The 57,671-nt window shown below is 69.0% G+C and carries 45 protein-coding genes and 1 pseudogene (1 of these 46 running past the window's edge); 32 read left to right on the forward strand and 14 right to left on the reverse strand.

The features are described from left to right. Nucleotides 1–43 precede the first annotated feature (43 nt). The 3 genes from dapD to AC3WXD_RS18060 all read right to left on the reverse strand — a co-directional run bounded on the left by dapD (nt 44) and on the right by AC3WXD_RS18060 (nt 3,215). Nucleotides 44–871, reverse strand: a complete 828-nt coding sequence (gene dapD, locus AC3WXD_RS18050; RefSeq protein WP_020204565.1) for a 2,3,4,5-tetrahydropyridine-2,6-dicarboxylate N-succinyltransferase — start codon at nt 869–871, stop codon at nt 44–46. Between the two features lie 56 nt (nt 872–927). After that, nucleotides 928–2,145: a succinyldiaminopimelate transaminase gene (dapC, locus tag AC3WXD_RS18055; protein ID WP_492324339.1), complete on the reverse strand. Its 1,218-nt coding sequence runs from the start codon at nt 2,143–2,145 to the stop codon at nt 928–930. A gap of 266 nt (nt 2,146–2,411) precedes the next feature. Further along, entirely contained in the window at nt 2,412–3,215 is an 804-nt protein-coding gene (locus AC3WXD_RS18060) for a ferritin-like domain-containing protein (RefSeq protein WP_020204563.1), read from the reverse strand. Between the two features lie 592 nt (nt 3,216–3,807). Between AC3WXD_RS18060 and smc the strand changes: the two genes are divergently transcribed. From smc to AC3WXD_RS18085, 5 genes are all read left to right on the forward strand, one after another. Beyond that, complete coding sequence (gene smc, locus AC3WXD_RS18065; RefSeq protein WP_492324340.1) at nt 3,808–7,323, forward strand: chromosome segregation protein SMC; 3,516 nt, start codon at nt 3,808–3,810, stop codon at nt 7,321–7,323. Continuing rightward, nucleotides 7,320–8,741, forward strand: coding sequence for a cell division protein ZipA C-terminal FtsZ-binding domain-containing protein (locus AC3WXD_RS18070; RefSeq protein ID WP_492324341.1), 1,422 nt, complete (start codon nt 7,320–7,322; stop codon nt 8,739–8,741). The genes smc and AC3WXD_RS18070 overlap by 4 nt, the downstream gene beginning before the upstream one ends. 39 nt (nt 8,742–8,780) lie before the next feature. After that, entirely contained in the window at nt 8,781–11,246 is a 2,466-nt protein-coding gene (gene ligA / locus AC3WXD_RS18075; protein WP_492324342.1) for an NAD-dependent DNA ligase LigA, read from the forward strand. Beyond that, nucleotides 11,243–11,776 (forward strand): peptide deformylase, encoded by a 534-nt coding sequence (gene def / locus AC3WXD_RS18080; protein ID WP_020204559.1) that lies wholly within the window; start codon nt 11,243–11,245, stop codon nt 11,774–11,776. The genes ligA and def overlap by 4 nt, the downstream gene beginning before the upstream one ends. 329 nt (nt 11,777–12,105) lie before the next feature. Beyond that, nucleotides 12,106–14,799, forward strand: coding sequence for a tannase/feruloyl esterase family alpha/beta hydrolase (locus tag AC3WXD_RS18085; protein ID WP_492324343.1), 2,694 nt, complete (start codon nt 12,106–12,108; stop codon nt 14,797–14,799). A gap of 21 nt (nt 14,800–14,820) precedes the next feature. Here AC3WXD_RS18085 and AC3WXD_RS18090 read toward each other — a convergent pair whose 3' ends face one another. Next, nucleotides 14,821–15,768: a LysR family transcriptional regulator gene (locus AC3WXD_RS18090; RefSeq protein WP_492324344.1), complete on the reverse strand. Its 948-nt coding sequence runs from the start codon at nt 15,766–15,768 to the stop codon at nt 14,821–14,823. 176 nt (nt 15,769–15,944) lie between these two features. Here AC3WXD_RS18090 and AC3WXD_RS18095 point away from each other — a divergent pair, with 176 nt between their 5' ends. Both AC3WXD_RS18095 and AC3WXD_RS18100 read left to right on the forward strand, forming a co-directional pair. After that, nucleotides 15,945–17,105, forward strand: coding sequence for a hypothetical protein (locus AC3WXD_RS18095; protein WP_492324345.1), 1,161 nt, complete (start codon nt 15,945–15,947; stop codon nt 17,103–17,105). A gap of 128 nt (nt 17,106–17,233) precedes the next feature. Then, the gene (locus tag AC3WXD_RS18100) at nt 17,234–18,292 is read left to right on the forward strand and encodes a Bug family tripartite tricarboxylate transporter substrate binding protein (RefSeq protein ID WP_492324346.1); all 1,059 of its coding nucleotides are present in this window, start codon (nt 17,234–17,236) and stop codon (nt 18,290–18,292) included. Nucleotides 18,293–18,508: 216 nt separating this feature from the next. Here AC3WXD_RS18100 and AC3WXD_RS18105 read toward each other — a convergent pair whose 3' ends face one another. Genes AC3WXD_RS18105 through AC3WXD_RS18115 form a run of 3 tightly spaced genes read right to left on the reverse strand, consistent with a single transcriptional unit; the run spans nt 18,509 to nt 21,950 of the window. Further along, nucleotides 18,509–20,059 carry a CoA transferase gene (locus AC3WXD_RS18105; RefSeq protein WP_492324347.1) on the reverse strand — a complete coding sequence of 517 codons (1,551 nt, stop codon included), beginning with the start codon at nt 20,057–20,059 and terminating at the stop codon, nt 18,509–18,511. A 53-nt stretch (nt 20,060–20,112) separates the two neighbouring features. Beyond that, nucleotides 20,113–21,699, reverse strand: coding sequence for a sodium:solute symporter family transporter (locus AC3WXD_RS18110; RefSeq protein WP_043366978.1), 1,587 nt, complete (start codon nt 21,697–21,699; stop codon nt 20,113–20,115). Beyond that, entirely contained in the window at nt 21,696–21,950 is a 255-nt protein-coding gene (locus tag AC3WXD_RS18115) for a DUF485 domain-containing protein (RefSeq protein ID WP_020204552.1), read from the reverse strand. Before AC3WXD_RS18115 ends, AC3WXD_RS18110 begins: the two co-directional genes overlap by 4 nt. Nucleotides 21,951–22,388: 438 nt before the next feature. Here AC3WXD_RS18115 and AC3WXD_RS18120 point away from each other — a divergent pair, with 438 nt between their 5' ends. Beyond that, nucleotides 22,389–23,462: a LysR family transcriptional regulator gene (locus AC3WXD_RS18120; protein ID WP_454731677.1), complete on the forward strand. Its 1,074-nt coding sequence runs from the start codon at nt 22,389–22,391 to the stop codon at nt 23,460–23,462. A 45-nt stretch (nt 23,463–23,507) separates the two neighbouring features. Here the strand turns inward: AC3WXD_RS18120 and AC3WXD_RS18125 are convergent, their stop codons facing one another. The 3 genes and pseudogenes from AC3WXD_RS18125 to map all read right to left on the reverse strand — a co-directional run. After that, nucleotides 23,508–25,178 (reverse strand): pseudouridine synthase, encoded by a 1,671-nt coding sequence (locus AC3WXD_RS18125; RefSeq protein ID WP_492324348.1) that lies wholly within the window; start codon nt 25,176–25,178, stop codon nt 23,508–23,510. A 23-nt stretch (nt 25,179–25,201) separates the two neighbouring features. Beyond that, a complete protein-coding gene (locus AC3WXD_RS18130) occupies nt 25,202–27,787 on the reverse strand; it encodes a [protein-PII] uridylyltransferase (protein ID WP_492324349.1) in 2,586 nt (861 codons plus the stop codon). Between the two features lie 141 nt (nt 27,788–27,928). Continuing rightward, nucleotides 27,929–28,750, reverse strand: a pseudogene (map, locus tag AC3WXD_RS18135) (type I methionyl aminopeptidase); the annotation flags it as partial. Between the two features lie 457 nt (nt 28,751–29,207). Between map and rpsB the strand changes: the two are divergent. The 16 genes from rpsB (at nt 29,208) to AC3WXD_RS18215 (ending at nt 45,569) form a co-directional block, all read left to right on the forward strand. Further along, the gene (rpsB, locus tag AC3WXD_RS18140; RefSeq protein WP_020203946.1) at nt 29,208–29,951 is read left to right on the forward strand and encodes a 30S ribosomal protein S2; all 744 of its coding nucleotides are present in this window, start codon (nt 29,208–29,210) and stop codon (nt 29,949–29,951) included. A gap of 251 nt (nt 29,952–30,202) precedes the next feature. Next, nucleotides 30,203–31,081: a translation elongation factor Ts gene (gene tsf, locus AC3WXD_RS18145; protein ID WP_059412815.1), complete on the forward strand. Its 879-nt coding sequence runs from the start codon at nt 30,203–30,205 to the stop codon at nt 31,079–31,081. Nucleotides 31,082–31,399: 318 nt separating this feature from the next. Beyond that, complete coding sequence (gene pyrH / locus AC3WXD_RS18150) at nt 31,400–32,110, forward strand: UMP kinase (RefSeq protein ID WP_029043808.1); 711 nt, start codon at nt 31,400–31,402, stop codon at nt 32,108–32,110. Between the two features lie 128 nt (nt 32,111–32,238). Further along, the gene (gene frr, locus AC3WXD_RS18155; protein WP_020203943.1) at nt 32,239–32,799 is read left to right on the forward strand and encodes a ribosome recycling factor; all 561 of its coding nucleotides are present in this window, start codon (nt 32,239–32,241) and stop codon (nt 32,797–32,799) included. 53 nt (nt 32,800–32,852) lie between these two features. Continuing rightward, a complete protein-coding gene (gene uppS / locus AC3WXD_RS18160) occupies nt 32,853–33,626 on the forward strand; it encodes an undecaprenyl pyrophosphate synthase (RefSeq protein ID WP_020203942.1) in 774 nt (257 codons plus the stop codon). Between the two features lie 48 nt (nt 33,627–33,674). Further along, entirely contained in the window at nt 33,675–34,496 is an 822-nt protein-coding gene (locus AC3WXD_RS18165; RefSeq protein ID WP_492324350.1) for a phosphatidate cytidylyltransferase, read from the forward strand. Nucleotides 34,497–34,507: 11 nt separating this feature from the next. Continuing rightward, on the forward strand, nt 34,508–35,686 hold the full coding sequence (locus AC3WXD_RS18170; protein ID WP_059412813.1) for a 1-deoxy-D-xylulose-5-phosphate reductoisomerase: 1,179 nt from the start codon (nt 34,508–34,510) through the stop codon (nt 35,684–35,686). A gap of 153 nt (nt 35,687–35,839) precedes the next feature. Beyond that, nucleotides 35,840–37,231: an RIP metalloprotease RseP gene (rseP, locus tag AC3WXD_RS18175; RefSeq protein ID WP_492324351.1), complete on the forward strand. Its 1,392-nt coding sequence runs from the start codon at nt 35,840–35,842 to the stop codon at nt 37,229–37,231. A 98-nt stretch (nt 37,232–37,329) separates the two neighbouring features. Next, a complete protein-coding gene (gene bamA / locus AC3WXD_RS18180) occupies nt 37,330–39,663 on the forward strand; it encodes an outer membrane protein assembly factor BamA (RefSeq protein ID WP_492324352.1) in 2,334 nt (777 codons plus the stop codon). Nucleotides 39,664–39,818: 155 nt separating this feature from the next. After that, on the forward strand, nt 39,819–40,352 hold the full coding sequence (locus AC3WXD_RS18185) for an OmpH/Skp family outer membrane protein (RefSeq protein WP_059412811.1): 534 nt from the start codon (nt 39,819–39,821) through the stop codon (nt 40,350–40,352). A 40-nt stretch (nt 40,353–40,392) separates the two neighbouring features. Next, the gene (gene lpxD / locus AC3WXD_RS18190) at nt 40,393–41,496 is read left to right on the forward strand and encodes a UDP-3-O-(3-hydroxymyristoyl)glucosamine N-acyltransferase (protein WP_020203936.1); all 1,104 of its coding nucleotides are present in this window, start codon (nt 40,393–40,395) and stop codon (nt 41,494–41,496) included. Beyond that, nucleotides 41,493–41,942, forward strand: coding sequence for a 3-hydroxyacyl-ACP dehydratase FabZ (gene fabZ / locus AC3WXD_RS18195; RefSeq protein WP_020203935.1), 450 nt, complete (start codon nt 41,493–41,495; stop codon nt 41,940–41,942). The genes lpxD and fabZ overlap by 4 nt, the downstream gene beginning before the upstream one ends. A gap of 117 nt (nt 41,943–42,059) precedes the next feature. Then, nucleotides 42,060–42,863, forward strand: a complete 804-nt coding sequence (lpxA, locus tag AC3WXD_RS18200) for an acyl-ACP--UDP-N-acetylglucosamine O-acyltransferase (RefSeq protein WP_020203934.1) — start codon at nt 42,060–42,062, stop codon at nt 42,861–42,863. Between the two features lie 14 nt (nt 42,864–42,877). Further along, a complete protein-coding gene (lpxB, locus tag AC3WXD_RS18205) occupies nt 42,878–44,089 on the forward strand; it encodes a lipid-A-disaccharide synthase (RefSeq protein ID WP_492324353.1) in 1,212 nt (403 codons plus the stop codon). Continuing rightward, entirely contained in the window at nt 44,089–44,790 is a 702-nt protein-coding gene (gene rnhB, locus AC3WXD_RS18210; RefSeq protein WP_020203932.1) for a ribonuclease HII, read from the forward strand. The genes lpxB and rnhB overlap by 1 nt, the downstream gene beginning before the upstream one ends. Next, nucleotides 44,787–45,569 (forward strand): TrmH family RNA methyltransferase, encoded by a 783-nt coding sequence (locus AC3WXD_RS18215; protein ID WP_020203931.1) that lies wholly within the window; start codon nt 44,787–44,789, stop codon nt 45,567–45,569. The genes rnhB and AC3WXD_RS18215 overlap by 4 nt, the downstream gene beginning before the upstream one ends. A gap of 21 nt (nt 45,570–45,590) precedes the next feature. Here AC3WXD_RS18215 and ppsR read toward each other — a convergent pair whose 3' ends face one another. After that, a complete protein-coding gene (gene ppsR, locus AC3WXD_RS18220; protein ID WP_020203930.1) occupies nt 45,591–46,406 on the reverse strand; it encodes a posphoenolpyruvate synthetase regulatory kinase/phosphorylase PpsR in 816 nt (271 codons plus the stop codon). Nucleotides 46,407–46,763: 357 nt separating this feature from the next. On the opposite strand from ppsR, the gene ppsA reads away from it, so the two are divergent. From ppsA to AC3WXD_RS18235, 3 genes are all read left to right on the forward strand, one after another. Next, on the forward strand, nt 46,764–49,148 hold the full coding sequence (ppsA, locus tag AC3WXD_RS18225; RefSeq protein WP_059412807.1) for a phosphoenolpyruvate synthase: 2,385 nt from the start codon (nt 46,764–46,766) through the stop codon (nt 49,146–49,148). Nucleotides 49,149–49,288: 140 nt separating this feature from the next. Continuing rightward, nucleotides 49,289–49,711: an NfeD family protein gene (locus AC3WXD_RS18230; RefSeq protein WP_020203928.1), complete on the forward strand. Its 423-nt coding sequence runs from the start codon at nt 49,289–49,291 to the stop codon at nt 49,709–49,711. A gap of 105 nt (nt 49,712–49,816) precedes the next feature. Next, complete coding sequence (locus tag AC3WXD_RS18235; protein WP_059412806.1) at nt 49,817–50,743, forward strand: SPFH domain-containing protein; 927 nt, start codon at nt 49,817–49,819, stop codon at nt 50,741–50,743. Between the two features lie 154 nt (nt 50,744–50,897). Here AC3WXD_RS18235 and smpB read toward each other — a convergent pair whose 3' ends face one another. Then, on the reverse strand, nt 50,898–51,350 hold the full coding sequence (gene smpB, locus AC3WXD_RS18240; protein ID WP_020203926.1) for an SsrA-binding protein SmpB: 453 nt from the start codon (nt 51,348–51,350) through the stop codon (nt 50,898–50,900). A 268-nt stretch (nt 51,351–51,618) separates the two neighbouring features. Between smpB and AC3WXD_RS18245 the strand changes: the two genes are divergently transcribed. Then, nucleotides 51,619–52,056 (forward strand): type II toxin-antitoxin system RatA family toxin, encoded by a 438-nt coding sequence (locus tag AC3WXD_RS18245; RefSeq protein ID WP_029043806.1) that lies wholly within the window; start codon nt 51,619–51,621, stop codon nt 52,054–52,056. Continuing rightward, nucleotides 52,043–52,387, forward strand: a complete 345-nt coding sequence (locus tag AC3WXD_RS18250; protein WP_492324354.1) for an RnfH family protein — start codon at nt 52,043–52,045, stop codon at nt 52,385–52,387. Before AC3WXD_RS18245 ends, AC3WXD_RS18250 begins: the two co-directional genes overlap by 14 nt. Nucleotides 52,388–52,429: 42 nt before the next feature. Here AC3WXD_RS18250 and AC3WXD_RS18255 read toward each other — a convergent pair whose 3' ends face one another. After that, entirely contained in the window at nt 52,430–52,999 is a 570-nt protein-coding gene (locus AC3WXD_RS18255) for a DUF4124 domain-containing protein (protein ID WP_492324355.1), read from the reverse strand. Between the two features lie 122 nt (nt 53,000–53,121). After that, entirely contained in the window at nt 53,122–54,081 is a 960-nt protein-coding gene (locus AC3WXD_RS18260) for a DMT family transporter (RefSeq protein WP_020203921.1), read from the reverse strand. Between the two features lie 122 nt (nt 54,082–54,203). Here AC3WXD_RS18260 and guaB point away from each other — a divergent pair, with 122 nt between their 5' ends. The 3 genes from guaB to guaA all read left to right on the forward strand — a co-directional run. Next, entirely contained in the window at nt 54,204–55,667 is a 1,464-nt protein-coding gene (gene guaB / locus AC3WXD_RS18265) for an IMP dehydrogenase (protein ID WP_020423833.1), read from the forward strand. Nucleotides 55,668–55,792: 125 nt separating this feature from the next. Beyond that, nucleotides 55,793–56,404 carry a hypothetical protein gene (locus tag AC3WXD_RS18270; protein WP_059412802.1) on the forward strand — a complete coding sequence of 204 codons (612 nt, stop codon included), beginning with the start codon at nt 55,793–55,795 and terminating at the stop codon, nt 56,402–56,404. Further along, on the forward strand, nt 56,379–57,671 hold the 5' portion of the coding sequence (gene guaA, locus AC3WXD_RS18275; protein ID WP_492324356.1) for a glutamine-hydrolyzing GMP synthase. 327 nt of this gene lie beyond the right edge of the window; 1,293 of the gene's 1,620 nt are visible here — the first part of the coding sequence; it begins with the start codon at nt 56,379–56,381; the stop codon falls past the right edge of the window. Before AC3WXD_RS18270 ends, guaA begins: the two co-directional genes overlap by 26 nt.

Below are 57,671 nucleotides of genomic sequence, written 5' to 3' on the forward strand. Positions count from 1 at the left end.
CCCCCCCCCCCCCCCCCCCCCCCCCGCTCCGGGCAAGGCGCGATCAGTCGCCGCGCAGCAGGTCGTTCAGGCTGGTCTTGGCGCGGGTCTGCGCGTCCACCTTCTTGACGATCACGGCGCAGTACAGGCTGTACTTGCCGTCCTTGGAGGGCAGGTTGCCGGCCACCACGACCGAGCCCGCCGGCACGCGGCCGTAATGGACCTCGCCGGTTTCGCGGTCGTAGATCTTGGTCGACTGGCCGAGATACACGCCCATCGAGATCACCGAATTCTCCTCGATGATGACGCCCTCGACCACTTCCGAGCGCGCGCCGATGAAGCAGTTGTCCTCGATGATGACCGGGTTGGCCTGCAGCGGCTCGAGCACGCCGCCGATGCCGACGCCGCCGGACAGGTGGACGTTCTTGCCGATCTGCGCGCACGAGCCGACGGTGGCCCAGGTGTCGACCATCGTGCCTTCGTCGACGTAGGCGCCGATGTTGACGTAGGAGGGCATCAGCACCGCGTTCCTGGCGATGAACGAGCCGCGGCGGGCCACGGCCGGGGGCACCACGCGGAAGCCGCCGCGGGCAAAGTCGTCGGCGCTCCAGCCGGCGAACTTGGTCGGCACCTTGTCGTAGAACTGGGCGAAGCCGCCGGCGCTCATCGGCGCGTTGTCTTCCAGGCGGAACGACAGCAGCACGGCCTTCTTGATCCACTGGTTGACGACCCAGTCGCGGCCTTGCTTCTCGGCCACGCGCAGCGCGCCGGCGTCGAGCTGGCCGATCACGTTGGCCACGGCTTCGCGGATGTCGTTGGGAGCCGACTTGGGCGAGAGGCTGGCGCGGTCTTCCCATGCCTGGTCGATCAGGGCTTGCAGTGCTTGCGTCATATGCGTGTTTTCAGTGGTTGATCGTTGTCTACGGTGAAATCCGGGGGGCGCGGCGTTCAGCCGAGCGAGCGGCAGAAGGCGACGATGCGGCGCGCGCCTTCCAGGCATTCCTCGGGCGTGGCCACCAGCGCCATGCGCACGCGGTTGGCGCCGGGATTGACGCCGCCGGCCTCGCGCGCCAGGTAGCTGCCGGGCAGCACGGTGACGTTCTGCTCGGCCAGCAGGCGGGTGGCGAATTCGGTGTCGCTCAGGCCGGTGCGCGAGACGTCGGCCCACAGGTAGAAGCCGGCGTCGGGCAGGGCCACGTCCAGCACCTCGGCCAGCATCGGCGTGACCTCGGCGAACTTGCGCACGTAGGCGGCGCGGTTGTCGCGCACGTGGGCCTCGTCGTTCCAGGCCGCCACGCTGGCGGCCTGCACCGCCGGGTTCATGGCGCCGCCGTGATAGGTACGGTATAGCAGGAATTTCTTCAGCAGGGCGGCGTCGCCGGCCACGAAGCCCGAGCGCAGGCCCGGCACGTTGGAGCGCTTGGACAGGCTGGAGAACATTACCAGCCGCTCGAACGGATGCGCGCCCTCGGCGCGGCCCAGCTTGCGCGCGGCTTCGAGCGCGCCCAGCGGCGGATCGCCTTCCTTGAAATAGATTTCCGAATAGCACTCGTCGGAGGCGATCACGAAACCGTGGCGGTCCGACAGCGCGAACAGCTCGCGCCAGTCGTCGAGCGACAGCACCGCGCCGGTCGGGTTGCCGGGCGAGCACACGTAGACCAGTTGCACGCGGGCCCAGGTCTCGGCCGGAATGCGGTCGAAGGCCGGGGCGAAGTTGCGCGCCGGGTCGCTGTTGGCGAACACCGGGGTGGCGCCGGCCAGCAGCGCCGCGCCTTCGTAGATCTGGTAGAACGGGTTCGGGCACAGCACCAGCGCGCCGGGGCGGCTGGCGTCGACCACGGTCTGGGCGAACGCGAACAGCGCCTCGCGCGAGCCGGTCACGGGCAGCACCTCGGTGGCCGGGTTGACCGCGGGCAGGCCGTAGCGGCGCTGGAGCCACGCGGCGATGCACTGCCGCAGGGCGTCGGAACCGGCCGTCGTGGGATAATTCGCCAGCCCGCCGAGCGCGTCCGCCAGCGCCTGCTTGATGAACGCGGGCGTGGGATGCTTGGGTTCGCCGATACCGAAACTGATCGCGGGCAACGCGGCGTTCGGCTTCACGTTGGCCACCAGCACGCGCAGTTTCTCGAACGGGTAGGGCTGGAGCAGGTCGAGTCGGGGGTTCACGGTCGGGTTCGGGCCGCCAGGGCCAAGGCTCAAAGCCGGACATTATAGAGGATTGGCGGGCGTTCCCGCGCGCGGGGCGCGGGCCTGGCGGGCTTTTCCGGCCGGCCCGCCCAAGTGGCCGCGGCCCGTTCCCTCCCGCATTTTCCCTGCCGTTTTTCCTTTGCCGTCATCGACCGGCCGCCATGCCGGCGGTCTTTTCCGCGTTCATGCGTAACCTGCCCGCCGCATCTGTCCCTGTTTCCAATAGGGCGGGCGCCGGGCCGCGTTCAGTGCAGCACGGCCCGCGACACCAGCGCCACCAGCGGCTTGCGGATGGCGCGCTCGACACCGGCGTGCAGGTCCAGCGGGCGCAGCAGCATCTTCACCGTCATCTCGATCGGCAGGTTGCGGCGGATCACCGCGCTGACGCGGGAATTGAGCCGGCGCACGTCCTTCTGCGGAATGTCCTCGGTGCCGCGCTCGATGCGCAGCACGTTGCGCAGCGCGATCTCCGCGTCCTCGTTCTTGATTTCCAGCAGGCGGCGCACCAGCGCGCCCAGCACGCGCCAGCGGCCGAGCCGCTCGACGCCGTTGAAGGTGTTGAAGTAGCGGTAGAAATGCTTGTAGTGGCGCACCTCGTCGTTGGCGATGCGGCGCGTCAGGTCGCGCAGCACGGGCTCGTCGCTGGCCTGCTCGAGCGAGCGGTAGAGCGCCGCGGTGCCGGTCTCGACCACGCAGCGCGCGGCCATCTCCAGCGCTTCGGAGGGTTCGAAGTTGTCGACCGAGCAGGTGTGGCGGTATTCCTCGAAGAAGCGCGCGTAGCCGCGCTCCCAGTCGAATTCGGGCCACACGTGCTCGACATAGCGCCGCAGCGCCAGGCCGTGCTGCAGTTCCTCGGCTTCCCAGTGCTCGGCCAGCCAGCCGGAGGCTTCCGGGTTGGCGGCGTAGTAGGTGGCGAGGTTGCCGGCGTAGGTGTCGGAGCCGCTCTCGACGAAGGAGGCGGACACCAGCAGGTAGAACAGTTCGCGGTCCGGGCGCACGCGCGCCACGTCGATGGCGGCGAAGTCGATCTCGCCGATGGACCAGGGCATCCGTTTTCTTGCATCGCCGGCGGCGGGGCCGGTCACGCTTTCGTCTGAGTTCGCCGGAATAGAGGCGGTCATGCTGAACACTCCCAGGAGAAGCGCGGAGCAGGGCTCCGCGTTGGGCCGGAGACGCCGTCTGCGTCACCTGCCCGCCGGACAGGGGTTGACTGCAATGGGGCTGACTGCAACGGGGGCTGACTAGTGGGCTGACTGCAATGGGCATCAGGGATCACGCTGACAAGGGAGAGACTAGCACTAACCCTCGGAAGTTTCCCGCCGGTTCCGCGCCGTGCGTTGCCGCCACGCACGGGCGGCCCGCGCCGGGCGCGCGATGTCTGCTCTGAGTGTAGGGCGCGGACCGCACAAAGTGAATCGGAAGGGGTGCAAAGCCGCCGGGGAAACGGCCTCTTCCGCGGCGCCGAAAGGTCGCTGAAAGGTCCCTGAAAGCGCCCGGGCGCGGAAGGGGCGATGGTATGATTAGCGCCAACTATCGGGCACAAGAGCCCGGCGCGCGCCCCAATGCGGCCCGCGCCGCCCGCCTCTGCGCTGGCCCGGCCTCCCTGAACGCTGCAATACCCTAGATACCCCACGACCAACCGTGCGACTGTCCTCGATCAAACTGGCGGGCTTCAAGTCCTTCGTCGATCCCACCAATTTTCAAGTGCCCGGCCAGCTGGTCGGCATCGTCGGTCCCAACGGCTGCGGCAAATCGAACATCATCGATGCAGTGCGCTGGGTGCTGGGCGAGTCACGCGCTTCCGAGCTGCGCGGCGAGTCCATGCAGGACGTCATCTTCAACGGCTCGACCGCCCGCAAGCAGGCCGGGCGCGCCAGCGTGGAGCTGGTGTTCGACAATCCCGACGGCCGCGCCGCCGGGCAATGGAGCCAGTACGCCGAGATCGCCGTCAAGCGCGTGCTCACGCGCGACGGCACCTCCTCGTACTACATCAACAACCAGGCGGTGCGCCGGCGCGACATCCAGGACATCTTCCTGGGCACCGGCCTGGGCCCGCGCGCCTACGCCATCATCGGGCAGGGCATGATCTCGCGCATCATCGAGGCCAAGCCCGATGACATGCGCATCTTCCTCGAGGAAGCCGCCGGCGTGTCCAAGTACAAGGAGCGCCGCCGCGAGACCGAGAACCGCCTGTCCGACACCCGCGAGAACCTGACCCGCGTCGAGGACATCCTGCGCGAGCTCGGCGCCAACCTCGAGAAGCTCGAAGGCCAGGCCGAGGTGGCCCAGCGCTTCAAGACCCTGCAGGCCGACGGCGAGGAAAAGCAGCACCTGCTGTGGCTGCTGCGCAAGCGCGAGGCGCAGGCCGAGCAGGAACGCCACCAGCGCGCCATCGAGCAGGCCCAGATCGACCTCGAGGCGCAGACCGCGCAGTTGCGCCACGTCGAGGCCGAGCTCGAAACCATGCGCGCCGCGCATTACGCGGCATCCGACAATATGCACAGCGCGCAGGGCGCGTTGTACGAGGCCAACGGCGAAGTCAGCAAGCTCGAGGCCGAGATCCGCTACGTGGTCGAGTCGCGCAACCGCGTGCAGGCGCAGATCGCCGCGCTCACCGCGCAGCGCGAGCAGTGGCAGGGCAAGTCCGAGCAGGCCACCGACGACCTCGCGCGGGCCGAGGAAGAGCTCGCCGTGGCCGAGGGCCGCACGGTGGAGGCGCAGGAAGCCGTGGCGCACAAGACCGACGAGCTGCCCACGCTGGAAGCCCAGTGGCGCGACGCCCAGACGCTGTCCAACGAGCAGCGCGCCAGCATCATGCAGGCCGAGCAGGCACTCAAGCTCGAAGCCGCGCAGCAGCGCAGCGCCGACCAGATGCTGCAGCAGCTCGAGCAGCGCCGCGAGCGCCTGTCCGGCGAGGAAAAGGGCCTCGACCGCCCCGACGAAATCCGTCTTGAAGAACTGCGCGCCGAGCTGGCCGAGCAGGAAGCCGTGCAGGAAGAAACGCAGGCGATCCTGGCCGACGCCGAGGAAAGCGTGCCGCGCCTGGACGGCGAGCGCCGCGCCGCGCAGGAGCGCGTGCAGGGCGAGGCCGCCGCCATCGCCGCGCTGGAAGCGCGCCTGTCCGCGCTCAAGCAGTTGCAGGAAAGCGTGCAGACCGAAGGCAAGGTGCAGCCGTGGCTGGAAAAGCACGGCCTGGCCGAGCTGCCGCGCCTGTGGAAGAAGCTCCATATTGAGCCGGGCTGGGAAAACGCGCTGGAATCCGTGCTGCGCGAGAAGCTCGCCGCGCTCGAAGTCTCCAACCTGGACTGGATCCAGTCCTTCCTGTCCGACGCGCCGCCCGCCAAGCTGGCCTTCTATTCGCCGCCGCCGGCCGCGCGCCCGCAGGACACCCCGGCCGGCCTGCGCCCGCTGATGGCGCTGGTGCAGATCACCGAGCCCGGCATCCGCGCCGTGATGCAGGACTGGCTGGCCGACATCTACACCGCCACCGACATGGCCCAGGCGATGGCCGCGCGCGCCACGCTGCCCGAGGGCGCCAGCTTCGTGGTGGCCGAAGGGCACCTGGTGGGGCGCAACGCGGTGCAGTTGTACGCCGCCGATTCCGAGCAGGCCGGCATGCTGGCGCGCGAGCAGGAGATCGAGAACCTGCAGAAGCAGGCGCGCGCGCAGATGCTGCTGTCCGACGAGGCCAGGAGCCAGTCGGTGCGTGCCGACGCGGCCTACACGCACGCCAGCGCGCTGCTGATCGACGCGCGCAGCCGCAGCGAGCAGGCCACGCGCCGCGTGCACGCGCTGCAGATGGACGTGCTCAAGCTGTCGCAGGCGATGGAGCGCTACGCCGCGCGCAGCGGCCAGATCCGCGAGGAACTGGAAGAAATCCGCGCGCAGATCGAGGAGCAGCGCGCCATCCGCGCCGAATCCGAAGCCAGCTTCGAGCAGCACGACGCCGCGCTGGCCGAGATGCAGGCCACCCACGAAGACCACCAGATGGCCTTCGAGGCGCTCGACAGCAAGCTGTCGTCGGCGCGCCACCAGTTGCGCGATTTCGAGCGCGCCGCGCAGGAAGCGCTGTTCGCCGAGCGCAACCTGGCCAGCCGCATCGAGGAGCTGCGCCGCAACATCCAGACCGCCGCCGACCAGTCCGAGCGGCTCGAGCAGTCGCTCGAGGACGCGCGCGCCGAACTCGAGACCATCAACGAGCAGACCGCCCACACCGGCCTGCAGGAAGCGCTGGAGCGCCGCGCCGAGAAGGAGGAGAAGCTCCAGGCCGCGCGCACCGAGCTCGACGCGCTGTCGGCGCAACTGCGCCAGTTCGACGACCAGCGCCTGGCCGCCGAGCGCAGCCTGCAGCCGCTGCGCGACCGCATCACCGAATACCAGCTCAAGGAACAGGCCGCGCGCCTGAACCAGGAGCAGTTCACCGAGCAGCTCACCACCGCCGAGGTCGACGAGGCCGTGCTGGCCGAGAAGCTCACGCCGGACCTCAAGCCGTCCTACCTGCAAGGCGAGGTCACGCGCCTGAACAACGCCATCAACGCGCTCGGGCCCGTCAACATGGCCGCGCTCGACGAACTGGCCGCGGCGCGCGAGCGCAAGACCTTCCTCGACGCGCAGTCGGCCGACCTGGTCGACGCCATCACCACGCTGGAAGACGCGATCCACAAGATCGACCAGGAAACGCGGGCCATGCTGCAAGGCACCTTCGACCAGGTCAACCACCACTTCGGCGAGCTGTTCCCGTCGCTGTTCGGCGGCGGCCAGGCCAAGCTCATCATGACCGGCGACGAGATCCTCGACGCCGGCGTGCAGGTGATGGCGCAGCCCCCGGGCAAGAAGAACTCCACCATCCACCTGCTCTCGGGCGGCGAGAAGGCGCTCACCGCGATCGCGCTGGTGTTCGCCATGTTCCAGCTCAACCCCGCGCCGTTCTGCCTGCTCGACGAGGTGGACGCGCCGCTGGACGACGCCAACACGGAGCGCTACGCCAACATGGTGGCGCGCATGTCCGACAAGACCCAGTTTGTCTTCATTTCCCACAACAAGATCGCAATGGAAATGGCACACCAGTTGATCGGCGTGACGATGCAGGAACAAGGCGTGTCGCGCATCGTCGCGGTCGACATGGACGCAGCGATCTCGATGGCGGAGGCAGCATGACGCTACAGACCGCCCTCATCGTCGCAGGCATCGTCCTGCTGCTGCTGGTCGTGGCCTACAACCAGTGGCAGATCCGCAAGGCGCGCCGCCCGCGCGCGCTGCAGCCCGAGGACGACCTGCCGCCGATGCGCGAGCCGGTGGTCAGCCCGGCGGTGACGCCCGAAGTCCACGCCAGGCTGCACGAGCCGGCCGCCGACCGCCAGCCCGAGCGGCGCGAGCCCACGCTGTCGGCCTCGCCGCTGGACGCGGCCTCGGTGGCCGCCGGCATGGCGGCCGCCTCGGCGGGTTCCGCCGACGCCGACCAGAGCCTGGCGGACGAAGTCGCGCTGGCCGCCTCGCCTGCCGCCGGCAAGGCCGGCCGGCACAAGCCGGCCGATGCCACGGATGCCGCCCATGCCGCCCATGTCGCCGAGGTGCAGGGCGAGACCGCGGACGCGGAACAATCGGCCGGGCATGCCGAAGATGCCGGCGTCGCCGAACCGCATGCGCAAGCCCATGCCGAGGCACATGCGCAAGCCGGCGCACAGGCCGGCAGCGCGCGCGCGCCGCTCCAGCCCGAGCCGCTGGTGCCCGAAGGCCAGCCCGCGCCGGCCGTGATCGATCCGCTGATCGACTGCATCGTGCCGCTGCACCTGGAGCGCAAGCAGTCCGGCGACCGCATCCTGCCGCTGACCGGCCGCCTGCGCCGCGCCGGGACCAAGCAGGTGCACCTCGAAGGCCTGCGCGCCGAGGCCAACGCCTGGGAAGCCGTCACCGCCGGCCACCAGTACGAAGACCTGCAGGTGGCGGTGCAACTGGCCAACCGCGGCGGCGCGCTCAACGCGCTGGAATTCTCCGAGTTCGTCAACGCGGTGGAAGCGCTGGCCGAGTCGCTCGACGCCTCCGCCGAGCTGCCCGACATGAGCGAGACCGTGGCCAACGGCCGCGAGCTCGATGCCTTCGCCGCCGGCTGCGACGTGCAGCTCGGCGTCAACGTGATTTCCGACGGCGCGCCGTGGTCGGCCGCCTACGTGCAGACCGTGGCCACCCAGGACGGCCTGGTGCTGTCGCGCGACGGCACCCGCTTCACGCGCTACCAGGCGGGCGCGGACGGCGTGCAGCGCGCGCTGTTCACGCTGCAGTTCGGCGACACCAACTTCCTGCGCGACGATCTCACGGCCAAGGCCGGGCGCCAGATCACGCTGCTGCTCGACGTGCCGTCCGCGGCACAGGCCACCAAGCCGTTCAAGACCGTGTGCGAATACGGCTACAGCCTGGCGCAGCGCATGGGCGCACAATTGGTGGACGACAACATGCGGCCGCTGAGCGAGGCCTCCTTCGTCGCCATCTTCGGCCAGTTGCAGGCGCTCTACGACAAGCTCGACGCGCGCGGCATGCCGGCCGGCTCGCCGGTGGCGCTGCGCCTGTTCAGCCTGTGATATTTGCCCGCTGATCGGCAGCGGGTCCGGAAACACAATATGAGTCCCAAGCAAGACGGTGCGGCGGCGCAAGCCCCCGCACCCGCCGGCGATGCCCCCGCCGCGCGCGCCGCATGGCTGCGCGCGGAAATCGATCGCCACAATTACCGGTATTACGTGCTCGACGAACCGTCGATTCCCGATGCGGACTACGACGCGCTGTACCGCGAGCTGCAGGCCATCGAGGCCGCGCATCCCGAGCTGCTGACGCCCGACTCGCCCACCCAGCGCGTAGGCGGCCAGGCGCTGTCGGCCTTCACCACGGTGCGCCACGTCGTGCCGATGCTGTCGATCCGCACCGAGACCGACACCGAGAGCACCGGCGCCGAAGCCTTCGACGCGCGCGTGCGCCGCGAGCTCGGCCTGGGCGAGGACGGCGCGCCGGTGGAATACATGGCCGAGCTCAAGTTCGACGGCCTCGCGCTGAGCCTGCGCTACGAAAACGGCCTGCTGGTGCAGGCCGCCACGCGCGGCGACGGCACCAACGGCGAGGACGTCACCGCCAACGTCAGGACCATCAAGAGCATCCCGATGCGGCTCAAGGGCGACGCGCCGCCGGTGCTGGAGGTGCGCGGCGAGGCCTACATGCGCCGCGACGATTTCGACCGCCTCAACGCGCGCCAGCGCGAGGCCGGCGAGAAGATCTTCGTCAACCCGCGCAACACCGCCGCCGGTGCGATCCGCCAGCTCGATTCGGCCATCGCCGCGCAGCGTCCGCTGCGCTTCTTCGCCTACGGGCTGGGCGAGACCGCGGGCTGGGACATTCCGCCCACGCACAGCGGCATGCTCGACGCGCTCGAAGCGTTCGGCCTGCCGGTCAACAAGGACCGCCGCGTGGTGCGGGGCGCCGAGGGGCTGGTGGCCTTCCACCGCGAGATCGGCGAGCGCCGCGAGGCCCTGCCGTTCGACATCGACGGCGTGGTCTACAAGGTCAACCGGCTCGACCTGCAGCGCCGGCTCGGCTTCGTCTCGCGCGAGCCGCGCTGGGCGGTGGCGCACAAGTACCCGGCGCAGGAGCGCACCACCACCGTGCTCGGCATCGACGTGCAGGTCGGCCGCACCGGCGCCATCACGCCGGTGGCGCGGCTGGCGCCGGTGTTCGTCGGCGGCGCGATGGTGTCCAACGTCACGCTGCACAACCAGGACGAGATCGAGCGCCTGGGCGTGCTGATCGGCGACACCGTGATCGTGCGGCGCGCCGGCGACGTGATTCCCGAAGTGGTGGCGGTGGTCGCGGAGCAGCGCCCGCCCGGATTCGATCCGCTCGCGGCGGAGCTGCCCGAGCCGTACCGCCGCTTCGTCATGCCGGACAAATGCCCGGTGTGCCAGTCGCACGTGGTGCGCGAGGAAGGCGAGGCGGTGGCGCGCTGCACCGGCGGGCTGACCTGCAAGGCGCAGCGCAAGGAGTCGATCCGGCATTTCGCCGCGCGCCGCGCGATGGACATCGAAGGGCTGGGCGAGCGCCACATCGACAACCTCGTCGAGTTCGAGCGCATCGCCAGCGTGGCCGACCTGTACCGCCTGACGCGCGACGACTTCCTCGACGTCAAGCGCATGGCCGACGAGCGCGACGACGTGGTGCCCGAGACCGTGGCGCAGGGCAAGATCGCCACCAAGTGGGCTGACAACATCCTCGAAGGCATCGCCGCCAGCAAGGAACGGCCGCTGGCGCGCTTCCTGTTCGCGCTCGGCGCGCGCCACGTCGGCGAGTCCACCGCCAAGACCCTGGCCGACTGGCTGGGCCGGCTGGCCTGGGTGCGGCGCGCGCCGCTGCCGCTGCTGCGCGTGCTGCCGGACGTGGGCGAGGTGGTGGCCGAGTCGATCTACGAATTCTTCAAGGAGCCGCGCAACGAGACGGTCATCGACGACCTGCTGCGCTACGGCGTGGTGCCGGTCGAAGGCGGCCGCCCGCTGCCGGCGCTGGCCGACAAGCTCGCGCTGCCGGTCTTGCTGGCGGCGCTGGGCGTGCCCAAGCTCACGGCGCTGCGCGCCGAGCAGCTCGCGCAGGACCTCGACAGCCTGGACCAGCTCGCCGACGCCAGCGCCGAATGGCTGGCCGAGCGCAAGCTGCCGGCCGACGCGCTGGCCTCGCTGCAGGAATTCCTCGGGCGCGAAGGCGCGCGCGGGCAGCTGCGCGATCTCTCGGCGCTGCGCGCCGAACTGCTGGCCGAACTGCCCGCGCCCGACGAGGTCGCGCAATCGCCGCTGGCCGGCAAGACCTTCGTGCTGACCGGCTCGCTGCCGACGCTGTCGCGCGACGAGGCCAAGGACAAGCTGGAAGCCGCCGGCGCCAAGGTGGCCGGCTCGGTGTCGAAGAAGACCGATTACGTGGTGGCCGGCGCCGAAGCCGGCAGCAAGCTGGAGAAAGCGCTCGCGCTCGGCGTCACGGTGCTCGACGAGGCCGCGATGCTGGCGCTGCTCGCCGGCGCCGCCAACGAAGCAGAACCCAACGGAGAACAATCATGATCCGCGACATCCTCAAGATGGGCGATCCGCGGCTGCTGCAGGTGGCGCGGCCCGTCACGCGCTTCAACACGCCCGAGCTGCGCACGCTGATCGACGACATGTTCGACACGATGGACCATGCCAACGGCGCCGGCCTCGCCGCGCCGCAGATCGGCGTGGACCTGCAGGTGGTGATCTTCGGCTTCGACCGCAACCCGCGCTATCCCGACGCGCCGACGGTGCCCAAGACGGTGCTGATCAACCCGGTGCTGACGCCGCTCGGCGACGAGCAGGAAGAAGGCTGGGAAGGCTGCCTGTCCGTGCCCGGCCTGCGCGGCGTGGTGCCGCGCTTCACGCGGCTGAAATACACCGGCTTCGACATGATGGGCGCGCCCATCGAGCGCGTGGCCGAGGATTTCCACGCGCGCGTGGTGCAGCACGAATGCGATCACCTGCAGGGGATCCTGTACCCGATGCGGGTGAAGGACTTCACGCGGTTCGGCTTCACCGAAGTGCTGTTTCCCGAGCTGCCGCCGAACAGCGACGACTGAGCGGAAAACCCGCTGCCCGCGGGGGCGCTCTGCATTCCCCGCAAACCTTCGTCAGCCGCGGGTTTGCTCCCCTCTCCCGCGAAGTGGGAGAGGGGCCGGGGGGAGAGGGGCCGGGGAGAGGGCGGGCGCTTGCGAATGCCGCCGTGCCGGAAAAACCGTCGGCTCCGTTTCTCGCCCCGGAGACCGCGAAAAGCCAGGCCCCGCCGCATTTCCATATCCGCTGAATATGGAAATGCCACTTTCCATATATTTTACCTGCGCCCCGCGCGGTGCTACCGTCTCGCTCCACATCCCGGGCCATTTCAACCGGGAGCCTAGGAGGAGACAAGATGAAGACCGTTCGTTGCGGCCGCGCATTGGCGTGGCCGGTATTGGCTGCCGCGCTGTCGGCCAGCCTGCTGCTCGGCGGCTGCGGCGGGGACGACGCCGCCAGCGCCAGCGCCGGCCCGGCCGTGCCGGGCGGCACGGCGGGCAACGGCTCGCCCGCCACGCCGGTGGATCCCGGCTCGCCCTCGCTGTCGCCGCAGGATGCCTGCACGGCGCTGGCCAGCGCCACGCTGCCGGCTTCCGCGCTGGCGCTGCCCAATGGCGGCGTGCAGGTGGCCTCGGCCACGCTGATCGCCGCCGATGCCGCCGGCAACACGCTGGGCGAGTACTGCGCGGTGCGCGGCCAGATCCGGCCCGTGGACGCCAGCGCGCCCAGCATCAACTTCGCGCTCAACCTGCCCACGGCCTGGAACGGCAAGGCCATCCAGTTCGGCGGCGGCGGCTTCGACGGCAAGCTGATCGACGGCACCGAGACCGTGCGCTTCGCGCTGCCGGACGACCCGGCGCCGCTGGCGCGCGGCTACGCCACCTGGGGCGACGATTCCGGCCACCAGAGCGGCAGCATCACCGACGGCACCTTCGCCGCCAATGACGAGGCGCTGGCCAACTACGGCGGCGACACCCTCAAGAAGACCCACGACGCCGCGCTCGCGCTGCTCAGGCAGCGTTACGGCCGCGCGCCGGACCGCGCGTATTTCCTCGGCACCTCCACCGGCGGGCGCGACGCGCTGAGCTACATCCAGCGCTGGCCGGCCGACTACGACGGCGTGATCGCCAACGAGCCGGCGCTCAACTACACCGGCACGCGCCTGTCGAACGTGGCGGTGGGCCGCGCGCTCTACCTCAACGGCGGCGCCGGCTGGCTCAACATCAACAAGACGCTGCTGGTGCAGAGCGCGGCGATGGCCGCCTGCGACCGGCTCGACGGCGCGGCCGACCAGGTGGTCAGCAACGTGGAAGGCTGCCGCGTGGGCGCCATGCAGGTGCTGGCCGGCCTGCGCTGCCCGGGCGGCACCGATGCCGGCGACACCTGCCTGTCCGATGCGCAGATCGACACCGTCAAGACCATCGAGAACCCGCTGCAGCTGAGCTACCCGATCGCCAACGGCGTCACCGTGGCGGGCGGCTACAACCTGCTCGAAGGCGCGCTGGTGGCGGGGCCGTTCACCACGCGCGACCTCGGCACGCGGGCGGTGCCGGGCAATCCGGCCACCACGGCGGACGCCAACGTCTACCTGACCGGCGACCAGTGGGTGAAGTATTTCGTCACGCGCGTGGCCAGCTTCGACTCGCTCACCTTCGACCCCGCCAGCCCGGGCGCCTACACCGCGCGCGTGCAGCAGGTCTCGGCGCTGACCGACGCCACCAACCCGGACCTGTCCGGCTTCCTCGGCCACGGCGGCCGGCTGATCCTGCTGCACGGCCTGGCCGACGAGGTGATCAGCCCCAACTCCACCATCGCGTGGTTCCAGGCCGTGACCGGGCGCGTGGGGCAGGCCGCGGTGGACCAGGGCATCCGCTTCTACACCGTGCCCGGCATGGGCCACGGCACCGGCAGCTTCCTGCCGGCGTGGAACTCGCTGACCGCGCTGGAGAACTGGGTGGAGCAGGGCGTGGCGCCGGGCACCCGCACGGTGATGGACACCAACGCGCAGACCTACGGCCGCGCGCGGCCGCTGTGCCAGTACCCCTCGTGGCCCAAGTACAAGGGCTCGGGCAGTCTCGACGCCGCCATCAACTACAGTTGCGCCGGCAGCAGCGGGCCGCCGCAGTCGTGCCTGAACCTGCCTGCGGCCGTGACCAGCTACAAGGGCGGCAACATGCTCGGCGAGGAACTGACGGTGCGCCTGGACCCGGCCACGCTGAACTACACCGTGACCATCGACGCCAGCCTGCAGCGCGCCGGCGGCACCGCGCGCAGCGGCACGCTGGTGGCGCAGGGCGGCTGCACCTTCTCCAGCGGCGAGAACGGGGCCTTGTTCACGCTGACCGGCGGCGGCGTGATGCTGGGCGGCGTGGCCAACGCCACCGGCGCGGGCTTCGCGCCGCTGCTGGCCTTCGAGAACGTCAGCAGCGACTACAAGGCGGTGGCCGACATCTACAACGTCAACGGCATCCAGTACGCGGTGGCGGGCGGCGCGGCCAGCGTGGTGAACGGCTCGGCGCGGCTGCGCTCGTCGGCGGCGACGTGGCAGACCTGCGCGGACCCCGTCACCGGCGGCTTCATCACCTACGACGCGGGCTGCACCGCGACCACCAAGGGCTATATCGCCTGGAACAGCGCGCGCAATGCCTTCGACTACTTCGTCGGCGGCTCGCCCACCGCGGGCGGCGGCACGCTGAGCGGCTCGCTGATCAGCGGCATGGTCAACGGCAAGCCGGTGCCGCTGGTGCTGACGCGCTCGGCCACGGCCTACGGCATGCACTTCTACGCGCCGCAGCCGGCCACGCTGCCGCTGGCCGCGGGCGCCGCGGACGGCGCCTACCGCGTCAGCGTGAGCGACGGCACGCAGCTCAACGCCGACCTCGCGGGCCTGGCCATCACGCGCGGCAGCGCCAGCGGCACGCTGACCTACAACCAGCCGGTGCTGGGCGTGATCGGCGCGGCCGGCGCGGTGAGCGGGGCGTACACGGTGAGCGGCGGGGTGCTGTCCGGCACCGGCACCGGCAGTTTCGAGCTGGGCTTGCTGTACTGAGCCGGGCGCGCGCCGCGGGCTTCAGGCGGCGCCCGCGGCCGGCTTGCCGCGGCGGCGGTAGCGCGCCGCGGTGCGGTGGGTCAGCGCGACCAGCGCGGCGCAGGCGGGATTGTCGTCGTTCTCGCGGTAGACCAGCGTGAGCGGGGCGCGCAGGCGGTCGGTTTCCTGCATCGGCAGGTAGGCCACGCCGTGCGGGTTGAGGCCGGCCATCGAGGCCGGCACCACGCTCACGCCGGCACCGGCCGCCACCAGGTTGAGGTTGCTCAGCATGCGCTCGACCTCCACGCCGATGCGCGGCGTGAAGCCGAGCTGCTCGCACACGTTGAGCAGGTCGCCGTACATGCCCGGCGCGCCGGGCCGGCGCACCAGGATGAAATCGTCGCCGGCCAGCGCGCGCAGCGAGACCGGCCCCTGCGCCGCCGCGCCGCGCTGGCGCAGCAGCGGATGATCCAGCGGCAGCGCGATCACCATTTCTTCTTCCAGCAGCAGATCGAAGCGCAGCCCGGCGGGCCGCTCCACCGGCGCGCGCAGCAGCGCCACGTCCAGGTTGCCCGAGGCCAGCTGCTCGGTGACTTCGGCGGCATTGCTCTCGCCCAGCTTGAGCGCGATGCCGGGGTGCTGGCGGCGGCAGGCGCGCAGCACCTCGGGCGTGAGCTTGTGGGCGGCGGCCGAGCTGGTGAAGCCGACCGAGAGCGAGCCTTCCTCGCCGCGCGCCATGCGCTGCATGCGCTGGCGGGCCTGCTCCAGGCGCGCGAAGACGTCGAGCACGTCGGCGCGCAGCGCGCGGCCGGCGGCGGTCAGCGCCACGCCGCGCGGCTGGCGCTCGAACAGGATCACGCCCAGCTCGGTTTCCAGCGCCTTGAGCTGCTGCGACAGCGGCGGCTGCTGGATGCCGAGCTGCTCCGCGGCGCGCGTGATGTGGCCGGTTTCGGCCACCGTGAGGAAATAGCGGAGGTGTCTCAGTTCCATTGCCGGGTCCGGTGGTTCTTGCGCCATGACATATTCATAAAATATGCCGTAGCGAGAAAGCATATATTTTACATTCGGTAGCGGCCGGCTTAGCATGATCCGGTGCGCTTTTGCGAACAAAGGTCCGCAAGGACGGAAAGCGGGCGCCCGTGCGCCGCTGCATCGGGAGACAGGACATGAAGAGCTTGCGTCGCGCGCTGTGCGCATTGGGCCTGCTGGCCGCCGCCGCCCAGTTCGGCTGCGCCGCGCCCGGGCCGGACGGCGCCACCGCGGCCTCCGCGGTGTCCGCTGCCGCGGACGCGGAAGAGACCGAGGGCCCGGTCGACAAGGCCGCCGCGGCCGCCGTGCGCTGGCAGCGCGTGCGGCTCGGCAGCGGGGCGCGGGCCTACGATTTCCCGGTCTACGCCAACCATGCGCTGGACGGCGACCTGCGCCGCATCCGCGAGGTCGTCTTCGTGCAGCACGGCTTGCAGCGCAACGGCGACGATTATTTCGTGGCCGGCGCGGCGCTGCTCAGGCAGACCGGGCGCAACCCCGACGAAGTGCTGCTGCTGGCGCCCAACTTCCCCGGCACGCCCGACCGCAACAAGGGCTTCGGCAACATGCCGGTGTGGAGCGTGCAGGGCTGGATGAGCGGCGAGAATGCCGTCGGCGGGCCGGTCCCGGTCAGTTCGCTGCAGGTGCTGGACGATCTCGTCGGGCTGGTCACGGACAAGTCCCGCCTGCCCGCCGTGACGCGCGTCACGGTGGCCGGGCACTCGGGCGGCGGCCAGCTGGTGCACCGCTACGCGGTGCTCAACAATGTCGACGAGCGCATCCGCGCGTCCGGCATCGACCTGCGCTACGTGGTGGCCAACCCGTCGTCGTATCTCTATTTCACGCCCGAGCGCCCGAGCGGCAGCGGCTTCGCGCCGTATGACGCCGCCGTCTGCGCGGACTACGACAAATACCGCTACGGCATGCGCGACATCGTGCCCTACGCGCGGGGCGCCACCGGCGACGCGCTGTTCCGCCGCTACCGGCAGCGCCAGGTGACTTACCTGGTCGGCGCGGACGACAACGATCCCAACCAGCGCGTGCTCGACAAGGCCTGCGGCGCCGAGGCCGAGGGGCCGACGCGCCTGGCGCGCGCGCGTGGCTACCTGCGCTACGAAGCCTGGCTGGGCGCGAGGCCGGGCGGCCCGGCGGCGCCGGCGCGCCACCAGGCGTTCGAGGTGATCGGCGTGGGCCACAACCAGAGCCGCATGCTCGGCTCGCAGTGCGGGGCCAGGGCCGTGTTCGGGCTGGCGGAGTCGGCCAATGCCGGGGGCGCGGCCTGCCGCGCGCCGCGGCTGTAGCGCGTCTCCGGCCACCCGATTTTCTGGCCGCCGGGTTTGCCCGGGCGGCCAGGACGGCCGCGCGGTGCTAGCATGACGCCTCGTGCCGTCCCGATGTCCGGTGCCGGCCGCACTTTTCCGTCGCCGTCATGCCTTTCTCCTGGGGCCCGGGCGCTGGCGATCCACCGCCGCGCACCTGCCCGTCCCGCTTTTCCCCGTTTCCCGCCTCGCTGCCGCCGGCCGACGCCGCGCGGCGGCGCCAGCTTGGCGCGCTGGCCGGCCTGTCGGCGGCCGCCGCGCTGGGCCTGTACCGCGCTCCCGCCCATGCCGCCGAGCCGGCTTGCCGGCTGCTGGTCGGCTATGGCGCCGGCGGCGGCGCCGACCACGTGGCGCGGCTGGTGGCCGACGCCCTCAGCCAGGACGGCAGCCTCACCGTGGTGGAGAACCGTCCCGGCGCGGCCGGGCAGATCGCGCTGCACGAGGCGGCCCGCGCGAGCGCCGCGCGGCCCACGCTGCTGCTCGGCACGGTGGGCTCGGTCAGCATCGCGCCGCTGCTGGCGCAGGCCCAGCCACTGTCCTTGATGCCGCTGGCCATCATCGCCAGCACGCCGCACGTGCTGCTGTCCTCGGCCTCGGCGCCGGCCATGCACCTGCCCGCCTTGCTGGAGGACGCGCGCAGGCACCCCGGCGAGATCGGCTACGCCTCGCTCGGCATCGGCTCGAGCGCGCACCTGGTCGGCGAGCTGCTGTGCCGCCAGGCGGGCGTGCAGATGACGCACATCCCGTATCCCGGCAGCGCCCGCGCCATGACCGACCTGCAGGGCGGCTACGTGCCGGTGCTGGTCAGCACGCTGCAGGCCTCGCTGCCGCTGATGCGCCAGGGCCGGCTGCGCGCGCTGGCCGTGACCGGCACGCGGCGCAGCGCGCTGGCGCCGCAGGTGGCGACGTTCGGGGAGTTCGGCATTGCCGGCATGGCGCAGCAGGCCTGGTATGGCGTGCTGGCGCCGTCCAGCTGGACGGCGCCGCAGCGCATGGCGCTGGTCGAGCGGCTCGGCCGCGTGCTGGCGGCGCCCGCGCTGCACGAGCGCCTGCACGCGGACGGCGCCGAGCCGGTCGCGCTGACCGGCATGGCCGCGCAGGACTACCTGGCCGGGCAGCGCGAGGTGTGGCAGCAGGCCGTGGCGCTGGTCGGCGCGCGGCTGGGCTGAAGATGCGCTGACGGCCCGTCCGGTTCCGGGGGGCGTTTCAAGATGAAGCGGTCCTGGCTGGGGCGGAGCAGGGAACTCGGATCGCATCGCGATCCGCCTGCGCAGCGGTGCGCGCGGCAGTACAGGTAGTACTTGCCGTGCCACGCAACGACGCCAGGATCTTTTCTTGAAACGACTTCTTATGCCGGTCCCGCGGGCCGTGGCGGGCGCCGGGCATCAGCGCGCAAGCCATTGCGCCTTGTTGTCGCCGAGCCGGGGCGTCGTGCCGAACCAGCGGGGCGGGGTTTCGGACATGCGGATCACCGGCCCCAGGCTCTTCAGATCGCCCCAGCAGGTACTGTCGTCGCATACCGAGAGCGCTTCGAATTCCTCGCGCGACAGGCGGCCCGGCGCATGGTCGAAATGCTGCAGGAGCCCCTGCCGCTGCAACAGCATGGCGGACTGGCACAGCGACACCTGCACCCGATAGGTTCCGCCTTCCCGGGCACGGCGCGCCAGCGCGATCATCGCGCCGAACGTGCCGAGGAAGCCGGTGAGGAAGTCGCACATGAAGACCGGTGTCAGCCTGGGCTGCCCGGCGCCGGTGGCGATGCCCTGGGTGTGGCAGATGCCGGTCACTGCCTGGGCCACCTGGTCCCAGCCCGCGCGGTCGGCAAACGGGCCGCCGGAGCCGTAGCAGTTGACGCTGACGTGCACGAGTCCGGGACGCAGCCGCGCCAGTTCATCGACGCCGAAGCCGTGGGCTTCGAGCCGGCGCGGCCGATAACCGTCGATGAAGACGTCGGCTTCCCGCACCAGCTCCCGCAGCCGCCGGGCCTCGTCGGCGCGGTCGAAGTCGAGGAAGCAACTGCGCTTGCCGTGGCTGGTGTCGCGCACGAAGGCCGGCACCTGGGGCAGCGATGGCGCCGTGACCATCAGCACGTCGGCGCCGTGCTCGGCCATGCCGAGGCCGGCCGTCGGGCCGGCCAGGATGCGCGTCAGGTCCAGCACCCGGATGCCCGAGGCCGGCTGGCTGCCGGCAGGCAGCGGCTGCGGGGCGCCGTCCGCCAGCTTGGTGATCTCCACGACCGGGCGCGATGCCAGGTAGGCCCCGTGCGGGTGTGCCAGCCATTCCTGCGGCGTGCGGATCTTGCCGGCGCAAGCCAGCGCTCGCGCGATGGCGTCCTCCAGTTCGTCCGAGTTCCAGCGGCCCACGCCCGCGGCGACCGACGCCGGGGTGCTCTCGCAGTCCAGCACGTCCAGCACGCGCCGCTCCAGATGGGGCAGGTTGGTGTGTGGCAAGACCCAGCGGCCATCGGCGGCGCGCCAGGGTTGCGTGAGCGAGATCATGTGCCTGAGTTCCGGCGACGAGGGTATCGGCTGATAGCGGCCTTGCGCATCGCGCCTGAGCGTCATGTCGCCCCCGGCCAGCGAGGTTGCGGCGGCGGCCCGCACGTCCACGCCGATGGACTGGCGCCGGCCGGTCCGGAGTTCCCACAGGTCGTTGGCGGCCACCGCGCGGGCCGCCAGGACGTCGGCGGACGTTGCACCGATGCGGAACGGGGACTGGAACAGCGGATCTTCTCCGGTGATCGTCACCTCCCCTTGTGTCAGCGGTTGTCCGGCGCGAATGGCCATGAGTTCCGCGAAGGCGCCCGTGCGCCCGTTTCCGCTGTCGATGTCTGCATTGCTCATGCTGTGTGTTCCTTCTTTTTTCAGTTTGCGGTTCGAGCCGTCATGCACGTCCAGGCAGGGCTGGTCCCGATGCAGTCGATGGCTGTCGGCCATCTTTCCTGCGCAGGAAGGATGGCGGGTTCGGAAGCCTGCCGGCGGCGGGCGCTTCAGGCCGCGGCTTCAAGCCGTTGCCGCACCGGACGCTGCGTCGCCAGGGAGGCGATGACGCATGCCGCGAAGGCAAGCGGTACGGTGATCAGTGCCGGCGGGTCGATGGGAAAGGCCGGCTGCGCGTGGCCCAATACCTTCACCCACACGGACGGCCCGAGGATGGTGAGCAGCAGCGACGACGCCAGGCCGATACCGCCGCCCACGACCGCGCCGGCCGAGGTCATCTTCTTCCAGTAGATGGCCAGGATCAGCACCGGGAATGTCGAAGAGCACGCAATCGAGAACGCGAGACTGATCATGTAGGCCACGTTCTGGTTGCGGAAAGCGATGCCGAGCAGGATCGCCAGCGCGCCGAGCACGACGCTTGCCACCCGCACGATCCGGATCTCGTCCGGCGAGTCGGAGCCCGGCTTCCTGAACAGCGCGCCGTAGATGTCGTGGCTGATCGCGCAGGCGCCGGAAAGCGTGAGCCCGGCGACGACGGCCAGAATCGTGGCGAAGGCGATGGCCGACACCGCCCCGAACATGATGTCGCCCCCGAGCAGGTGCGACAGGTGGAGTGCCGCGGTGTTGCCCCCGCCGATCAGCGCGCCCTTCGCATCCAGATATTCAGGATGCTGGCGCAGCAGCGCCAGTGCCCCGAAACCGATGATGAACATCATGGCGTAGAAGCTGTTCATGAACACGGTGGCCCACAACACCGAACTGCGCGCCGCCCTGGCATCGGGCACGGTGAAGAAGCGCATGAGAACATGCGGAAGTCCCGCTGTGCCCAGCATCAGCGCGATGCCCAGCGAGAGGCCGGAGACGGGGTCCCGCGCCAGGGCCTGCGGGATCAGGATGCCGTCCTTGCCCGGATGCACGGCGACGGACTTCTGCAACAGTTCGCTCATGCTGAAGCCGAACCGGGACATCACGAGCACGCAGATCATCACGCCGACGCTCAGCATCAACACGGCCTTGACGATCTGTACCCAGGTGGTGGCCATCATTCCGCCGAACACGACATACATGACCATCAGCACGCCGACCAGGAGGATGGCGTAGGTATAGTCGATGCCGAACAGCAACTGCACGAGTTGCCCCGCGCCGACCATCTGCGCGATGAGATAAAAGGCGACGATGATCAGCGAGGCGCAGGCCGAGAAGACCCGTACCGCATTGCCGCTGAGCCTGGCGCAGACCACATCGGTGAAGGTGTACTTGCCGAGCTTGCGCAGCTTGCCGGCCATCAGGAAAACCACGATGGGCAAGCCGGTGGTGTAGCCGATCGCGTAGACCAGGCCGTCGAAGCCGCTGGAAAAAACCAGGCCGGTCAGGCCCAGCAAGGCGCCGGCGGAGAGCGCGTCGCCGGTGATGGCCAGCCCGTTCTGGAACCCGGAGATGCGGCCGCCGGCGGCATAGAAATCGCTGGCCGACTTCGTCTGTCTTGCCGCCCACCAGGTGATGCCAAGGGTCATGGCAATGACTGCCACGAACAGGGCGAGCGAAGTGATGCTGGCCGTGCCCACGGAGGAGGATTGCGCTGCCACGGCACGGGTCGCGGCGGCGGCGAGAAATATCGCGAGTATTCGCTTTTTCATTCTTTCTCTCCGCTCGCGCTCGCATCGATGCGCCGGACGTAGACGACCGTCAGCAGGGTGCCGCAGGCGATCACCAGCAGCCCGGCGACGAACGACGCGGGCAGGCCGGTCCCGGGCACGGTCGCCCGCAGCGAATCCGCGGCAAAACAACTCGTCAGGAGAAAGGTGAAATAGACGAGCACCTGCAATGCCGTCAATGACAGGCTGAAACCCAGGGGCTCCTCAGCCTCGGCCGCGGCAAGATTGTCCATATGAAGACCTCCATAGATACAACAGTGGCTAGATCGGGAACGCAGATCCGGAACGCCGGTCCCGGGAGGCAACCCGGCATTCGCGGCACGCGATGCCGTTGCCTGGCAGGTCCGCCCTTCCGTACCTGACGTTGACCGACATCATGGGCAAGGTCGCGGGGTTCGGAGAAACGGTTAAATTCGATGGAAGCGATCTGCCAAAGAGATGACACGCAACCGTGCGCAAGCAGGAACCAAGATGGGGCGCGTCAAGGCAGCTGCGGGCACTTGCGCACCAAAAGCGAAGCCGCGCGTCGCGTGGCGTTCGGCCATCCGCGTGGCAGCCTGTACGGCGAAGGGCCGGCCGGCCTGGAAGAAAGAATTGGCATGCCGTTTGCTTCCCATCTCCGAAACAGTCTTCGCTCGAAGCCTCGCAATCTGTTTGAGGGATGCCGGACCATGGAAGTCAACGACCTGATCACGTTCGCCACGGTTGCGCGCCATGCGAGCATTACGCGCGCGGCCAGGGAGCTGCACACGGTTCAGTCCAACGTCACGAACCGGGTCAAGAGTCTCGAGGAAGAGGTGGGGCTGCCGCTGTTCGAGCGGCACAGCCGCGGTGTCGCGCTGACCAGTGCCGGCATGCGGCTCCTGCCGTATGCGGCACGCGCCGTGGCGTTGCTTCAGGAGGCGACGAAGGCCGCGCGCGACGACGGCGAGGCGCGGGGACGCCTGGCCATTGGCACGATGGAAACCACCGTGGCGGTCCGCCTGCCCGAAGTGCTGGCGGCCTATCACGCGAAATGTCCCGCCGTGGAACTCGAAGTGTGGACCGGCCCGACCGCCGAACTGGTCCGCAAGGTGCTGGACAACGAAGTAGAGGGCGCCTTCGTCGCCGGTCCGATCGACCACCCGTTACTGGCGGCGGAGCAGGCCTACGAGGAGAAGCTGGTGCTGGTGACGTCGCGGCGCTGCCGCGGCTTATCCGACCTTCACGATGAGTCGGTCCCGTTGACGGCACTCATGTTCAGGATGGGCTGCTCCTATCGGCAGCGCCTCGAACAACTGCTCGCGCAGCTTGGCAGGCCGAGCTATCAGCGCCTTGAATTCGGAACGCTGGAAGGGATACTCGGATGCGTGGGGGCCGATGTCGGCATCACGGTCCTTCCCCTCAGCGTGGTCGAGAAATCGTCGCTAAGGGAGCGGCTCGCGGTGCATGAGATCGCCCCGGAGATCGCCAGGGCTCCGACGCTGTTCATCCGGCGCAAGAGCGTTCATGAATCGACCGCGATGCGGCTGTTCCGGGCGTGCTTCGCCGAGGCTGCCGATGCGACCGAGGCTGCCGATGCGACCGATTCCGCCGGGTGCCGCGCGGCCGGCGAACCCGCTTTTCCGGACCTCGGGCTGGCGCCCGACGAGGACCGGGGCCCGAGGCCGGCAGGTCCGCCGGCGGACATCCTGCTGCCGGCATACCCGCTGCGTGGCGCCGATGCGGTTGCCGGCGCGGCGCAGGACCAGGCGGCATACGTATAAGCCGCCTCGCCGGCAGCCGCCGCCATCGGGTTCAGGCCGCGCGGCTCAGAACTTCTCGAACGGGCCGAGGAAGCGCCACTGGCCGACCGGCAGGTCGCCCAGCACGATGCGGCCCATGCGCACGCGCTTGAGGCCGACCACCTTGAGCCCGACCTGCTCGCACATGCGGCGGATCTGGCGTTTCTTGCCTTCGCGCAGCACGAAGCGCAGCTGCTCCTCGTTCTGCCAGCTCACCTTGGCCGGCTTGAGCGCCTCGCCGTCGAGCGACAGGCCGTGGCGCAGCTTCTCGATCAGCTCGGCGGGGAAGAGGTTCGAGATATTGCGCTCGACCAGGCCCTGCGGCGATTCCCACTGCACGCGCACCAGGTATTCCTTCTCCACGGTGGAGTCTTCGCCGATCAGGTGGCGCGCCACGCGGCCGTCCTGGGTCAGCACCAGCAGGCCGGTGGAGTCGATGTCGAGCCGGCCGGCGGGGGCTAGGCTCTTGCGCTGCCACGGCGCGAAGCGCTTGCGGGTGGGGTCCTGCTCCCACTGGTTCTCGGGCGCGAACAGCACCGCGGCCGGCTCGTAGCCGTCCTCGGCCTGGCCCGACACATAGCCTACCGGCTTGTGCAGCAGCACGGTCACGCGCTCGCCCTGCTCGGAGCGCGCGGCCTGGTGGATCTCGATATTGGCGTCCGGGCCGACGCGCGAGCCGAGCTCGGTCACGGGCTGGCCGTCGACCAGCACCCAGCCGCGCGGAATCCATTCGTCGGCTTCGCGGCGCGAGCACAGGCCCAGTTCCGACATGCGCTTGGACAGCCGCACCAGGCCGTCGGCGCCGTCTTCGGCGCGCGGCGCCTGCGGCGCGGGCGCGGGGCGCTCGGCGCGCACCGGACGCTCGGTCTGCTGCGCGCGTTCCGGCCGGCCGCCGCGGTAGTCGCGCTGGCCGCCGTCGTGCGGGCGGCGCGGGCGGTCATTGTTCTCGCCGGGGGCGAAACGGCGCGGCCGGTCCTGGCCTTCGCCCGGAGCAAAACGGCGCGGCCGGTCATCGCCCTCGCGCGGGCCGAAGTTGCGCTGGCGGTTGTCGCCTTCGCCGCCGAAACGGCGCGGCCGGTCCTGGCCTTCGCCGGGGCCAAAACGGCGCGGCCGGTCGTCGCCCTCGCGCGGGCCGAAGTTGCGCTGGCGATTGTCGCCTTCGCCGCCGAAGCGGCGCGGGCGGTCCTGGCCTTCGCCGGGCGTGAAACGGCGCGGCCGGTCGTCGCCTTCGCGCGGGCCGAAGTTGCGCTGGCGATTGTCGCCTTCGCCACCGAAGCGGCGCGGGCGGTCCTGGCCTTCGCCGGGACCGAAACGGCGCGGACGGTCGTCGCCTTCGCGCGGGCCGAAGTTGCGCTGGCGATTGTCGCCTTCGCCACCAAAGCGGCGCGGGCGGTCCTGGCCTTCGCCGGGACCAAAACGGCGCGGCCGGTCGTCGCCCTCGCGCGGGCCAAAGTTGCGCTGGCGGTTGTCGCCTTCGCCGGTGCGCGGGCCGCGCGCGGGGCGCTGCGCGCCGTCCTCGGGTTTCCTGCGCGCGCCGCCGGCGCGCTCCTGGGCCTGCTTGATGCCGTCGACCACGGCGCGCACGCGCTGGCGGTTCAGGTCGGACACCCGCACCGGCCGGGTGGGCTTGCGGGTGTTGCCGGCGGGCGCGGTCTTGATGCCCAGCGTCTTGCGCTTGGGCGAAGTGTCATCGGTCATATCTTCAATGCGGGGCGTCCGGCCTAGATGGCCAGCGCCGCCAGCAGGTCCTGTTCAAGCTGTAGCTGCAATTTGTTGTCCGAGGCGAGGCGGCTGCCGTCGACCAGGAAAACGTCTTCCACCCGCTCGCCGAGCGTGTTGATGCGGGCGGTATGCACCGAGATGCGGTGCTTGGCCAGTACGCGCGAGATCGCGTACAGCAGGCCGGTGCGGTCGTTGGCCGAGAGCGACAGCAGGTAGTACTGGCCGCGCTCGTCGGGGCGCAGGTCCACGCGCGGCTTGATCGGGAAGCTGCGCGACTGGCGCGACAGCCGCCCTTGCGAGGGTTCCGGCAGCGGCGCGTTCGGGCGCAGGCGCTCGGCCAGCTCGTGCTCGACCAGCGCGATGATGTCGCGGTAGTTGCCGCTGGCCGCGCTGCCGATGCCGGGGTCGGTGACCTGGAAGGTGTCGAGCGCGTAGCCGTGGCGGGTGGTGTGGATCTTGGCTTCCTGGATGGAGAAGCTCTTGCGTTCGAAGTAGCCGCAGATGCGCGTGAACACGTCGGGCTGGTCCTTGACGTAGACCGCCACCTGCATGCCTTCGCCGGCGGCGGACACGCGCGCCTTGACCACCGGCGCGTCGCCGTCGACCTTGTCGTAGAGGTGGCGCGTGAGCCAGGCGATGTCGCGCGCGTCGTGGCGCAGGAAGAAGGCCACGTCGAGCTGGGCCCACAGCGGCTTGCCCAGCTCGGGGTCGAAGGCCTTCAGGCGCAGTTGCGCGATGGTGTCTTCCTTGCGCTGCGACCACAGCGAGTGCGGGTCGACGCGGGCGCCGCCGAGCACGCGCAGCGTGATGCGGTAGAGGTCTTCGAGCAGCTTGCCCTTCCACGCGTTCCACACCTTGGGGCTGGTGCCGCGGATGTCGGCCACGGTCAGCAGGTAGAGCGCGGTCAGGTAGCGCTCGCTGCCGACCACGCGGGCGAAGGCGTGGATCACGTCCGGGTCGGTCAGGTCCTGCTTCTGCGCCACGTGGCTCATGGTCAGGTGGTGCTCGACCAGCCAGGCGATCAGGTCGGTGTCCTCGCGCGCGATGCCGTGCTGCTTGCAGAAGCGGCGCGCGTCGGCGGTGCCGAGCTTGGAGTGGTCGCCGCCGCGGCCCTTGGCGATGTCGTGGAACAGCGCCGCCACCCACAGCACCCAGGGGCGGTCGAAGGTGGCCATCAGCCGGCTGCAGAACGGGAACTCGTGCGTGTGCTCGACCACGGCGAAGCGCCGCATGTTGCGCACCACCATGAGGATGTGCTGGTCCACCGTGTAGACGTGGAACAGGTCGTGCTGCATCTGGCCGACGATGCGGCGGAAATTGCTCAGGTAGCGGCCCAGCACGCTGGTCTGGTTCATCAGGCGCAGCGCGTGCGTGATGCCTTGCGGCTCCTGCACGATGGCCAGGAACAGGCGGCGGTTCTCGGGGTCGTTGCGCCAGTGCGCGTCCATCACCGTGCGCGCGTTGTACAGGCCGCGCAGCGTGCGCGGCGACAGGCCCTTGACGCCGGGCGTGCGCTCGTACACCAGGAAGGTTTCGAGGATGGCGTGCGGCTCGCGCTCGTAGAGGTCGTCGCTGGTGATCTCCAGCATGCCCTGGCGTTCCACGAAGCGCTCGTTGATGACGCGCGTCACCTTGGATTCGCTGGGGAACAGCATGGCCTCGATGTTGAGCAGCAGCACGCTGTTGAGCTGGGTGACCGCCTTGGCGGCCCAGTAGTAGCGCCGCATCAGCTGCTCGCTGGCGCGCTTGTTGTTGTTCTGGCGGTAGCCGAACGATTCGGCCAGCGCGGTCTGCAGGTCGAACACCAGCACGTCCTGGCGGCGCCCGGCCACCAGGTGCAGGCGCGCGCGGATGGTCTTGAGCAGGCGCTCGTTGCGCTGCAGTTCCTGCGCCTCGCGCTCGCTCAGCAGGCCGCGCTCGAACAGCTCCTTCCAGCTGTCGCCGAAGCCGGCCGCCTTGGTCATCCACAGGATCACCTGCAGGTCGCGCAGGCCGCCCGGGCTTTCCTTGCTGTTGGGCTCGAGCGCGTAGGGCGTGTCCTGGTACTTGGCGTGGCGCTGGCGCATTTCCAGCAGCTTGGCCTGGAAGAACGCGCGCGGGTCGAGGTCGGCCTGGTAGCGCGTCTGCAGCTCGGCGAACAGCTTGCGGTTGCCGGTCAGCAGGCGCGCCTCGAGCAGCGAGGTCTGGATGGTGACGTCCTGGCGCGACTCGCGGATGCAGTCGTCCACGGTGCGCACGGCCGAGCCGATCTCCAGCCCGAGGTCCCAGCACAGGCCGATGAATTTCTCCAGCCGGCGCGCGGTGTCGTCGTCGGGCTCGGCCGGCAGCAGCAGCAGCACGTCCACGTCCGAGTACGGGAACAGCTCGCCGCGCCCGTAGCCGCCCACGGCCACCAGCGCGCACTGCGCCGGCAGGGCCAGCCCGCGCCAGGCCTCGACCAGCGCGGCGTCCACCGCGCGCCGCAGGCGCGTGAGCAGGTGGCCGACGTGGCCGTGCGCGCTGAAGTCGTCGAACACGGCCTGCTTGCCGGCTTTCAGCTGATCGCGAACACGGGTGGCGAGGATGAGTTCCGGCGTGGCGTCCATGACTTGGGCTTGGGAGATCGAAAGGGCGATGGGTTGCTGGGGAGCGACGAAGAAACGGCGAAACGATGAAGCGTCGAAACAGCGAAACAGCGAAGCGGCGGCTGAAACAAGAAGGGCGCCAACTTGGCGCCCGGGGTAGCGTCAGGCTGCGACGGAATCGGTGACGAAGGCCGGCGGCGCCTGCGTGCCCGCCGAGACGGTGAGCACGTCGTAGCCGGTCTCCGTCACCAGGATGGTGTGCTCCCACTGCGCGGACAGGCTGCGGTCGCGCGTCTTGACGGTCCAGTGGTCGGGCATGGTGCGGATCTCGCGCTTGCCGGCGTTGACCATCGGCTCGATCGTGAAGATCATGCCGGGCTGGATCTCCATGCCGGTGCCGGGGCGGCCGTAGTGCAGCACCTGCGGGTCTTCGTGGAAGTTCTTGCCGATGCCGTGGCCGCAGTATTCGCGCACCACGCTGTAGCCGGCGCCTTCCGCGTGGACCTGGATCACGTGGCCGATGTCGCCGAGGTGGGCGCCGGGGCGCACCTGCATGATGCCCTTCCACATGCATTCGAACGTGACCTGGGCCAGGCGCTTGGCCAGGATCGAGCCTTCGCCGACGATGAACATGCGGCTGGTGTCGCCGTAGTAGCCTTCCTTGGTGATGACGGTGATGTCCAGGTTGATCGCGTCGCCGGACTTCAGCACGCGCTCGCCCGGGATGCCGTGGCAGATCACGTCGTTGACCGAGGTGCAGATCGCGCCGGGGAAGGGCGGGTAGCCGGGCGGGGCGTAGTTCAGCGGCGCCGGCACGGTGCCCTGCACGTCGCGCATATAGGCGTGGCACAGCCGGTCGATCTCGCCGGTGGTGACGCCGGGCTTGACGAAGGGCGTGATGTAGTCGAGGACCTCGGAGGCCAGCCGGCACGCTACCCGCATCTGGGCGATATCGTCGGCGTTCTTGATATGGATGCTCATGCTGCTCGCAAAAGTGGCGGCGAAGCCACTGGCTGCGCCTCAAGTCGAATCTGAAAGACCGGATTATCGCACCATCGCGCCCCTGCCGCAGCCAAAATGGGCCGCCGGGGCGCCCCGGCCGGGCCTGGCGGGCGCGGGGGCGGGGCGCATGCCGGACGCATTGGCCCGGCACCGCCACCGTGCCGTCACAGTACCGGCCCCCTTGAGCGAAGTCCGGTTTTGTTGCTACAATCTTGGGCTGGCTTTCTCATGACCGCCTTCGGGCGTGGCGATGCCGTCGTTTGCAGTCGTTCTGCTCGCGCCGGGTATTGTCGGGTGCAATGTCAAATGCATGTCGAATGTGCGTTCGGCGCTGCATCGGGAAGCCAGAGATCGTGAAATCGCGAGTCCGTCCATCCGGGGTGTTCCTGTTGAGGAATGTCGGGGCGGACTTCAGACCTAACCCTTTTGGAGAATTTTCATGTCCGTTACCATGCGCGAAATGCTGGAAGCCGGTTGCCACTTCGGCCACCAGACCCGCTTCTGGAACCCCAAGATGGCACCGTTCATCTTCGGCCATCGCAACAAGATCCACATCATCAACCTCGAAAAGACGTTGCCGATGTTCCAGGACGCGCTGAAGTACGTGCGTCAGCTGGCAGCCAACCGCGGCACCGTGCTGTTCGTGGGCACCAAGCGCCAGTCGCGCGAAATCCTCGCTGAAGAAGCCGGCCGCGCCGGCATGCCCTACGTCGACGCCCGCTGGCTCGGCGGCATGCTGACCAACTTCAAGACCGTCAAGATCTCGATCAAGCGCCTCAAGGACATGGAAGCCGCCAAGGAAGCCGGCGCGCTGGAAACCATGAGCAAGAAGGAAGCGCTGATGTTCGAGCGCGAAATGGACAAGCTGCAGAAGTCCATCGGCGGCATCAAGGACATGGGCGGCGTGCCTGACGCCATCTTCGTGGTGGACGTCGGCTACCACAAGATCGCCGTGACCGAAGCCAACAAGCTGGGCATTCCCGTGATCGGCGTGGTCGACACCAACCACTCGCCCGAAGGCATCGACTACGTGATCCCCGGCAACGACGACTCGAGCAAGGCCGTGGCCCTGTACGTGCGCGGCGTGGCCGACGCGATCCTGGAAGGCCGCGCCAACGCGGTGCAGGACGTGGTTGAAGCCGCCCGCGGCGGCGACGAATTCGTCGAAGTCGAAGAAGCCTGAAGCCCGCTGCCGAAAGGACCCCGCGCGCAAGAGTAGCCGACCATCATCGCTAGCCGACCGGCCCGGAGCCGGTTCTGCGCGCAGCCGGGGCTTTCCGGCACACAAGGGGGCGGAAGTTACGCCCCCTTTTTTTGAATTGTTGTCATCCGCCGCAGGCATGATCCGTCGCGGGTGAAGTTTGAGCATACCGCCGGCCGGGGCCCGCCAGACCCAGCGGGGCAGGCCGGTGCGAACCATTCAAGGAGTGACAAATGGCGGCAATTACCGCAAGCATGGTGGCAGAACTGCGCGCGAAGACCGACGCGCCGATGATGGAATGCAAGAAGGCCCTGACCGAGGCCGACGGCAACCTGGAAAAGGCTGAAGAACTGCTGCGCGTCAAGCTCGGCAACAAGGCCAGCAAGGCCGCTTCGCGCGTGACCGCCGAAGGCGTGGTGGTGTCCTTCATCGACGGCACCACCGGCGCGCTGGTCGAACTGAACTGCGAAACCGACTTCGTGTCGAAGAACGACGACTTCCTGGCCTTCTCGGCCAAGGTCGCCGAGCTGGTCGCCAAGCAGAACCCGGCCGACGTGGCCGCCCTGTCGGCGCTGGAAATCGACGGCGTGTCGGTGGAAGCCACCCGCACCGCGCTGATCGGCAAGATCGGCGAGAACCTGGCGATCCGCCGCTTCGCCCGCTATGCCAACGGCGGCAAGCTGGCCGCCTACCTGCACGGCACCCGCATCGGCGTGATGGTCGAGTTCGACGGCGACGAAGTGGCCGCCAAGGACGTGGCCATGCACGTGGCGGCGATGAAGCCGGTGTCGCTGTCGTCGGCCGACGTGCCCGCCGAGCTGATCGCCAAGGAGCGCAGCATCGCCGAGCAGAAGGCCGCCGAATCGGGCAAGCCGGCCGAGATCGTCGCCAAGATGGTGGACGGCTCGGTGCAGAAGTACCTGAAGGAAGTGTCGCTGCTGAACCAGACCTTCGTGAAGAACGACAAGCAGACCGTCGAGCAGATGCTCAAGGCCGCCAACACCGCGGTCAAGGGCTTCACCCTGTACGTGGTCGGCGAAGGCATCGAGAAGAAGCAGGACGATTTCGCCGCCGAAGTGGCCGCCCAGGTGGCAGCCGCCCAGAAGGGCTGAAGTCCGGGCGGTCCGCCCCGTCCGCGCCACGGTGCGGCAGGGCACGAAAGGGCCGCCGTATAATGCCGAGGGGCACCGCGAGGTGCCCCTCGGCACAAATGACGGCCGCGGCGCGCGCACTGGCGCGGGCGGCGGCCGCCACGGTTGGTTTTCATAGCCTGTTTCCGCAGTCGTCTGGCCTGCCATGCCGCAGCCAGGCTACCCCGAAAACCGGCTTTCCTGGCGGCGGCGCGCCGGTTGGCGCCGTCCGCCTGCATCAAGTCTGCATCCAAAATATCCGGCTCGACAGAACGAGCCGGACCAGCTCCGGGAATCCCTATGCCTGCCTATAAGCGCGTCCTACTGAAATTGTCCGGCGAGGCCCTGATGGGCGACGATGCCTTCGGCATCAACCGCTCCACCATCGAAGGCATGGTCAACGACATTGCCGAGATCGTGAAGCTCGGCGTGCAGGTCGCGGTGGTGATCGGCGGCGGCAACATCTTCCGCGGCGTGGCCGGCGGGGCGGCGGGCATGGACCGCGCCACGGCCGACTACATGGGCATGCTGGCCACCATGATGAACGCGCTGGCGCTGCAGGACGCCATGCGCCACGCCAACATCGAAGGCCGCGTGCAGTCCGCGCTGCGCATGGACCAGGTGGTCGAGCCCTATATCCGTCCGCGCGCCATCCGCCAGCTCGAGGAGGGCAAGGTGGTGATCTTCGCCGCCGGCACCGGCAACCCGTTCTTCACCACCGACACCGCCGCGGCGCTGCGCGGCGCCGAGATCGGCGCCGAGATCGTGCTCAAGGCGACCAAGGTGGACGGCGTCTACACCGCCGACCCCAAGAAAGACCCGAGCGCCACGCGCTACACCACGATTTCCTTCGACGAGGCCATCTCGCGCAACCTGCAGGTGATGGACGCCACCGCGTTCGCCCTGTGCCGCGACCAGAAGCTGCCGATCAAGGTGTTCTCGATCGTCAAGCCCGGCGCGCTCAGGAGCGTCATCCTGGGCGAGGACGAAGGCACGCTGGTGCACGTGTGAAAGGCTGCCCGGCGCCGCGGGCAGGGCGCTACCCCGCGGGGTAGCGCGGGCCGCGGCAAAGAGTAGAATGATTCATTTTCGATCCCGGCATCCGGGGTCATGATTACCCGTTTTTCCCGGAGGTAAAGATGAGCGTCGCCGACACCAAGAAGAGCGTCGAGCAGAAGATGCAGAAGACCATCGAAGCGTTCAAGGCCGACCTGGCCAAGATTCGCACTGGTCGTGCGCACACGGGTCTGCTCGACCACGTGCAGGTCGATTATTACGGCTCGCCGGTGCCGATCAGCCAGGTGGCCAACGTGGGTCTGGCCGATGCCCGTACCATCAGCGTGCAGCCGTGGGAAAAGAAGATGGTGGGCGCGGTCGAGAAGGCGATCCGCGATGCCGACCTGGGCCTGAACCCGTCCACGATGGGCGACGTCATCCGCGTGCCGATGCCCATGCTGACCGAGGAGCGCCGCAAGGAACTGACCAAGGTCGTCAAGGGCGAGGCCGAGGGCGCCAAGGTCGCCGTGCGCAACCTGCGTCGCGACGCCAACGAGCAGTTCAAGAAGCTGGTCAAGGACAAGGCCATTTCCGAGGACGACGAGCGCCGCGGCCAGGACGAGGTGCAGAAGCTGACCGACAAGTTCGTCGCCGAGATCGACAGGATGGTCGCCGAGAAGGACAAGGAGATCATGACGGTGTGACGCGCCCGGTGGCGGCTTGCCAGCCGCCGCCGTGTCCGGTACCGTTTCCCACCATGCATCACATCAGTTCCACGCTCGGCGTCCCCGAAGCCACCTATGTGCCCCGCCACGTTGCCATCATCATGGATGGCAACGGCCGCTGGGCGACCCAGCGGCACCTGCCGCGCGTTGCCGGCCACAGCCGTGGCCTGGATGCAGTCCGGGCGGTGGTCGAGGCGTGCGCGGCGCGGGGCGTGCAATACCTGACCCTGTTCGCCTTCAGCTCGGAGAACTGGCGCCGCCCGGCCGACGAGGTCTCGTTTCTGATGCGGCTGTTCATGACCGCCCTGCGCCGCGAGGTGGTCAAGATGCACGCCAACAACATCCGCGTGCGCGTGGTGGGCGACCTGGCCCGCTTCAGCCCGCGCATCCAGCAGTTGATCGCCGACGCCGAGGCGCGCACGGCCGGCAATACCGGCCTGACCGTGACCATCGCCGCCAACTACGGCGGCCGCTGGGACCTGCTGCAGGCCATGCGTAAGATGCTGCAGCGCTCGCCCATGCTCGACCCCGAGGCGGTCGACGAATCCGTGCTGGCGCCGCACCTGGCGATGGCCTACGCGCCCGAGCCGGACCTGTTCATCCGTACCGGCGGCGAGCAGCGCATCAGCAATTTCCTGCTGTGGCAGCTTGCCTACTCGGAGCTTTATTTCACCGAAGTGTTCTGGCCCGATTTCGACGCCGCCGAGCTCGACAAGGCCTTCGCCTCGTACCGCCAGCGCGAACGCCGCTTCGGCCGCACCAGCGCGCAGGTGGTGGCGCCATCCGGGTTGTCGGGCACGGCCTGAAGCCGCCGCCCGGACCTCATTCATCCTCTACCGGGACTCCCGCAGCGCATGCTCCTTACCCGTGTCATCACCGCCGTATGCCTGTTGCTGCTGATCCTGCCGATCCTGTTCCTGGCGCCGCCGTCGGCGCTGGCCGGCCTGGTGGCGGTGATCGTGCTGCTCGGGGGCTGGGAGTTCGGCCGCCTGATCGGGCTGCGCGGGTTCTGGCCCTACGTCTACGCGCTGGCCTGCCTGCTGGCGCTGGCCGGCTGGCAGGCGCTGTCCGGCCCCGATGCGCTTACCCGCCTGCTGCAGATCGGCGTGGCCTGCTGGGGCGTGGCCGTGGTGCTGCTGGCGCGCGGCGTGCGCCGCGCCACGCCGGGTTTCACGGTGCTGGGCGTGGTGCTCGGCCTGTTCATGCTGCCGGCCTTCGGCCATGCCACCCTGGTCCTGCGAGGACTGGGCATCGGCGTGCTGCTGTCGGTGGCGGTGCTGGTGTGGGCGGCCGACATCGGCGCCTATTTCGTCGGCAAGGCCGTCGGGCGGCGCAAGCTGGCGCCGTCGATCAGCCCGGGCAAGTCCTGGGAGGGCGCGCTCGGCGGCTGGGCGCTGGCGCTGGCGATCTCGCTCGCGCTGGCCGCCACCCACGCATTTTCCCCGACCTGGTTCTCGCGCATGGCCGACCACGGCGGCCTGGCCATCGTGGCGCTGCTGGCCACGCTGCTGGTGATCGCCAGCGTGGTCGGCGACCTGTTCGAATCGCTGCTCAAGCGCCAGGTCGGCATGAAGGACAGCAGCCGGCTGCTACCCGGCCACGGCGGCGTGCTCGACCGCATCGACGCGCTGCTTCCCGTTTTCCCGCTGGCCGCCTTGCTGGCCATCTATCTTTGAGTTGATCTGATATGCGTCGTATTACCGTCCTGGGTGCCACCGGCTCGATCGGGGACAGCACGCTTGATGTCATCAAGCGCCATCCCGAGCGCTACGCCGTGCATGCGCTGACGGCGCACCGGCAAGTGGACAAGCTGGCGGCCCTGTGCCGCGAGTTCCGCCCGGCGCATGCCGTGATGGGCACGGCCGAGGCCGCCGCCGCACTGCAGGCGCTGCTGCGCGCCGACGGCATCAAGACCGAGGTCGGCTACGGCGAGGCCGCGCTGGAGGCGGTCGCCACCGACGCCGCGGTGGACGCGGTGATGGCCGCCATCGTCGGCGCCGCCGGCCTGCGCCCGTCGCTGGCCGCCGCGCGCGCGGGCAAGCGCGTGCTGCTGGCCAACAAGGAAGCGCTGGTGATGTCCGGGCGCATCTTCATGGATGCCGTGCGCGAGCACGGCGCCACACTGCTGCCGATCGACAGCGAGCACAACGCCATCTTCCAGTGCCTGCCGGCCGACGACCCGCGCTACCGTGCCGGCGTGGCCAAGGTGGTGTTGACCGCCTCGGGCGGGCCGTTCCGCACGCGCGACCCGGACTCGCTGCACGACATCACGCCCGACGAGGCCTGCGCCCACCCGAACTGGGTGATGGGCCGCAAGATCTCGGTGGACTCCGCCACCATGATGAACAAGGGCCTGGAGGTGATCGAGGCGCACTGGCTGTTCGGCGCGCCGGCCGAGCGCATCGAGGTGCTGATCCACCCGCAGAGCATCGTGCACTCGATGGTGTCGTATGCCGACGGCTCGGTGCTGGCGCAGCTCGGCAACCCCGACATGCGCACGCCGATCGCCTACGGCATGGCCTATCCCGAGCGCATCGACGCGGGCGTGTCGCCGCTGAACCTGGCCACCGCCGGCGCGCTCAGCTTCGAGATCCCGGACCTCGTGCGCTTCCCGTGTCTGGGCCTGGCGTTCGACGCGCTGCGCGCGGGCGGACTGGCGCCGGCGGTGCTGAACGCGGCCAACGAGGTCGCGGTCGAGGCCTTCCTGCAGGGCCGGATCCGCTTCACCGACATCGCGCGCGTGGTCGCGGGCGTGCTCGAGCGCGCCCCGGGCGGTAATGCCGGCACGCTGGAAGCCGTGCTGGGCGCGGACCAGGACGCGCGCCGCCGCGCCGGCGAGCTGCTGGAAAACCGGGGCTCGTGCTGAGTTTGGCGGGGCCGCCGGCGGGATCGGCGACAATAGCGGCAAGCCGGCCGCCACCGGCCACCCGCCGCCGCCGGGCAGCGGGGTGCCGGGCCGGCGGCCCGGCGTATCCTTCACGCCATCGGGGCCCGCGCCCCTGACGACAAGCTGCCTGCCATGCAAACCGTAATCGCCTTTGTCGTTGCCCTGTGCATCCTGATCTATTTCCATGAAATGGGTCACTACCTGGCCGCGCGCCTGTGCGGCGTCAAGGTGCTGCGCTTCTCGATCGGCTTCGGCCGGCCGCTGCTGCGCTGGGTCTCCGGCAGCCGCGACCGCACCGAGTGGACCATCGCCGCGATCCCGCTGGGCGGCTACGTCAAGATGCTCGACGAGCGCGAGCGCGATCCCGCGCAGGACCCCGCCATCGACCCGGCCGACCTGCCGCGCGCGTTCAACCGCCAGCCGGTAGGCAAGCGCTTCATCATCGTGGCGGCCGGCCCGCTGGCCAATTTCGCGCTGGCGATCGTGCTGTATTTCGTGCTGTTCGCCGGCGGCATGCGCGAGCCGGCGCCGGTGGTGGCCGCGCCGCCGGCCGGCACGGCCGCGGCCCAGGCCGGGCTGCGCGAGGGCGACCGCGTGCTGTCGCTGCAGGCCAACGGCGAGACCGAGCAGGTGCGCTCCTGGAACGACCTGCGCATGGCGGTGTTCGCCCAGGGCTTCGGCGACGCCAGCGCGGTGCTGCGCCTGCGCGCGCCCGACGGCGCCGAGCGCGACCTCAGGCTGGCGCGGCTGCCCAACACCGGCGGCAATCCCGAGGAAGACCCGCTGGCCATCCTGGGCCTGGCGCTCAAGGGCGGCCCGGTGACGATCACCGAGGTGCTGCCCGATTCCGCCGCGCAGCGCGCCGGCCTGCGCAAGGACGACCGCGTGGTGGCCTGGCAGGGCGGCCCGCTGACCCAGGCCGGCGAGCTGATCCGCGGCGTGCGGGCCCGGCCCGGCGCCGAGGTGGTGCTCGGCATCGAGCGCGGCGGCCAGCGCCTGGACGTGCCGGTGAAGCTGGACGCGGTGGCGCCCCCGGACGGCGCCAGCGCCGGCGCGGCGGCCACCGGCAAGCTTGGCGCCGCGCTGAGCCAGTCGGTGGAAATGGAGACCGTGCGCTACCAGCCGGCCGAGGCCATCAGCCGCGCGGCGGGGCAGGTCTGGAGCACCAGCGCGCTGTCGCTCAAGCTGCTCGGCAAGATGCTGGTGGGGCAGGCTTCGCTGCAGAACCTGAGCGGTCCGCTGACCGTGGCGGACTACGCCGGGCGTGCCGCCCACCTCGGCTGGCAGCCCTTCGTCGGCTTCCTGGCGCTGGTCAGCGTCAGCCTCGGTGTGTTGAATTTGTTACCCATTCCGGTATTGGATGGGGGGCATTTGCTGTATTATTGCGTTGAATTTTTGACTGGCAGGCCCGTACCAGACCACTGGCAGGCTGTGCTGCAGAAGGTCGGCATCGCCTGCGTCTTGCTCCTGACTTCGCTCGCCTTGTTCAACGACGTCAGCCGGCTGTTTCTTGCGCGCGGCTAGACGCACGTTGCCGGCGGCGGTCCGCAGGTGTCACCGGCACCTCGCGCGCCGCATGCCGACAGGGCGCGGCCCCGTGAAGCATCGGAGCGCAATCCTGCATGGAATCAAAGAGGGGATCAAGATTGATCAGACATAAGCGCATCTCGCTGAGCGTGCTGGCGAGTGCCATCATCGCGGCCTGGACCCCCGTCGGTTGGGCCGCGGAGCCATTCGTGGTCAAGGACATCCGCGTCGAGGGCCTGCAGCGGGTCGAGCCCGGCACGGTGTTCGGCTACCTGCCGGTCAAGGTCGGCGAGACCTTCAGCGACGACAAGGGCGCGGAAGCGATTCGCGCGCTCTACAACACCGGCTTCTTCAAGGACGTCCAGATCCGCTCCGAAGACGGCGTGCTGGTGGTCCAGGTCGAGGAGCGCCCGGCCATTTCCCAGCTCGAGTTCGTCGGCATCAAGGAATTCGACAAGGACACCCTGCGCCGCTCGCTGCGCGCGGTCGGCGTGGCCGAGGCCCGGTACTACGACAAGGCGCTGATCGACAAGGCCGAGCAGGAGCTCAAGCGCCAGTACGTGGCGCGCGGCTACTACGCGGCCGACGTGCAGACCACGATCACCCCGGTGGACCGCAATCGCGTGTCGGTGGTGTTCAACGTGGACGAAGGCCCGGTCGCCAAGATCCGCCAGATCAATATCGTCGGCAACAAGGCTTTCAAGGAAAGCACGCTGCGCGACGAAATGCAGCTGTCGACGCCGAACTGGCTGTCCTGGTACACCAAGAACGACCTCTATTCCAAGCAGAAGCTCACCGCCGACCTGGAAGCGCTGCGCTCGTACTACCTGAACCGCGGCTACCTCGAGTTCGCCATCGAGTCCACCCAGGTCTCGATTACGCCGGACAAGAAGGACATCTTCCTGACGCTGAACATCAAGGAAGGCGAGCAGTACAAGGTGTCCGACGTGCGCCTGGCCGGCGAGCTGCTCGGCAAGCAGCCCGAGATGGAAAAGCTGCTCCAGCTCAAGAAGGGCGAGATCTTCTCGTCGGAGAAGCTGACCCAGAGCACCAAGGCCATCACCGACCTGCTGGGCACCTACGGCTACGCCTTCACCACCATCAACCCGCAGCCGGCGATCGACAAGGAAAAGCGCGAAGTCGCGCTGACCCTGCTGGTCGACCCGGGCCGCCGCGTCTACGTGCGCCGCGTCAACGTGGTGGGCAACAGCAAGACCCGCGACGAAGTGGTGCGCCGCGAGATGCGCCAGATGGAAAGCTCGTGGTTCGACAGCGAGAAGCTGACGCAGTCGCAGGCCCGCATCAACCGCACCGGTTACTTCACCGACACCAACATCACCACCGAGGACGTGCCCGGCGCGCCCGACCAGGTGGACGTGAACGTCAACGTGACCGAGAAGCCGACCGGCCAGATCAGCCTGGGCCTGGGCTTCTCCTCGACCGACAAGCTGGTGCTGCAGGCCGGCCTGCGCCAGGACAACGTGTTCGGCTCCGGCACCAGCCTGGGCCTGGACGTAAACACCGCCAAGTCCTTCCGCACCATCTCGCTGACGCAGTACGACCCGTATTTCACGGTGGACGGCATCAGCCGCTCGACCGACGTGTTCTACCGCACGTCCCGCCCGCTGTACTACACCGGCGACGAGGACTACAAGATCGTGTCGATGGGCGGCGGCTTCAAGTTCGGCGTGCCGTTCTCGGAAACCGACACCGTGTTCTTCGGCATCGGCTACGAGCGCTCGCAGGTGTACACCTCGACCAACACGCCGAGCCAGTACACGGCGTGGCTGCAGAAGGTCGGCAAGACCAGCGGCGATCCGATCAACAACTTCCCGTTCACGATCGGCTGGGCACGCGACCGCCGCGACAGCGCGCTGGTCCCGACCAAGGGCCCCTACACGCAGGCCAACCTCGAAGTGGGCGTGCCGGGCGGCGATACGCAGTACTACCGCGCCAGCGTCCAGCAGCAGTACTTCTACCCGTTGTCGAAGGCCTTCACGCTGGCCTTCAACGGCGAAGTCGCCTACGGCCACGGCTACGGCGCCACGCCGTTCCCGGTGTTCAAGAACTTCTACGCCGGCGGTATCGGCTCGGTGCGCGGCTACCAGACCAGCACGCTGGGCAAGAAGGACCAGAACGGCAACCCGGTGGGCGGCGCGTCCAAGATGATCGGCAACGTCGAGTTCATCTTCCCGCTGCCGGGCTCGGGCGTGGACCGCACGCTGCGCCTGTTCACCTTCTTCGACTTCGGCAACGTGTACGAGGAAGGCGCGCCGCTGCTGTTCAGCGAACTGAAGTATTCGACCGGCCTGGGCATGTCCTGGCTGTCGCCGATCGGTCCGCTCAAGGTCAGCGTGGGCTTCCCGCTGAAGAAGTCCACGGACGACCAGGTGCAGCGCTTCCAGTTCCAGATCGGTACCGCGTTCTGACGGCGGACGGAACCAGAGCACGGCGGACATCGAATAGCGGGTAGCAGGCAGCGGACAGCAGATTGCGGCAAGACCGGGAAGGCCGGCAAAGACCGGAAGACCGGAAGTTCGACAAGACAGGATAGAGAGAGCCAAGAGGATTGAGGATCCGATTCATGAAAACAGCATTCCCACTGATCAAGAGCCTGGCCACGGCCGCGCTGGCCGCCGGCACGCTGCTGGCCGCCGCCCCGGCGATGGCGCAGGAAGCCCGCATCGCGGCGGTCAACTCCGAACGCATCCTGCGCGACTCGGTGCCCGCCAAGCAGGCCCAGGTCAAGCTGGAGCAGGAATTCTCCAAGCGCGACCGCGACCTGCAGGACATGGCGCAGAAGATCAAGGGCATCGCCGACAAGCTCGACAAGGACACCGCCGTGCTGGCCGATGCCGATCGCCAGCGCCGCCAGCGCGAGGTGGCCGACCTCGACCGCGAATTCCAGCGCAAGCAGCGTGAATTCCGCGAAGACCTGAACCAGCGCCGCAACGAGGAACTGGCCCAGGTGCTCGAGCGCGCCAACCGCGTGATCCGCCAGCTCGCCGAGCAGCGCAAGTACGACCTGATCGTGCAGGAAGCGGTCTACGTCAATCCTCGCATCGACATTACCGACGATGTGATGAAGGCGCTCAACAGCGCCGCCGCCAGCAAGTAAGCTGGCTGCCCGTTTTACCGCCGCTCCAGGAAGTACTGCCATGCAAACACCCACACTGGGTCAGCTCGCCACCGATACCGGCGCGCAGGTTGTGGGTGATCCCGACCTGGCCGTGCACGGTCTCGCGCCGCTCGACCAGGCCGGCCCCGGCCAGCTCTCGTTCCTCTCCAACCCGCTCTACCTGGCGCAGGCGCTGGCCTCGCGGGCCGGCGCCGTGATCGTCTCGGCCGCCGACCTCGAGCGCATCCGCGCCGAAGGGCAGGCCGACGGCCGCAACTGGCTGGTCGCGCGCAATCCCTACGTGTGCTTCGCCCGCATCGCGCAGGGCTTCGAGCGCCGCGCCAACACCGACCACCGCACCGGCATCGACCCGCGCGCCAGCGTGGCGGCCGACGCGGTGGTGCCGCCGTCGTGCTTCATCGGCCCCAACGTGGTGATCGAGAGCGGCGCGCGGCTGGGCGAGCGCGTGCGCATCCTGGCCAACGGCTTCGTCGGCGCCGGCGCGCAGATCGGCGACGATACGCTGATCTACGCCAACGTCTCGGTCTACCACCAGTGCGTGGTCGGCATGCGCTGCATACTGCACAGCGGCGTGGTGCTGGGCGCCGACGGCTTCGGCTTCGCGCCCGACATCGGCCCGGCCGGCGTCGAGTACGTCAAGATTCCCCAGACCGGCCGCGCGGTGCTCGGCAACGACGTGGAGGTCGGCGCCAACACCGCGATCGACCGCGGCGCGATGGCCGACACCGTGGTCGAGGACGGCTGCAAGCTCGACAATCAGGTGCAGATCGCCCATAACGTCAGGGTGGGCGCGCATACTGTGATCGCGGGTTGCGCGGCCATCGCCGGCAGCACCAAGGTGGGCCGTTTCTGCGTGATCGGCGGTTCGGCCAATTTTGCCGGCCACCTGAACATCGCGGACCGCACCACGGTGTCCGGCGGCACGTCGATCACCAAATCCATCACCAAGCCCGGCGGCCATTTCACCAGCGTGTTCCCGTTCCTGCCGCACGGCGACTGGGAGCGCAACGCGGCCATCGTGCGCGGGCTCACCAAGTTGCGCGAGCGCGTGGTGCAGCTCGAGAAACGCCTGCGTGGCCAGGCCGGCAATCCTACACAGCATACCGAAGAGAAATCATCATGACCGCAGCCGACATCGATATCCAGAAGATCCTCAAGCTGCTGCCGCATCGCTACCCGTTCCTGCTGGTGGACCGCGTGCTCGAGCTCGAGCCGCAGAAGCGCATCAAGACGCTCAAGAACGTCACGATCAACGAACCCTATTTCCAGGGCCATTTCCCCGGCCATCCCGTGATGCCGGGCGTGATGATCCTGGAGGCGCTGGCGCAGTCGGCCGGCCTGCTGACCTTCGGCGCCGAGATGGAGCGCAAGGAAGGCGCGCTGTACTACTTCGTCGGCATCGACGGCGCCCGCTTCAAGCAGGTGGTGACGCCGGGCGACCAGTTGCACATGAACGTGTCGGTGGAGCGCTACATCCGCGGCATCTGGAAGTTCAAGGCGTTCGCCACCGTGGACGACAAGGTGGCTTGCGAAGCTGAGCTGATGTGTACCGTCAAGCAGGCCGAGTGATCGCGCCTCGCCGGGGCGCCCGCGCCCCGGCAGCGCGCGCCGTCCGGCGCCGCCGGGCAGTCCCGGCACCGGCCTTGACCGTTCCATCTCTCCCACTCAGACCATAGGACAGGACGCATGACGCAAATCCATCCCAGCGCACTGGTCGACCCCAAGGCCGAGCTCGCCGCCGACGTGACCGTCGGGCCGTTCTCGATCATTGGTCCCAACGTGCGTCTCGGCAGCGGCACCCAGGTGGGCGCGCACACCACCATCGAAGGCCACACCACGGTGGGCGCGGACAATCGCATCGGGCCGTATGCCTCGGTCGGCGGCATGCCGCAGGACATGAAGTACCGCAACGAGCCGACCCGGCTCGAGATCGGCGACCGCAACACCATCCGCGAATTCACCACCATCCACACCGGCACGGTGCAGGACCGCGGCGTGACCAGCATCGGCGACGACAACTGGATCATGGCCTACGTGCATATCGCGCACGACTGCCGCGTGGGCAACCACACGGTGTTCTCGAGCAACGCGCAGATCGCCGGCCACGTGCAGGTGGGCGACTGGGCCATCCTCGGCGGCATGAGCGGCGTGCACCAGTTCGTGCGCATCGGCGCCCACGCCATGCTGGGCGGCGCCTCGGCGCTGGTGCAGGACCTGCCGCCGTTCGTGATCGCCGCCGGCGACAAGGGCGGCAACAAGGCCACGCCGCACGGCATCAACGTCGAAGGCATGCGCCGCCGCGGCTTCGACGCCGCGCAGATCGCCGCGCTGCGCCAGGCCTACAAGGTGCTCTACAAGTCGGACCTGAGCTTCGAGGCCGCGCGCGGCGAGATCGCGCAACTGATCGCCCAGTCGGACGGCAGCGCCAGCGCGCCGCTGCAGGGCTTCCTCGACTTCATTGCCGCCACCCAGCGCGGCATCGTGCGCTGAAGCCGCACCACGCCATGGTCGACGGTGTCCTGCCGGCCCCGGACGGCGCGCCGCGCGCAGCAGGCGCGGCGGATGCGCGCGGCACCATCGCGATGGTGGCCGGCGAGAATTCCGGCGACCTGCTGGCTTCGCTGCTGATGGGCGGCCTGAAGGCGCGCCTGGGCGACACCGTGCGCTACGCCGGCATCGGCGGCGCGCGCATGATGGCGCAGGGGTTCGAGTCGCAGTGGCCGATGGACACGCTGTCGGTCAACGGCTACGTGGAGGTGCTGGGCTCGCTGCGCGAGATCCTGGCCACGCGCCGCGCCATCCGCGAGTCGCTGCTGGCAAGGCCGCCGCTGTGCTTCATCGGCGTCGACGCGCCCGATTTCAACTTCGGCCTGGAAGTGCCGCTGCGCCGCGCCGGCATTCCCGTGGTGCACTTCGTCAGCCCCTCGATCTGGGCCTGGCGCGGCGGGCGCATCCGCACCATCGCGCGCGCGGTGGACCACATCCTGTGCCTGTTCCCGTTCGAGCCCGAGATCTACGCGCGGGCCGGCATTCCCGCGACCTACGTCGGCCACCCGCTGGCCGACGTGATCCCGATGGTGCCGGACAGCGAGAGCGCGCGCGCCCGGCTCGGCCTGCCGGCCGGCAACCGCGTGGTGGCGGTGCTGCCGGGCAGCCGGCAGTCCGAGGTGCGCAACCTCGGCCCGACCTTCTTCGGCGCGATGGCGCGCATGCACAGCATGGACGGCAACCTCGTCTTCGTGCTGCCCGCGGCCAGCCCCACGCTGCGCGAGGCCGTGGAAAACCTGCACCGGCAGCATCCGCAGATCCCGCTGACCATCGTCGACGGCCAGTCGCACCTGGCGATGGAGGCGGCCGACGTGATCCTGCTGGCCAGCGGCACCGCCACGCTGGAGGCGGCGCTGTACAAGAAGCCGATGGTGATCTCCTACAAGGTGCCCTGGCTGACCGCGCAGATCATGAAGCGACAGGGCTATTTGCCCTACGTGGGCCTGCCCAACATCCTGTCGGGGCGCTTCGTCGTGCCCGAGCTGCTGCAGGACGACGCCACGCCCGAGGCGCTGGCGCGCGAGACGCTGCTGCAGCTCAACGACGAAGGCAATACCGCGTTCCTGCGCGAACATTTCACCCAGATGCACCAGACGCTCAAGCGCAATACCGCCGAGATCGCCTCGGCCGTGGTCGCGGACCTGATCCGCCAGCGGAGGGGCGTGTAATGGCGCGCCGCAAGACGACCCCGGACGAGGCCCAGCTCGGCTTCGAGCTGACCGCCAGCGCGGCCCGCGCGCGCTGCCTGTGCGGCGTGGACGAGGCGGGCAGGGGACCGCTGGCCGGCCCGGTCTATGCCGCGGCGGTGGTGCTCGACCCGGCACGGCCCATCAAGGGCCTGGCCGATTCCAAGGTGCTGACCGCGCGCCGCCGCGAGGTGCTGTTCGACGAGATCCGCGAGCGCGCGCTGGGCTGGCACATCGCCTTCGCCACGGTGGAAGAGATCGACACCATCAACATCCTGCACGCCACCATGCTGGCCATGCAGCGCGCGGTGCACGGGCTGGCCGACGCCGGGCTGGAGCCGGACCTGGTGCAGGTCGACGGCAACCGCTGCCCGCAGGTGCGCTTCGCGGTGGAGGCCATCGTCAAGGGCGATGCCAAGGTGCAGGCGATCTCGGCCGCGTCGATCCTGGCCAAGGTGGCGCGCGACCGCGAACTGCTGACGCTGCATGCCGCGTACCCGCAGTACGGCTTCGACGCGCACGCCGGCTACGGCACGCCGCAGCACCTCGCCGCGCTGGCCGAGTTCGGCGCCACGCCGCACCACCGGCGCTCGTTCGCGCCGGTGCGCGAGGCGATCGCGCTCGGGCGCATCGCGCCGGCGCCCGTGCCGGCAAGGGGCGCATCGGCGGAGCAGGCATCGTGAAGCACGTCACCTCGCGCGAGAACGCGCTGTTCAAGCACCTGAAGGCGCTGACCACCTCGACGCATGCGCGCCGCAAGGCGGGCCAGTCCGTGCTCGACGGCGTGCACCTGGCGCAGGCCTACCTGGCCGCGCTGGGCCAGCCGGTGCAATGCGTGGTGTCGGAGCGGCACTACGACCACGCCGAGGTGGCGCCGCTGCTGGCGCAGATCGCCTCCGAGCGCGTGGTGCTGCTGTCCGACGCGCTGTTCGCGCAGGTCGCCGGCGTGGTCAACGGCATCGACCTGATGCTGGTGATCGAGACCCCGTCCGGGCACCTGCCGTCGCGCATCGACACCGACTGCATCATCCTCGACGGCGTGCAGGATGCCGGCAACGTCGGCTCGATCCTGCGCAGCGCCGCCGCGGCCGGCATCGGCCACGCGTTCCTCGTCACCGGCAGCGCCTTCGCGTGGTCCACCAAGACCCTGCGCGCCGCGATGGGCGCCAATTTCCACCTCAACATCGTCGAGCACTGCACCTTCGACATGCTGGCGCCGCGCCTGGCGGTGCCGCTGCTGGCGACTTCCTCGCATGCGCAGGCGGACGTGTTCGACACCGACCTGCGCGCGCCGGTCGCGTGGGTGGTCGGCAACGAGGGCAGCGGCGTGAGCCGCGAGTGGATGGAGCGGGTCGACCGCACCGTGGGCATCCCGCAGCCGGGCGGCCTAGAGTCGCTCAACGTGGCGGCGGCCACGGCCATCTGCCTGTTCGAGGCGGTGCGGCAGCGGCGAGCGGGCTGACGGGCGCCGGCGCGACGCGCCTCAATAATTGCTGTCCCGCTCCACCTTGATCTCCTGCAGGATCGTGGTGGCGATCTCCTCGATCGACTTGTGGGTGGAGGACAGCCACTTGATGCCTTCGCGGCGCATCATGCCCTCGGCTTCGTTGACTTCGTAGCGGCAGTTCTCCAGCGCGGCGTACTTGCTGCCGGGGCGGCGCTCGTTGCGGATCTCGGCCAGGCGCTGCGGGTTGATCGACAGGCCGAAGATCTTCTGCTTGAACTGGTACAGCGCGGTGGGCAGCTTGCCGCGCTCGAAGTCGTCGGGGATCAGCGGGTAGTTGGCGGCCTTGAGCCCGTACTGCATCGCCAGGTAGAGGCTGGTCGGGGTCTTGCCGCTGCGCGACACGCCGACCAGGATCACGTCCGCCTCGGCCAGGTTCTTGTGCGACTGGCCGTCGTCGTGCGCGAGCGAGAAATTGATCGCCTCGATGCGGTTCTGGTAGGCCTCGGTGTCGGCGTTCTGGTGGAAGCGGCCGATGGCGTGCGTGGACTTCAGTCCCAGCTCCTTTTCCAGCGGCTCGATGAAGGTCTGGAACATGTCCAGGATCATGGCCTTGGCGCGGCGGATCGCCTTGTTCGACTCCTGGTTGACCAGGGTGGTGAAGACGATGGGCGGCACGCCTTCGGCGTAGAAGGCCTCGTTGATCTTGCCGACCGCGATATGTGCCTTCTCCGGCGTGTCGACGAACGGCATGCGCACCTTGCGGAAACGCATCTCGAACTGCGCCAGGATGGAGTGGCTGAAGGTTTCCGCGGTGATGCCGGTGCCGTCCGAGACGATGAAAACGGTGCGCACGGCGGGGCGCTCCTCGTTGCGCGGTACCTGGGGTTGCAGCGGCTCAAGGGGCGCGGCGGGAGCGGCGGGCTGGGACATGTATGGACAATTTTTTTGAAACCGTGCGCCGCGAAAGTGCGGTGCGGCACGGTAGAATAGCGGCGATCTTTTCGCTAAGCAATTCCGCCAGCGCTGTCGGGAGAACGATCCGGCCCCGGATTGTCGACAATGTGCGCTGCAGCAATCACGGTCGAACTCCGGTCCCCACCAGCGTGGGAATGCGCGGGACTGTTTAGCCAAGCGATCCGTCCGGTAGCAGAACTCCAACAAGATTCCGGGCGTCAGCAACAAGTTTCTTACTTTGTTTTTGAGGCTTTTATGAACAACCCGGCAATTGACGGCGCCTACGTGCTGCCGTTCGAGCAGTTGCGCAAGGAAGATGTGGAAACCGTGGGGGGCAAGAACTCGTCGCTCGGCGAGATGATCTCCCAGCTGGCCGAGGCCGGCGTGCGCGTTCCCGGCGGCTTTGCGACCACCTCGCTCGCGTTCCGCGACTTCCTCACCCACAACAACCTGACCCAGCGCATCTCCGAGCGCCTCAAGGCGCTCGACGTCGACGACGTCAAGGCGCTGGCCGAGGCTGGCGCCGAGATCCGCGACTGGGTCGCCAAGGCCCCGTTCCAGCCCCGCCTAGAGCAGGAAATCCGCGAGTTCTACGCGCGCGCGGCCGAGCGCGAAGGCGCCGAGGCCTCGTTCGCGGTGCGCTCGTCGGCCACCGCCGAAGACCTGCCCGACGCCTCGTTCGCGGGCCAGCAGGAGTCCTACCTCAACGTCAGCGGCATCGACGACGTGCTGGACAAGATCCGCCACGTGTTCGCCTCGCTGTACAACGACCGCGCCATCTCCTACCGCGTGCACAAGGGCTTCGCCCATGACGTGGTGGCGCTGTCGGCCGGCGTGCAGCGCATGGTGCGCTCGGACGTGGGCGCCTCGGGCGTGATGTTCACCATCGACACCGAATCCGGCTTCCAGGAAGTGGTCTTCATCACCTCCAGCTACGGCCTTGGCGAAACGGTGGTGCAGGGCGCGGTCAACCCGGACGAGTTCTACGTCTTCAAGCCGACGCTGCAGGCCGGCAAGTACCCGATCATCCGCCGCTCGATTGGCTCCAAGCTGATCAAGATGGAATTCACCGCGCCCGGCGAAGCCGGCCGCGTGAAGACCGTGGACGTGCCCATCGAGCTGCGCAACCGCTACTCGATCACCGATGCCGACGTGGCCGAGCTGGCCAAGTACGCCGTCATCATCGAGAAGCACTACGGCCGCCCGATGGACATCGAATGGGGTAAGGACGGCCGCGACGGCAAGATCTACATCCTGCAGGCGCGCCCCGAGACCGTGAAGAGCCAGTCCGTCGGCAAGGCCGAGCAGCGCTTCAAGCTCAAGGGCACCGCGCCCGTGCTGACCAGCGGCCGCGCGATCGGCCAGAAGATCGGCACCGGCCGCGTGCGCGTGATTAACGACCCGGCCGAGATGGAGCGCGTGCAGCCCGGCGACGTGCTGGTCGCCGACATGACCGATCCCAACTGGGAGCCGGTGATGAAGCGCGCCGCCGCCATCGTCACCAACCGCGGCGGCCGCACCTGCCACGCCGCCATCATCGCGCGCGAGCTGGGCGTGCCAGCGGTGGTCGGCTGCGGCGACGCCACCGACCTGCTCAAGGACGGCACGCTGGTCACGGTGTCGTGCGCCGAGGGCGACGAAGGCCGCATCTACGACGGCCTGCTCGAGACCGAAGTCACCGAAGTGCAGCGCGGCGAAATGCCGGAGATCGACGTCAAGATCATGATGAACGTCGGCAACCCGCAACTGGCCTTCGACTTCTGCCAGATCCCGAACCAGGGCGTGGGCCTGGCGCGCCTCGAATTCATCATCAACAACAACATCGGCGTCCACCCGAAGGCCATCCTCGACTATCCGCAGGTCGACGCCGACCTGAAGAAGGCCGTGGAAAGCGTGGCCCGCGGCCACGCCAGCCCGCGCGCGTTCTACGTGGACAAGCTGGCCGAAGGCATCGCCACCATCGGCGCGGCGTTCTATCCGAAGCCCGTGATCGTGCGCCTGTCGGACTTCAAGTCCAACGAGTACAAGAAGCTGATCGGCGGCTCGCGCTACGAGCCGGACGAGGAAAACCCGATGCTGGGCTTCCGCGGCGCCTCGCGCTACATCGCCGACGACTTCGCCGAAGCGTTCGAGATGGAATGCAAGGCCATGAAGCGCGTGCGCGACGACATGGGCCTGACCAACGTCGAGATCATGGTGCCGTTCGTGCGCACGCTCGGCCAGGCCGAGAAGGTCATCGAGCTGCTGGCCAAGCACGGCCTGAAGCGCGGCGAGAACGGCCTGCGCATCATCATGATGTGCGAAGTGCCGTCCAACGCCATCCTGGCCGAGGAATTCCTGCAGTTCTTCGACGGCTTCTCGATCGGCTCGAACGACCTGACCCAGCTCACGCTGGGCCTGGACCGCGACTCCGGCATGGAGCTGCTGGCCAAGGACTTCGACGAGCGCGACCCGGCCGTCAAGTTCATGCTGTCGCGCGCGATCTCCACGGCGCTGCGCCTGGACAAGTACGTCGGCATCTGCGGCCAGGGTCCTTCGGACCACCCGGACTTCGCCGCGTGGCTGGCCAAGGAAGGCATCAAGTCGATCTCGCTGAACCCCGACTCGGTGATCGATACGTGGAAGCAACTGGCTTCCTGAGGCATTTGACGTCACAATAGCGGTACACCGGCCCTGCGCCAGGTGTTCCGAACCCCCGCAGGCGCCCTGGCGCTGCGGGGGTTTTTCATTTTTGGGCCCGCCCGTCCGCGCGGTGGCGGCGGGCAGGCAAGGGGAGCGAGATGGCGCCGTACTACATCTGGTTTGCGCTGGCCGCGGTGCTGGTGATCGCGGAACTGGGGCTCGGCACCTTGTACCTGCTGATGGTGGCGCTGGGCGCGGCCGCCGGCGGCCTGGGCGCGCTGGCCGGGCTCGGGCCCGCCAGCCAGACCGTGCTCGCCGCGCTGGTGGGGCTGGCCGGCTTCGTGGTGCTGCGGCGTTCCCGCTATGGCCGCACGCGGCGCGACGCGGCGGAGCGCGATCCCAACGTCAACCCGGACATCGGCCAGGAGCTGGAAGTGCCGGCCTGGGGCGAGGGCGGCCGCGCGCGGGTGCGCTACCGCGGCACGGAGTGGGACGTCGAGCTGCAGAGCGGCGCCGCCGCGCCGGGGCGCTTTCGCATCGTCGAGGTGCACGGCAACACGCTGTTCGTCAGCCCGCGCTAGGCGCCCGGCTGTCCCCGGTTTTTCAGGCGCTTTCCGGATTTTTTCGGCTTTTCGTGGTTCTTTGCGGCTTTTCGGAATCCTTTTTCAACCCGTCCTGGAGGTCCCGTGTTCGAATTCTTCGGCAGCCTGCTGCCCCTGCTGGTCCTGGTCGCGGTGATCGTGCTGGTGGCGCAGAGCTTCAAGATCGTGCCGCAGCAGCACGCCTGGGTGCTGGAGCGCCTGGGCAAGTACCGCGCGACGCTGACGCCGGGGCTTACCGTGGTGCTGCCCTTCGTCGACCGGGTGGCCTACAAGCACGTGCTCAAGGAAATCCCGCTCGACGTGCCGAGCCAGGTCTGCATCACGCGCGACAACACGCAGTTGCAGGTCGACGGCGTGCTGTACTTCCAGGTCACCGATCCGATGAAGGCGTCCTACGGCTCGAGCAATTTCGTGGTGGCCATCACCCAGCTCTCGCAGACCACGCTGCGCTCGGTGATCGGCAAGCTGGAGCTCGACAAGACCTTCGAGGAGCGCGACTACATCAACCACAGCGTGGTCAACGCGCTGGACGAGGCCGCCGCGAGCTGGGGCGTGAAGGTGCTGCGCTACGAGATCAAGGACCTCACGCCGCCCAAGGAGATCCTGCACGCCATGCAGGCCCAGATCACCGCCGAGCGCGAGAAGCGCGCGCTGATCGCGGCGTCCGAGGGCAAGCGGCAGGAGCAGATCAACCTGGCCACCGGCGCGCGCGAGGCCGCCATCCAGAAGTCGGAGGGCGACCGCCAGGCCGCCATCAACCGCGCCCAGGGCGAGGCCTCGGCGATCCTGGCGGTGGCGGAAGCCAACGCGCAGGCCATCGAGAAGATCGGGCGGGCCATCCGCACCGATGGCGGCATGGAAGCGGTCAACCTGAAGGTGGCCGAGGAATACGTGGGCGCCTTCGGCAACCTGGCCAAGCAGGGCAACACGCTGATCGTGCCGGGCAACCTCGGCGACATGAGCAGCATGGTGGCCGCCGCGCTGCAGATCGTGAAGGGGCAGAAGGCTTAGGGCGCCGGGGAGGGCTGCGCGGGAGCGCGCAAGGGCGTCGGGAAGTACGCCGGGAAGTAGGCCGGGAAGGGCGCGCAGGCAGGGCAGGAAGGCAGGAGAGCGGCGCCGCTCATGCGAGCCGCGGCAGGCGCGGCCCGTAGTGACCTATAGTGGCCTACTCCTTCGTCGCGCCCTTCATGATGCGCGCCTTCTCGCGCTGCCAGTCGCGGTCCTTCTCGGTCTCGCGCTTGTCGAACTGCTTCTTGCCCTTGGCCAGGCCGATCTCGCATTTGACGCGGCCGCGCGTGTAGTGCAGGTTCAGTGGCACGATGGTAAAGCCGCGCTGCTCCACCTTGCCGATCAGCCGCTTGATTTCCTCGGCCTTGAGCAGCAGCTTGCGGGTGCGCACCGCGTCCGGGTTGACGTGGGTGGAAGCGCTCTGCAGCGGGCTGATGTGGGCGCCGATCAGGAACAGCTCGGCGTCGCGCACGACCACGTAGCCTTCCTTGATCTGCACGCGACCGGCGCGGATCGCCTTGACTTCCCAGCCCTCGAGCACGATCCCCGCCTCGTATCGCTCTTCGATGAAGTAGTCGAAAAAGGCTTTCTTGTTGTCTGCGATGGTCATGCGGTCCGGGTAAAGGAAATAACGGTAGGAAAAAACAAAAAACCAGAATAACGAAGGGAGGGGGCGGGCTGGCGCGCCGCGCCGCAGGGCGCCGGGGAGGCCGCCATGCGCCTCGCGGGCGCGGCCGGGATGCCGCCGGGCCGCGCGTGGGCTAAAATTGCGATTCTAGCAAACCGGCCGCTCCCGGTGGATCCCGCAGTGCATCATGGCGCAGGCGGGATTTGCGCGGGCCTTGCCGCGCTTCCCGATATTCCCGATTTCCCGATACATGGCAGACGTCCATAAATCCGTGCTGCTTGGCTACTCGGCCGAGCAGATGTACAACCTGGTCACCCAGGTCGAGGACTATCCCAAGTTCCTCCCCTGGTGCGGTGGCGTGGAGGTGTTCGAGCAGACCGAGACCCTGCTCGACGCCAAGATCCACATCCACTTCAACGGCATCAAGCAGTATTTCCACACCCGCAACACGCAGGAGCGGCCCGTGCGTATCGATATGGTGTTCGAGGACGGCCCCTTCAAGGTCTTCAGCGGTTCCTGGCGCTTCACGCCGCTGCGCGAGGACGCCTGCAAGATCGAGTTCCACCTGCACTACGAATTCTCCAGCTTCCTGCTGGAAAAGATCATCGGACCGGTGTTCAGCATGATTGCCAATACGTTCGTCGATGCCTTCGTCAAGCGCGCCGAGGTGGTCTATGGCAACCGCTGAAGCCGTGCCCGCGCTGCGCGTGCTGGTCTGCTACGCGCGCCCGGAAGGCGCCTTCCTGAAGGAAACCGAGGTGGCGCCGGGCACCACCATCGTCGGCGCGATCGGCGCGTCGGGGCTGCTGCAGGCCTGCCCGGAAGTGGACCCGGCCACGCTGCGCGTGGGCATCTTCAACAAGCTCAAGACGCCCGACACGGTGGTGCGCGAGGGCGACCGCATCGAGGTCTATCGCCCGCTGGTGGCGGACCCCAAGTCGGCGCGCCGCAAGCGCGTGCTCAAGACCCGCCGCGGCGGCACCCGCGAAGGCCAGAAATGGCTGCGCGGCGGTGGCTGACCCAGCGGCTGAACCGGCGGTCGATCCGGCCGCGCGGCCCGCTCAGACGCAGTTCTCGGCGAGGCTGGCGTTGGTGCGCTGCAGTTCGGCCTGGCGCTGGTCGTCGTCGAGGTGCTGCGGCGAGCCGTCCGGCGCCGGCACGGTGATGCGCCGGTTCTGCTGCAGGGCCGCGGCGTAGCCGCGCAAGCCGGCGCAGCGCGCCTCGCGCTCCTGCGCGGCCTTGTCCTTGGCGGCCTGGTCGGCCTCGGCCTTGAGCGTTTCGGCGCGGCGCTTCTGGAAGGCATCCTCGGAGCCGGTGGCGGTCTCCGCGCGGGCTTCCGCCTTTGCTTCCCCCTTCGCTTCGGGCCTGGCCGCGGCGGCATCCGAGGCGGGCGCCGCGTCGGCGGGCCGCAGCATGCCGGCAAAGCGGCCGGGCGCCTTGATGACGCTGGCGACCGGCACCGAGGGCGGCGGCGGGACGTCGCTGAACACGGTGCGGCCGGCGGCGTCGCGCCACTGCCATTGCGCCTGCGCGGCGGCGGGGTGGCAGAGGCAGGCCAGGGCGGCGAGCGTGAGGGTCGCGATCGGGTGCGCGGCGAGGTGCGCGGTCAGGCGCGCAAGCATGGGTTTCATTGGCTCGGGTCGTCGGGTCGGGGTGACAGCCTGCGGGGAGCAACGGGAATCGGCGAATCGGAGAATCGGCGAATCGGGACATCGCGGCCGCGCGGCCGGACCGCCGCGACTGCGGCGCTAGTTTAGGCAGACTTGCCGGTGGCGTGCAAGCGCACCGACCACGCCACGCCGACCATCAGCAACACAATGGCGGCGATCTCCAGCGGGCGCGGCAGGCGGTGGTCGAACACGAAGCCGTAGGCCAGCGCGAACAGCGTCTCGAACACGATCATCTGGCCCGACAGCGTGAGCGGCAGGCGGCGGCTCGAGATGTTCCACAGGTTGTTGCCGATCAGCGACGCGCCCAGCGCCACCGCCGCGTTGACCATCCAGAACCACTGCCAGTCGCGCCCGCTGCCGGCGTCGCCCAGGCGGTCGCCGGCCAGCAGCCAGCCGGCGATGGCCAGCACCACCGAGACCACGCCGGTGGAGATGCCGTACAGCGCCGACCACTCGTTGCCGCTGTACTGGGGATTGCGCTGCAGGTAGCGCGCGTTGTCGACCGCATAGAGCGTCCAGCACACCAGCGCGCCGGCCGCGCACATCACGCCGGCCACGCGCTCCCACACCGTGCGCGCGGCCTCGCCGGCGGCCGGCCCGTGCGCGCCGGCGCCGCCGCCGAACAGGTCGAGGTTGATGCAGGCGATGCCCGCGGCCACCACCAGCAGCGGCCAGATCAGCCGCGCCAGCGGCACCGCGCCGTGGTCGCGCCGCCCCATGATGGTCACGGAGATGGGCAGGATGCCGATGATCAGCGAGGTCGGGCCGACCCCGGCGAGCTGCACGCCGAAGGCCAGCAGCACGTAGTAGAGCAGGTTGCCGGTGAAGGCCTGGCGCAGCAGCGCCACGCAGTCGGCGCGGGTGAGCTTGCGCGCGATGCGCGTCATCAGCGGTAGCGCGGCGGCGAACGCCACCAGCCCGTAGGCCAGGTAGCGGCCGATGGCCAGCTCCCACGGCGAGAAGACCGGCAGCAGCTTGGGCGCGATGAACACCATGCCCCAGAACGCGCCGGCCAGCAGGCCGCACAGTACGCCGATCCCCATCGTGGTCCGCCTATGCCGGAAAAAAGACAAAGAGCATAGCAGACTCGCACAAGGGCACTCGCAGGCGCATCAAGAAACGTGCCATTCCTGTATAATTCGGTTTTGCGCCTAGAGGAATTGCTATGCGTCTTGTCCAGAAAGCACTCACATTCGATGACGTGCTGCTCGTGCCGGCCTATTCGTCGGTACTGCCCCGTGATGTCTCCCTCCGCACCCGCCTGACCCGTTCGATCGAACTGAACATTCCGCTGGTATCCGCCGCAATGGATACCGTCACGGAAGCCCGCCTGGCCATTGCAATGGCGCAGGCCGGCGGCATCGGCATCGTCCACAAGAACCTGAAGCCGGCCGACCAGGCCCGCGAGGTGGCGCGCGTCAAGCGCTACGAGTCGGGCGTGCTGCGCGACCCGATCACCATCCCGCCGGACATGAAGATCCGCGATGTGATTGCATTGTCACATCAATACGGCATCTCCGGCTTCCCCGTGCTGGAAGGCAAGTCCGTGGTGGGCATCATCACCAACCGCGACCTGCGCTTCGAGGAAGACCTCGACGCACCGGCGCGCGCCAAGATGACCCCGCGCGAGAAGCTCGTCACGGTGGGCGAGGACGCCTCGCTGGAAGACGCCAAGCGCCTGATGAACCGCCACCGCCTCGAGCGCGTGCTGGTGGTCAACCAGGCCTTCGAGCTGCGCGGCCTGATCACCGTCAAGGACATTCAGAAGGCCGTGGAACACCCGCTGGCCAGCAAGGACGACCGCGGCCAGTTGCGCGTGGGCGCGGCGGTGGGCGTGGGCCCCGACAACGACGAGCGCGTCGACCTGCTGGTCAAGGCCGGCGTCGACGTGATCGTGGTCGACACCGCCCACGGCCACAGCCAGGGCGTGCTCGACCGCGTGCGCTGGGTCAAGCAGAACTACCCGCAGGTGCAGGTGATCGGCGGCAACATCGCCACCGGCGCCGCCGCGCGCGCGCTGGTCGACCACGGCGCCGACGGCGTCAAGGTCGGCATCGGCCCCGGCTCCATCTGCACCACCCGCATCGTCGCCGGCGTGGGCGTGCCGCAGATCACCGCGGTGGCCAACGTGGCCGAGGCGCTCCAGGGCACCGGCGTGCCGCTGGTGGCCGACGGTGGCATCCGCTACTCAGGCGACATCGCCAAGGCGCTCGCAGCCGGCGCGCACGTGGTCATGATGGGCGGCATGTTCTCCGGCACCGAGGAAGCGCCGGGCGAGGTGTTCCTGTACCAGGGCCGCTCGTTCAAGAGCTACCGCGGCATGGGCTCGGTGGGCGCGATGAAGGACGGCGCGGCCGACCGCTACTTCCAGGAAGACAACACCGCCAACGTCGACAAGCTGGTCCCCGAAGGGATCGAAGGCCGCGTGCCCTACAAGGGCTCGGTCACGGCCATCATCCACCAGCTTTGCGGTGGCGTGCGCGCCTCGATGGGCTACTGCGGCAGCAGCTCCATCGCCAGCTGGCACGAGACTTCCGAGTTCGTGCAGATCACCGCCGCCGGCATGCGCGAATCGCACGTGCACGACGTGCAGATCACCAAGGAAGCGCCGAACTACTACATCGACTAAGTCGATTCGACCAGTGGCTGCGCGGGGCGCGACGCCCCGTCAGCCGCGCGGCCCGGTACAGGTTTCCCCCGGGCCGAGCCGGCCGCGCCCCCAGGCCGGGCCCACGCCTGACCGGAGGAGATTTCATGAAAGTATTGCTGCGAGCTGTGCTGTTCCTCGATGCCCTGCTGCAGTTGCTGCTCGGCGCCGTCCTGCTGCTGTCGCCTTTCACGACGCTCTACAGTGCGCTGCAACTGCCGCAGCCCCAGCCGCCGCTCTACGGGCAACTGCTCGGCGTCGCGCTGATCGGCCTGGCGCTGCTGCTGTGGCAGGCCACCATCAACGGCCAGCTCACGGTCGCGGTGGCGCGCACGGTCGGGCAGGTCAACCTCGTCAGCGCGATCCTGATCGTGGCCTGGATGCTCATGCTCGACCTGCCGGTGCAGGGCGCGGGCAAGATCTGGCTGCCGGTGCTGGCCGCGGTCCTCGCTTTCTTCGCGGCCGTGCAGCTGCCCGCCGCCAAGCGCGTGCGCGTGCGCGAGCGCGCCGAACGCGACAAGCGCGAACTGCAGAAAGACGCGCAGAACAAAGATGCCGGCACGCCGCCCGCGGCACGCCGGCCGCAATCACCCGAATACCGGCAAGAGCCCGGTATCACCCCGCCGCCCGGCTATGGCCCGGGCACCGAGGTGATGCCCGAGCCCGCGCTGGACGACACGCCATCCGCCCATCATGCACGACAAAATCCTCATCCTTGACTTCGGCTCGCAGGTAACGCAGCTGATCGCCCGCCGCGTGCGCGAAGCGCACGTCTACTGCGAGATCCACCCGAACGACGTGTCGGACGAATTCGTGCGCGAGTACGCGCCCAAGGGCGTCATCCTGTCCGGCAGCCACGCCAGCACCTACGAAGACCACCAGCTGCGCGCGCCGCAGGCCGTGTGGGACCTCAGCGTGCCGGTGCTCGGCATCTGCTACGGCATGCAGACGATGGCCGTGCAACTGGGCGGCAAGGTGGAATGGAGCGACCACCGCGAATTCGGCTACGCCGAAGTGCGCGCGCATGGCCACACCGCGCTGCTCAAGGACCTGGAAGACTTCGCCACGCCCGAAGGCCACGGCATGCTCAAGGTCTGGATGAGCCACGGCGACAAGGTCGCCGAACTGCCGCCCGGCTTCAAGCTCATGGCCTCCACGCCGAGCTGCCCGATCGCCGGCATGGCCGACGAAGCGCGCGGCTACTACGCCGTGCAGTTCCACCCCGAAGTCACGCACACCGCCAAGGGCCGCGACATCCTCGAACGCTTCGTGCTCAAGATCGCCGCCGCCCGGCCCGACTGGGTCATGCGCGACCACATCGCCGAAGCCGTCGCCAGGATCCGCGAACAGGTCGGCGACGAAGAAGTCATCCTCGGCCTGTCCGGCGGCGTCGACTCGTCCGTGGCCGCCGCCCTGATCCACCGCGCCATCGGCGACCAGCTCACCTGCGTGTTCGTCGACCACGGCCTGCTGCGCCTCAACGAAGGCAAGATGGTCATGGAAATGTTCGCCGGCCGCCTGCACGCCAAGGTCGTCCACATCGACGCCGCCGAACAGTTCCTCGGCCACCTCGCCGGCGTCACCGACCCCGAAGCCAAGCGCAAGATCATCGGCCGCGAATTCGTCGAAGTGTTCCAGGCCGAAGCCAAGAAGCTCAGCAAGGCCAAATGGCTCGCGCAAGGCACCATCTACCCCGACGTGGTCGAATCCGGCGGCACCAAGACCAAGAAAGCCACCACCATCAAGAGCCACCACAACGTCGGCGGCCTGCCCGAGACGCTCGGCCTCAAGCTGCTCGAACCGCTGCGCGACCTGTTCAAGGACGAAGTGCGCGAACTCGGCGTCGAACTCGGCCTGCCGCCCGAGATGGTCTACCGCCACCCGTTCCCCGGCCCGGGCCTGGGCGTGCGCATCCTCGGCGAAGTCAAGCGCGACTACGCCGAACTGCTGCGCCGCGCCGACGCCATCTTCATCGAAGAACTGCGC

The organism is Cupriavidus sp. FW216-B1, from assembly GCF_058789195.1.

Coding starts and splice junctions, on each gene's coding strand:
- dapD (WP_020204565.1), bottom strand. CDS start 871: ATGACGCAAGCACTGCAAGCCCTGATCGACCAGGCATGGGAAGACCGC.
- AC3WXD_RS18060 (WP_020204563.1), bottom strand. CDS start 3,215: ATGCCCTGGTCCATCGGCGAGATCGACTTCGCCGCCATCGACGTGGCG.
- AC3WXD_RS18070 (WP_492324341.1), top strand. CDS start 7,320: ATGACGCTACAGACCGCCCTCATCGTCGCAGGCATCGTCCTGCTGCTG.
- ligA (WP_492324342.1), top strand. CDS start 8,781: ATGAGTCCCAAGCAAGACGGTGCGGCGGCGCAAGCCCCCGCACCCGCC.
- def (WP_020204559.1), top strand. CDS start 11,243: ATGATCCGCGACATCCTCAAGATGGGCGATCCGCGGCTGCTGCAGGTG.
- AC3WXD_RS18085 (WP_492324343.1), top strand. CDS start 12,106: ATGAAGACCGTTCGTTGCGGCCGCGCATTGGCGTGGCCGGTATTGGCT.
- AC3WXD_RS18090 (WP_492324344.1), bottom strand. CDS start 15,768: ATGGAACTGAGACACCTCCGCTATTTCCTCACGGTGGCCGAAACCGGC.
- AC3WXD_RS18095 (WP_492324345.1), top strand. CDS start 15,945: ATGAAGAGCTTGCGTCGCGCGCTGTGCGCATTGGGCCTGCTGGCCGCC.
- AC3WXD_RS18100 (WP_492324346.1), top strand. CDS start 17,234: ATGCCTTTCTCCTGGGGCCCGGGCGCTGGCGATCCACCGCCGCGCACC.
- AC3WXD_RS18105 (WP_492324347.1), bottom strand. CDS start 20,059: ATGGCCGACAGCCATCGACTGCATCGGGACCAGCCCTGCCTGGACGTG.
- AC3WXD_RS18110 (WP_043366978.1), bottom strand. CDS start 21,699: ATGAAAAAGCGAATACTCGCGATATTTCTCGCCGCCGCCGCGACCCGT.
- AC3WXD_RS18115 (WP_020204552.1), bottom strand. CDS start 21,950: ATGGACAATCTTGCCGCGGCCGAGGCTGAGGAGCCCCTGGGTTTCAGC.
- AC3WXD_RS18120 (WP_454731677.1), top strand. CDS start 22,389: ATGGAAGTCAACGACCTGATCACGTTCGCCACGGTTGCGCGCCATGCG.
- AC3WXD_RS18125 (WP_492324348.1), bottom strand. CDS start 25,178: ATGACCGATGACACTTCGCCCAAGCGCAAGACGCTGGGCATCAAGACC.
- AC3WXD_RS18130 (WP_492324349.1), bottom strand. CDS start 27,787: ATGGACGCCACGCCGGAACTCATCCTCGCCACCCGTGTTCGCGATCAG.
- rpsB (WP_020203946.1), top strand. CDS start 29,208: ATGTCCGTTACCATGCGCGAAATGCTGGAAGCCGGTTGCCACTTCGGC.
- tsf (WP_059412815.1), top strand. CDS start 30,203: ATGGCGGCAATTACCGCAAGCATGGTGGCAGAACTGCGCGCGAAGACC.
- pyrH (WP_029043808.1), top strand. CDS start 31,400: ATGCCTGCCTATAAGCGCGTCCTACTGAAATTGTCCGGCGAGGCCCTG.
- frr (WP_020203943.1), top strand. CDS start 32,239: ATGAGCGTCGCCGACACCAAGAAGAGCGTCGAGCAGAAGATGCAGAAG.
- uppS (WP_020203942.1), top strand. CDS start 32,853: ATGCATCACATCAGTTCCACGCTCGGCGTCCCCGAAGCCACCTATGTG.
- AC3WXD_RS18165 (WP_492324350.1), top strand. CDS start 33,675: ATGCTCCTTACCCGTGTCATCACCGCCGTATGCCTGTTGCTGCTGATC.
- AC3WXD_RS18170 (WP_059412813.1), top strand. CDS start 34,508: ATGCGTCGTATTACCGTCCTGGGTGCCACCGGCTCGATCGGGGACAGC.
- rseP (WP_492324351.1), top strand. CDS start 35,840: ATGCAAACCGTAATCGCCTTTGTCGTTGCCCTGTGCATCCTGATCTAT.
- bamA (WP_492324352.1), top strand. CDS start 37,330: ATGGAATCAAAGAGGGGATCAAGATTGATCAGACATAAGCGCATCTCG.
- AC3WXD_RS18185 (WP_059412811.1), top strand. CDS start 39,819: ATGAAAACAGCATTCCCACTGATCAAGAGCCTGGCCACGGCCGCGCTG.
- lpxD (WP_020203936.1), top strand. CDS start 40,393: ATGCAAACACCCACACTGGGTCAGCTCGCCACCGATACCGGCGCGCAG.
- fabZ (WP_020203935.1), top strand. CDS start 41,493: ATGACCGCAGCCGACATCGATATCCAGAAGATCCTCAAGCTGCTGCCG.
- lpxA (WP_020203934.1), top strand. CDS start 42,060: ATGACGCAAATCCATCCCAGCGCACTGGTCGACCCCAAGGCCGAGCTC.
- lpxB (WP_492324353.1), top strand. CDS start 42,878: ATGGTCGACGGTGTCCTGCCGGCCCCGGACGGCGCGCCGCGCGCAGCA.
- rnhB (WP_020203932.1), top strand. CDS start 44,089: ATGGCGCGCCGCAAGACGACCCCGGACGAGGCCCAGCTCGGCTTCGAG.
- ppsA (WP_059412807.1), top strand. CDS start 46,764: ATGAACAACCCGGCAATTGACGGCGCCTACGTGCTGCCGTTCGAGCAG.
- AC3WXD_RS18230 (WP_020203928.1), top strand. CDS start 49,289: ATGGCGCCGTACTACATCTGGTTTGCGCTGGCCGCGGTGCTGGTGATC.
- smpB (WP_020203926.1), bottom strand. CDS start 51,350: ATGACCATCGCAGACAACAAGAAAGCCTTTTTCGACTACTTCATCGAA.
- AC3WXD_RS18245 (WP_029043806.1), top strand. CDS start 51,619: ATGGCAGACGTCCATAAATCCGTGCTGCTTGGCTACTCGGCCGAGCAG.
- AC3WXD_RS18250 (WP_492324354.1), top strand. CDS start 52,043: ATGGCAACCGCTGAAGCCGTGCCCGCGCTGCGCGTGCTGGTCTGCTAC.
- AC3WXD_RS18255 (WP_492324355.1), bottom strand. CDS start 52,999: ATGAAACCCATGCTTGCGCGCCTGACCGCGCACCTCGCCGCGCACCCG.
- AC3WXD_RS18260 (WP_020203921.1), bottom strand. CDS start 54,081: ATGGGGATCGGCGTACTGTGCGGCCTGCTGGCCGGCGCGTTCTGGGGC.
- guaB (WP_020423833.1), top strand. CDS start 54,204: ATGCGTCTTGTCCAGAAAGCACTCACATTCGATGACGTGCTGCTCGTG.
- AC3WXD_RS18270 (WP_059412802.1), top strand. CDS start 55,793: ATGAAAGTATTGCTGCGAGCTGTGCTGTTCCTCGATGCCCTGCTGCAG.